A 54,384-nucleotide genomic window follows, 5' to 3' on the forward strand; every position below is an offset into this window, starting at 1 on the left:
GCAAGATCGACTGGCACTACATCGCGCCAGGAAAGCCGACACAGAACGCCTTCATCGAGAGCTTCAACGGTCGCCTGCGCGACGAGCTATTGAACGAGACCCTGTTCCCGTCCCTGCACCATGTCCGCGTCACGCTGGCCGCCTGGCGCACGGACTATAACACTGAACGGCACCACTCCCGTCTCGGCTGGCAGACCCCAGCCGAGTTTGCCCAAACCTTCGCCCTGCAACGGGGCTTGGCGCTGCGCAACCTGCAAGGCTCCGCACCAGCCCCCGTTGCTCAACTCGCCCGAATGGGCAAAACTCAAGCCCGGAGTCTCGCTCACGCTGGATAAAAGTCGGGGGCAACCTCACTGAAGAAGGAGAACTATCACGCCTTGACCACTGAATGACCGGAAATCCATAGTCAGAGGTGGCTCACTTCTCGATGGAAATGCCGGCTCAGTTCTGGGTGGAAATCAACACCTTTGCCTTCAACTGCTGCAGTGTCCGCCAAACCATGACAAAACCGGTGCGGTTCAATCCGCACGACTCCTGCCAGCCGATGGGGCTGACAGCAGGCGCTTGTTCCCCCCGCCAATATGCCCAAACCCCCTTCAGACGCGCCCGAAGGGGTTGTGCAAGCCCCGGCCTATTCGGCCGGGACGGCGGCGGGTTCTTCCACATCCATGATCGGATGCGGCAGATGGATCAGCATCTCTTTCGGGCAGACCTGCAGGAAGTTGGCCTTCTCGGCCTCCCAGTCCTGAAGGATTTCGGCGGCGCGGCGCGATCCGGTTTCCTTCAGGTGCCGTTCCACCAGGCTCTTCAGCTGGTCTTCCCAATGCTGCTTGGTCACGGCGCACATCACCAGGGTTTCCGGGTTGATGTAATCTCGGGCCACGCCCTGCGGGTCATACAGGTAAGCCATCCCGCCGGTCATGCCCGCGCCGAAATTGGCGCCGATCCGGCCCAGGATCACCGCGACGCCGCCGGTCATGTATTCGCAGCCGTTCGACCCGCAGCCCTCGATCACCACGGTGGCGCCGCTGTTGCGCACCGCGAAGCGTTCCCCGGCGCGGCCTGCCGCGAACAGATAGCCGTCGGTCGCACCATACAGCACCGTGTTGCCGATGATCGTGTTGTCCGCCGCGACCAGGGGCGAGGACATCGGCGGACGTACCACGATGGTGCCGCCCGACAGGCCCTTGCCGACATAGTCGTTGGCGTCGCCCGACACCTCGATCTTCAACCCCGGCGCCGCGAAGGCGCCCAGCGACTGCCCGGCGGAACCCGTCAGGCGGATCGTCAGGTGGTCGGGTTGCAAGCTGTTGCGCATCCCGAACTTCTGCACGATCAGCGACGACGTGCGCGTGCCAATGGTCCGGTGGGTGTTCCTGACCGCATAGGACAGCTGCATCTTCTCGCCATCTTCGAAGAAGCGGGCGGCATCCTTGACGATCTCGGCGTCCAGGGTCTCCAGCACGGCGTTGCGGGGCTTGGAGCGGTCATAGACGATCTTGTCCGCGCCATCGACGGTGATCAGCAGCGGGTTCAGGTCCAGGTCGTCCAGATGCGCGGCACCCCGGCTGACCTGGGTCAGCAGGTCGGCGCGGCCGATCACCTCGTCCAGCGACCGCGCGCCAATGCTGGCCAGGATCTCGCGGACCTCTTGCGCATAGAAGGTGATCAGGTTCACCACCTTGTCGGCGCTGCCGGTGAACATGGCGCGCAGACGCTCGTCCTGGGTGCAGACGCCCACCGGGCAGGTGTTCGACTGGCACTGGCGAACCATGATACAGCCCATCGCGATCAGCGCGGCGGTGCCGATGCCGTATTCCTCGGCCCCCATCATCGCGGCCATCACGATGTCGCGGCCGGTGCGCAGGCCCCCGTCGGTGCGCAGCGTCACCCGTTCGCGCAGGCGGTTCATCGCCAGAACCTGATGCGCTTCGGTCAGGCCCATTTCCCAGGGCAGGCCCGCGAACTTGATCGACGTGGCAGGCGAGGCCCCGGTGCCGCCGTTATGGCCCGAGATCAGGATGATGTCGGCCTTGGCCTTGGCCACGCCCGCCGCGATGGTGCCGACGCCCGAGGACGCCACCAGCTTCACCGTGATCTTGGCGCGCGGGTTGATCTGCTTCAGGTCATAGATCAGCTGCGCCAGATCCTCGATCGAATAGATGTCGTGGTGCGGCGGCGGGCTGATCAGCGTCACGCCCTTGGTCGAATGGCGCAGCCGGGCGATCAGGTCGGTGACCTTCATGCCGGGCAACTGCCCGCCCTCGCCGGGCTTGGCGCCTTGGGCGACCTTGATTTCCAGTTCCTCGCAGGCGTTGAGGTATTCCGCCGTCACGCCGAACCGGCCCGAGGCCACCTGCTTGATCTTGGCGCAGGGGTTGTCGCCATTGGGCAGCGGGTGGCTGTGGGCCGGATCCTCGCCGCCCTCACCGCTGTCGGATTTCGCGCCGATGCGGTTCATGGCGATGTTCAGCGTCATGTGCGCCTCGGGCGACAGCGCGCCCAGCGACATGCCCGGCGTCACGAAACGCTTGCGGATGCTGGTGATCGATTCGACTTCCTCGATGGGCACGGGCTTGCCCAGCGGCTTGATGTCCAGCAGATCGCGGATGTGGATCGGGGGATTGGCCCGCATGGTAGCGCTGTATTGCTTCCACACGTCATAGCTGGCCTTGTCGCAGGCCACCTGCAACAGCTTCATGGTGCTGGCTTCCCAGGCGTGCTTTTCGCCCGTCCGGCGCATCTTGTAGAAGCCGCCGACCGGCAGCAGGTCGGCATTGTCTCCGTGGAAGGCGCGGCGGTGCAGATCCTCCAGCTTGGCTTGCAGGCCATGCAGGCCGATGCCGCTGATGCGCGACTGCATGCCGGGGAAATACTCGGCCACCATGGCGCGGGACAGGCCCACGGCCTCGAAATTCAGGCCGCCGCGATAGGACGAGATGACCGAGATCCCCATCTTCGCCATGATCTTCAGCAGGCCCGCATTCACCGCCTCGCGATAGGATTCCATCGCGTCGAACAGATCGCCGGGAATCAAGCCGCGCTCGATCCGGTCACTGATGGAATCCTGCGCCAGATAGGGGTTCACCGTGGTCGCGCCGCAGCCGATCAGGACCGCGACGTAATGCGGATCCAGACATTCCGCCGACCGGACGTTCAGCGAACAGAAGGTCCGCAGCCCCTTGCGGGTCAGCCAGCTGTGCACCGCGCTTGTCGCCAGGATCATCGGCATCGCCACGCGGTCGTCGCCCTGCGCTTCATCCGACAGAACCAGATGGCCCGCGCCAGACCGCACGGCATCCTCGGCCTCGGCCCGGATGCGGGCCAGGCCTTCGCCCAAGGCGTCGGGACCGGCGCCCGCCGGGAAGGTGCAGTCGATCTTGGTCACGGTCTCGCCGAACATCTGGCACATGTCGTCCAGTTCGGAATTGGTGACGAAGGGGCTTTCCAGCACCAGGATTTCGGTCTGCGCGCTGCTTTCGTCCAGCACGTTCTTGAGGTTGCCGAACCGCGTCTTCAGCGACATCACACGCGTTTCGCGCAGACTGTCGATGGGCGGGTTCGTCACCTGGCTGAAGTTCTGCCGGAAGAAATGCGACATCGGCCGATACTGGTTCGACAGGACCGCGGGCGGCGTGTCGTCGCCCATGGACGCGATGGATTCCTTGCCGTCCTCGGCCATGGGGGACAGGACATGCTCCATATCCTCCAGCGTATAGCCTGCGGCAAGCTGGCGGCGGCGCAGAACTTCGCCGGTGTAGGCGGCGTTCTCGGGCAGATCCTTCATCTTGTGGCTGAGGTCCACGACCTTTTCCAGCCATTCGCCAAAGGGCTGGCTGCCCGCCAGGCGGTCCTTGATGGCATGGTCGTGATACAGCTTGCCGTCCCACATATCGACGGCAATCATCTGCCCCGGCCCAAGCGCGCCCTTTTCGCGTACGCTCATCTCGTCGACGGTGACCATGCCGACCTCGGACCCGGCGATCAGCATGTTGTCGGCGGTCACGACATAGCGCATGGGCCGCAGCCCGTTGCGGTCAAGCCCGCCGCAGACCCAGCGGCCGTCCGTCATCGCCAGCGCGGCGGGACCGTCCCAAGGCTCCATCACGGCGTTGCAATAGGCATACATGTCCGCCCAGGCGCGCGGCATGTCGGTGGTCGCCTTGGACCAGCTTTCCGGGACCAGCATGGTCTTGGTCATCGGCGCGGACCGGCCCGACCGGACCATCACCTCGAACACCGCGTCCAGCGCCGCCGAATCCGACGACCCGGCGGGGACGATCGGCTTGATGTCCTCGGCCGCCTCGCCGAAGGCGCTGCTGGCCATGCGGATTTCATGGCTGCGCAGCCAGTTGAGGTTGCCCTTCAGGGTGTTGATTTCGCCGTTATGGGCCAGCATGCGGAAGGGCTGGGCCAGCCACCATTGCGGAAAGGTGTTGGTGGAATACCGCTGGTGATAGATGGCGAAGGCCGATTCGAAGCGGTCGTCCTTAAGGTCGGGATAGAATTCCGCGACCTGTTCGGCCAGCATCATGCCCTTGTAGATGATCGACCGGCAGGACAGCGAACAGAAATAGAGACCCGCGACCTGGGCCGCGACGGCGGCTTTCTCGATCCGGCGGCGGATGATGTACAGTTCGCGCTCGAACCGCACCTGGTCGATGTCCTTTTCGCAGCGGATCAGGATCTGCTCGATCTCGGGGCGGGTGGCGTTGGCTTTCTCGCCCAGCACGGCGGTGTTCACCGGGACGTGGCGCCAGCCATAGATGTAATGGCCCATGCGCAGAACCTCGGATTCCACGATGGTCCGGCAGGCCTCTTGCGCGGCGAAGTTGGTGCGCGGCAGGAACACCTGGCCCACGGCGATCAGCTTCGACTGGTCCGGTTCGTGCCCGGTGCGGCGCACCTGGTCATAGAAGAACGGGACCGGGATCTGGACATGGATGCCTGCCCCGTCGCCGGTCTTGCCGTCCGCATCGACCGCGCCGCGATGCCAGATCGCCTTCAGCGCGTCGATGCCCGACTGAACCACCTTGCGCGAGGGCTTGCCGTCGATATTGACCACCAGCCCCACGCCGCAGGACGAATGCTCGTCCTCCTCGCGGTACAGGCTGTGTTGGGCCATCCAGTCGCGGCGGGCCTGTTCTTCCTGTTGCCAATCCTTGCTCATCGTCAGGCCCTTTCGTGCAGAAGCTGCGTCAGCAACTGATCACAGTCGAATTGCGGTTCGGTGTCCCCGAAGCCTTCCTCGCCGGGAAAGGCGAAGGTGACGGGGCTGTCATTGGTTTCCTGGCGCTGCCCGGTCCAGTCGGACTGCACCTCGACGCCGCCATAGAAGCGGCCCATCTTGCGGCTGATGAACTGCTGGCCGCTGCGTTCGATCAGCAATTCGCCGTTCGCGTCATAGGTCTTCAGCTGGAACCGGGTCACCTCCAGCGGCTGGCCGTCGATCTCGACCGTCTCGCCGGTCAGGATGTCCTGGCCCACGTTGCGCAGGCGTTCGCCGGTGTTGGATTCGGTCCAGAAATCGAAATCGTCCTGGCCGGTTTCCAGCAGCGTCTTGAAGCTGGCGTGATCCTTGGACCGTTCGACCAGGAAATCGGCCAGGCCGGTATTGGGATCGCTGCTTTCGATCCAGCGGGTTTCCGCGTCGATGCGCGACAGGTGGCGCAGCCCATCCTTGCCAAAGGTCGCCGTGCGCTGATGGCCCGCCGGATCGGCCTGGCATTGATAATACTGGTTGACCGAACAGCCCCGGTTCTGGACCGTCGCCTGCAACTGGCAGCCCTTGGGCGGGGTGAAATTGGCGGCATGGCCCGCCGATGCGGCCAGCGCCAGCCCCAGGATCAGGGGGATCCGCAGCATCGCCGCCCCCTATTCCGCCGCGATGCGGGCTTCGCCGGTCAGGTATCCGGCGATGGACTCGGCGGCCTCGCGCCCGTCGCGGATCGCCCAGACCACCAGGGATGCGCCGCGCACGATGTCGCCCACGGCGAAGACGCCGGGCAGGCTGGTCTGATGGGTCTGGAAATTGGCCTTGATGGTGCCCCAGCGGGTGACCTCCAGCCCGTCGACGCCCCACAGCTTGGGCAGATCCTCGGGCTCGAAGCCCAGGGCCTTGATGACCAGATCGGCGGGTTCGTCGTAATCCGCGCCCTCGATCAGTTCGGGGGACTGGCGGCCCGACACGTCCGGCGCGCCCAGCCGCATCTTCTGGACGCGGACCTGCGCGATCTGCGCCAGCTTGCCGGTCGGGCCGTCCACGTCGGCTTCCTGCGCCTGCATGGCGATGCCGGGAACATGGCCGATGAAGGAACCGGGCGCCGACATCCAGACGAACTCGACGCCCTCTTCCTCGGCGTTCTGGACCTCGCGCTGCGACCCCGGCATGTTGGCGCGGTCGCGGCGATAGAGGCACTTCACCGACAGCGCGCCCTGGCGGATCGCGGTGCGCACGCAGTCCATCGCGGTGTCGCCGCCGCCGATGACGATCACGCGCTTGCCGCGCGCGTTCAGTTCGCCATCCTTGAAATCGGGCACCTCGTCGCCGAACTCGACCTTGTTCGAGGCCGTCAGATAGTCGATGGCGCGGACCACGCCGCCCGCATCGGCGTTGTCGATATCCAGGTCGCGGGTCTTGTAGACGCCCGTGGCGATCAGCACCGCGTCATGCTTGCCCCGGATCGCGTCGAAGCTGATGTCCTGGCCGACGTTGCAGTTCAGCACGAAGTCCACGCCGCCATCCTGCAACAGCGCGTTGCGGCGCATCACCACGTCCTTTTCCAGCTTGAAGCCGGGGATGCCATAGGTCAGCAGCCCGCCCGCGCGGTCGTAACGATCATAGACCGTGACCTGGAAGCCCTGGCGGCGCAGCATGTCCGCCGCGGCCAGCCCCCCCGGCCCGGCGCCGATGATGCCGACGCTTTCGGACCGTTCCATCACCGGGGCGGCGGGCTGGACCCAGCCGCGTTCCCAGGCGGTGTCGGTGATGTATTTCTCGATGGACCCGATGGTGACGGTGCCGTGGCCCGACTGCTCGATCACGCAGTTGCCTTCGCACAGCCGGTCCTGCGGGCAGATGCGGCCGCAGATTTCCGGGAAGGTGTTGGTCGCCTGGCTGACCCGATAGGCTTCCTCAAGCCTGCCTTCGGCGGTCAGGCGCAGCCAGTCCGGGATGTTGTTGTGCAGCGGGCAATGGCTTTGGCAATAGGGCACGCCGCACTGACTGCACCGGCTGGCCTGCTCGGCCGCCTTGGCGTCGGCGAATTCGCGGTAAATCTCGTGGAAGTCCTCGCTGCGTTCGGTTGCCGGGCGCTTGACCGGCATCTCGCGCGGAGTCGAGACGAATTTGAGCATCTTTTGCGTGGCCATGGCTGCGCGACCTTCCGAAACAGGAACTCTTGCAGCCGCAATAAACCAAGGCGGAATTCATTAAAAGTCAGCTATACTGACCTAAACCCCATATTTCTGGTGAGCGGGACAAATAAATGCCGAAGGATGGCAAAAATTAGGTCAGCATAATTTACCAACCAACCCAAAGCGCCAGCAAAACCAGGCTTCCAACCACGATCCGCCACCAGCCGAACAGGGCATAGCCATGCTGCGACACATAGTTCAGCAGCCAGCGCACCACGACCAGGGCGCTGAGAAGGGCCGCAACGAAGCCGATCGCGATATTGCCCAGGGCGCTTGCGTCCAGGATGTCGCGGTTCTTGAACAGATCCAGGGCAAAGGCCCCCAGCATCGTCGGCATCGCCAGGAAGAACGAAAATTCGGCAGCCGAGCGCTTGTCTGCCCCCAGAAGCAGCCCGCCGACGATGGTCGCGCCCGACCGCGACACGCCGGGAATCATCGCAAGACATTGGAACAGGCCAATCTTGAAGGCCATCGACAAGGGAAAATCCTCGGCCCGCGCATAGACGGGATGGTCGGCCCTGCGGTCCACCCACAACAGCACGATCCCGCCCAGGATCAGCATCACCGCGATCAGCACCGGGGTCTCGAACAGCACCGACTTGATGAAGCCATGCGCCAGAAGACCGATGACCACGGCAGGCATGAAGGCCAGCAGCACCGCGCCGACGAACCGCCGGGCGGCCGGGTCATGCGGCGCGGCCGACAGGATCTGGATGATCCGCGCCGAATAGACGCCCAGGATCGCCAGCAGCGCGCCAAGCTGGATCAGCACCTCGAACGACCGGCCCGGCGAATCGAAGCCCAGGAAATGCCCGGCCAGCAGGATATGCCCGGTCGAGGACACCGGAATGAATTCGGTCAGCCCTTCGAGAACCCCGAGGATCGCGGCGGCAATGGTATTGTCGGACATCAGTCGGCGCGCAGGTTCTTGGCCGACTGCTTGATAGCGTCGTACTGCCCGGACGGGCGGAACCGCCACAGATAGTCTTCGATCACCGCTTCCGCCGCCACGGGCTGGATACCCAGATCGGCAAAGCCGCGCGCGCCGGGCGAGACCACGTTGTCGGCGCGCAGCAGGGCGATCTGATCGCGCGTCAGGATGGAGTTGGTGAACAGCCCGCCGGTCAGAAGCTGGGCAAGGCCCAGCACGCGCGCGCCCAGAGTCGCGGCCCAGAAGGGCAGGTTCACCACCGCGCGCTTGCGCATCGTGGCGCGCAACACCTGTTCGGCCACCTCTTTCACGGTCAGCACGTCGGGACCGCCCAGTTCATAGATGCCGGGCGCAGCCTCGCCCGTGGCGCCCTTGACGGCGGCCCGCGCCACGTCGTCGACGAAGACCGGCTGCATCCGCGTCCTGGCGCCGATCACCGGCAGCACCGGACCAAGGCGCGTCATCGCGGCAAAGCGGTTATAGAAGCTGTCGCCCGGCCCGAAGATGACCGAGGGCCGCAGGATCACCGCGTCGGGGCGATGCTTCAGCACCGCCGATTCGCCGCGCCCCTTGGCCGCGATATAGGCACTGGCCGATTCGGGATCGACGCCCAGGCCCGAGATATGGACCACCCGCGCCACGCCCGTTTCCGCCGACAGCCGGGCGATGCGCTCGGCGCCCTCGTGGAACACGGCCTGGAACGTGCTCTTGCCCTTGGGCGCAAGGATGTTGACGCAGTTCACCACCGCGTCGGCCCCGGCCATGGCGGCGCGCACCGACAGATCGTCGCGAACATTGCACAGCACCGGCTGCACCTGACCCACCGCGCCATAGGTGCGGGTGAACAGCGCCTCGTCCGGGCGGCGCACGGCGATGCGCACGCGCCAGCCGTCCTTGGCCATCAGCCGCGCGACCTGCCGGCCGACAAAGCCCGATCCGCCGTAAATCGTGACCAGTTTCGCCATGGGCGTCCCGCCTCCTGAATGCCGATATCCGTCCGTTCCTTACCCAAGCACGGGACGCGCGGCAAGGCGGGCGGCAGGCGCGCCGGAACGGCGTGACAGTTTTTCGCACGATTTCTGCGACACCCCATTGACGCCCCCCGCGACTGCCTTTAGAGACCCGCCTCACACCAGTTGGCCCAGATGGCGGAATTGGTAGACGCGCACGGTTCAGGTCCGTGTGCCGCAAGGCGTGGAGGTTCGAGTCCTCTTCTGGGCACCAAATGGAAAACCCCAAGGATTTGGAATCCTTGGGGTTTTCCATTTTTAAGGCCTGAAGTTGCCCCAAGGTCAGCCATGTCAAACCGGATGCGGATCATGGTGGCGGCCAAGCCCATCGACTCCCACGGGGACATGACAGCTTGCCGCAGCATCAGGCCGAAGCGGATGTTCGTTCATCTTGCAGCATCTTTGAGACCTTGACGCTGAGTGCGCGCCAAGTCGGAATGCAACGCGGTTTTACGAAGATGCCGGTCCGCGTGGGGTCAGATGGATTTTCAGGAGGCTTTCAAGTCCCGCAAACCAAAAGCCTGGGGCAAGGCCGACGGGCAGGGCGGATTTCACGCCCTGGAGGCGGCCAGACCGGCCACCGATTTCGCCAGCGTGGCCGGGGCGCGCTTCGCACCGTGCGGCTCAGCGGCTGATCGGCGGGGCTGACCCTGGCAGCAACCTGGTGCTTCTGGAGGCCGACACCGGCTCCGGCAAGACCGAGGCGGCCTTGTGGCGCTATGCCTTGCTGCACGCGACGGCGCTGGTCTCGGGGCTGTATTTCGCCGTTCCGACACGGGCCGCAGCGCGTCAGCTGCACCGCCGCGTCAACGAGGCCATGAAACGGCTGTTCGGCAGCGATGCGCCCGAAGCCGTTCTGGCCATTCCCGGCCATCTTCTGTCCGGCGAGGCAACAGGTCAGCGCCTGCCCCGTTTGAAGCCGTCGGGATGACGCAGAGGGAACGCAGCCACAGGCCTACCGTGATCAGCCCGCCCACAAGCGAACCTCAGGGCGCAGCACAAGCTCCCTGGGAATATCGAGCGAACAGATGGCAGCGTGCAGTCGCCGGTGCTCCGGGCGGATGCACTCTCAAGGGGCACATCTCCGCCAAGGGCGAGCGCATCTATCACGCGCCCTGGTCATCGGCCTATGGTGGAACCCAGATCGATGAGAGCAGGGGCGAGGGTTGGTTCTGTAACGAAGCCGAGGCTGTGGCAGCCGGTTGGAGGGGCGCATGATCAAGGTAAACGCGCGCTACTCACCAAACTCAAAATGTCCGCTGAGGGGCAATCAGCATCAGAATTGCCTATCCTGCAATTCCTCATAGCATTCTGTTCTCACAAGGAGAAAAATGGTGAGCCCGACAGGATTCGAACCTGTGACCCACTGATTAAAAGTCAGTTGCTCTACCAACTGAGCTACGGGCCCAACACCGGCGCTTACTAGGGGGGGCTGCCGGGGGCGTCAAGCGGAAAAGTCGCGCCCACTGGCGGAAATTTCCCGCAGGGATTATATGGCCTCTCATGAACAGCAACCCCGCCTCCGGCCTGCCCTTCATGAAGATGCATGGGCTCGGCAACGATTTCGTCGTCCTGGATCTGCGTGCCGGTGGCGATCCCCCGGCGGCAGGGCTGGTCGCGCGCATCGCCGACCGCAACCGGGGCGTGGGCTTCGACCAGCTTGCGACGATCCAGGCGGACGACCGGGCGGATCTGCGGCTGCGGTTCTGGAACGCCGACGGCTCGGTCAGTTCGGCCTGCGGGAATGCCACGCGCTGCATCGCCCGCTATGTGATGGATCAGACCGGCCGCGACCGGCTGAGCCTGCGCACCGATCACGCCATCCTACTGGCCGAGAATGCGGGGAACGGGCTGACGCGGGTGAACATGGGGCCGCCGGTGCTGGACTGGCGGGCGATTCCCCTGGCGCGCGCCGTGGACATCGACCGTCTGCCGATCGACGGCGATCCCGTGGCCACCGGGATGGGCAATCCCCATGCGACCTTCTTCGTCGAGGACGCGGCCTCGATCGATCTGGCAACCTTCGGCCCGGCGATGGAGCATCACCCGCTGTATCCGCAGCGCACGAACGTCGAGGTCGTGCAGGTCGTCTCTCGGGACGAGATCATCCTGCGCATCTGGGAACGCGGGACGGGGCCGACGCTGGCCTCGGGGTCGTGTTCCTGCGCGGCGGTGGTGGCGGCGGCGCGGCGCGGGCTGACCGGGCGGCGCGTCACCGTGAACGTGCCGGGCGGTGCGCTGCTGATCGACTGGCGGGACGATGGCGTCTGGATGCAGGGGCCGGCCGCCCATGTCTTTTCCGGCGTGCTGACGCCCGAATGGCTGGCGTCATGACCGCGCCGGTCTTTTCCACGCTGGGCTGCCGCCTGAACGCCTATGAGACCGAGGCGATGCGCGAGATGGCCGAGGCGGCGGGCCTGTCGGGCGCGGTCGTGGTCAATACCTGCGCCGTCACGGCCGAGGCGGTGCGCAAGGCTCGCCAGGAAATCCGCCGCTTGGCGCGCGAGAATCCGGGCGCGCCGGTGATCGTCACCGGCTGCGCGGCCCAGACCGAACCCGACACCTTCGCGGCCATGCCCGAGGTCACGCGCGTCATCGGCAATCACGAGAAGATGCAGCCCGAGACGTGGCAAGGCCTGCGCGCCCCCGACCTGATCGGCGACACCGAGAAGATCCGCGTCGACGACATCATGTCGGTGCGCGAAACGGCGGGCCATCTGATCGACGGCTTCGGGCGGCACCGTGCCTATGTGCAGGTCCAGAACGGCTGCGATCACCGCTGCACCTTCTGCATCATTCCCTATGGGCGCGGCAATTCGCGGTCGGTTCCGGCGGGCGTGGTGGTCGAGCAGATCAAGCGGCTGGTCGGGAGCGGCTTCAACGAGGTCGTGCTGACCGGCGTCGACCTAACCAGTTGGGGCGCCGACCTGCCGGGCACGCCTCGGCTGGGCGATCTGGTCATGCGGATCCTGCGGCTGGTGCCCGACCTGCCGCGCCTGCGCATCAGCAGCATCGACAGCATCGAGGCGGACGAGAACCTGATGCTGGCCATCGCCTCGGAACCCCGGCTGATGCCGCATCTGCACCTGTCCCTGCAGGCGGGCGACGACATGATCCTGAAGCGGATGAAGCGCCGCCACCTGCGAGACGACGCGATCCGTTTCTGCGAGGACGCGCGGCGGCTGCGCCCGGATATTGTCTTCGGGGCCGATATCATCGCGGGCTTCCCGACCGAAACCGATGCGATGTTCGAAAACAGCGTCAGGCTGGTCGGCGATTGCGGACTGACCTTCCTGCATGTCTTTCCGTTCTCGGCCCGCAAGGGGACGCCCGCCGCGCGGATGCCCGCCGTGAAAGGGCCGGTGATCCGCGACCGCGCCGCCCGACTGCGCGAGGCGGGCGAGGCCGCGTTGCGCCGCCATCTGGACGGGCAGGTGGGCCGGACCCATCGCGTGTTGACCGAAGGCCCGCGGCTGGGCCGCACGGAACAGTTCACCGAGGTGGCCTTTGCCAGCGACCAGCCAGAAGGCGCGCTGATGGACCTGCGCATCGCCGGTCATGACGGGGCGCGGCTGGTGGCGTAAGCTGGCGTTTCCCTGATCCCGCCTGCGGCCCCTTGGCGCAGATCCTCACCGCGCCATGAACACCGGCACCTTGGCCTTTTCCAGCATGTTGCGCGTGGCCCCGCCGAGGATCGCCTGGCGGAAGCGCGAATGGCCATAGGCGCCCATCACCACCAGGTCGGCGGCGATTTCGGTCGCGCGGCGGTTCAGTTCCTCGCTGACAGTGCCCGAGGTGCGGGCCAGCACGGCGATGTCGGCATGGACGCCGTGGCGGTTCAGCATCTGCGCCAGCGGCGCGCCGGGTTCGGAACCGTCGGTGCCGGCGCGCGGGTCGATCACCGTGATCTCGACCGAGCCGGCGGCCTTCAGCAGGGGCAAGGCACGGCGCACGGCGGCCAGGGCCTCGGTCGACTGGTTCCAGGCGATCAGCACCTTGCCCGGCGGATCGGCGGGCAGGTCGGTGCCTGGCAGGACCAGGACCGGGCAGCAGCCCTCAAACAGCGCGGCCTCGACCACGGCCTCGGCCTCTCCGGGGGCTTCCTCGCCATAGGGGCGGGACAGGACGGTCAGGTCGGAAAACCGCGCGCGCATTCCCACCAGGTTGGCGATGCCGCCGATCTGGGCCACCGCGGCCTCGGACGACCAGCGAAGGTCGCCGAAGCGGGCCAGGTGCTGCCGGACCGTCTGATCCAGCGTCCCGGCCTGGTCCATCGCCATGTCGATGGCGTCCTGGAACGCATAAGGCATCCCGTTCGGAAAGTAATAGCCCACCTGCGTGTGATCCAGCCCCAGGCTGAGGACCGACAGATGCCCGTCCTCGCGCGCGGCCAGGGCCGCCGCCGCGTCAAGCTGGGGCAGCTGGCGGGCGTCGGACAGGACGGTCAGGATGCTTTTGTAACCCATCTCGGTCTCCTTGATCATGTCGGGGCACAGGATGGCGGATTTGCCACGCCGCAGCCTTGACCGGAATCAAACCGCCGAACTTGATGCAGATCAAGGTTTCGTGTGTCGCCGCCGCCTTATTGCGGTCGGTGACGAAGGAATCTGTCCGGCGGCGATTCGTGCCGCCGGTCATTCCGACCAAGGGACGCAGGTGGAAGCCATGTGGAATTATGTGAAGCTGATCTTGCTGGGCACGATCGCGCTGTTGGCCGCCATCGGCGCCAACATGGCGCGCGATCCGGCCTATATGGTCAATGCGATCGTCGTCATGCTGGTGGCGGCGGGAATGTTCGTCTGGGCGCTGCGCCGGGTGGACGAGCCGGTGCGGGCGGTCGATACCTCGCAATACATGGACGACGTGGTCCGGTTCGGGGTGATCGCCACGGCGTTCTGGGGCGTGGTGGGCTTCCTGGTGGGGGTGGTCATCGCCTTCCAGCTGGCCTTCCCGGCGCTGAACCTTTCGGACCTGACCCATGGCTATACCAACTTCGGCAAGCTGCGCCCGCTGCACACCAGTGCGGTGATCTTCGCCTTTGGCGGCAACGCGCTGATCGCAACCTCGTTCTATGTGGTGCAGCGCACAAGCGCGGCGCGGCTGTGGGGCGGGAACCTGGCGTGGTTCGTGTTCTGGGGCTACAACCTGTTCATCGTGCTGGCCGCGACCGGATACATCGCGGGCGCCACGCAGTCCAAGGAATATGCCGAACCCGAATGGTATGTGGACTGGTGGCTGACGGTCGTCTGGGTGGCCTATCTGGCCGTGTTCCTGGGCACCGTGATCAAGCGCAAGGAACCCCATATCTACGTCGCCAACTGGTTCTACCTGGCCTTCATCGTCACCATCGCGATGCTGCATATCGTCAACAACCTGTCGGTGCCGGTCAGCATCTTCGGATCGAAGTCGGTCCAGGTGTTCTCGGGCGTGCAGGACGCGATGGTGCAGTGGTGGTACGGCCACAACGCCGTGGGCTTCTTCCTGACCGCGGGCTTCCTGGGGATGATGTACTACTTCATCCCGAAACAGGCCGAGCGTCCGGTTTACTCCTACAAGCTGTCGATCATCCACTTCTGGGCGCTGATCTTCCTGTACATCTGGGCCGGTCCGCACCACCTGCATTACACCGCGCTGCCCGACTGGGCCTCGACGCTGGGCATGGTGTTCTCGATCATGCTGTGGATGCCAAGCTGGGGCGGGATGATCAACGGTCTGATGACCCTGTCGGGGGCTTGGGACAAGCTGCGCACCGACCCGATCCTGCGGATGATGGTGGTGGCCGTCGGCTTCTACGGCATGGCGACCTTCGAAGGGCCGATGATGTCGATCAAGGCCGTCAATTCGCTCAGCCACTATACCGACTGGACCATCGGCCACGTCCATTCCGGCGCGCTTGGCTGGAACGGCATGATCACCTTCGGCGCGCTGTATTACCTGACGCCGCGCCTGTGGGGCCGGGAACGCCTGTACTCGCTGTCGCTGGTCAGCTGGCACTTCTGGTTGGCGACCATCGGCCTGGTTCTCTACGCCGCGTCCATGTGGGTGTCGGGCATCATGGAGGGCCTGATGTGGCGCGAGGTCGACAGCCAGGGCTTCCTGGTCAACGCCTTCGCCGACGCCGTGCAGGCCAAGTTCGCGATGAACGTGGTACGCGCCCTGGGCGGGGTTCTGTACCTCACCGGCGGGATCATCATGGCCTACAACCTCTGGGCCACCGTGGCCCGCCAGCCCAAAGCCCATTCGACGGCCATCGCCGTGCCGGCCGAATAGGGGGAAGCCAGCCATGCAAATCCTTGAAAAGCACAAGATCCTTGAAAAGAACGCGACGCTGCTGCTGATCTTTTCCTTCCTGGTCGTCACCATCGGCGGCCTGGTGCAGATCACGCCGCTGTTCTACCTGGAAAACACCATCGAGAAAGTGGAGGGGGTCCGCCCCTACACCCCGCTGGAACTGACCGGGCGCGACGTTTACGTCCGCGAGGGCTGCTATGTCTGCCACAGCCAGATGATCCGCCCGATGCGGGACGAGGTCGAACGCTACGGCCATTACTCGCTGGCGGCGGAATCGATGTACGACCACCCGTTCCAGTGGGGGTCGAAGCGCACCGGGCCGGATCTGGCGCGCGTCGGCGGGCGCTATTCGGACGAATGGCACCTGGATCACCTGCGCGACCCGCAATCGGTGGTGCCGGAATCGATCATGCCCAGCTATGGCCACCTGATGAACCGGATCATCGGCCCCGAATACATCCGGGACCGCGTGGAAACCGACGCCCTGGTCGGCGTGCCCTATTCCGAGGACATGATCGCCGCCGCGGCCGAGGATTTCCGGGCGCAGGCCGATCCCAACGCCGATGCCTCGGGCCTTCAGGAACGCTATCCCGGCGCGCAGCAGCGCAACTTCGACCGCCAGCCGCAGCTGACGGAGATGGACGCCCTGGTCGCCTATCTGCAAGTGCTGGGCACGATGGTCGACTTCTCGACCTTCGAGCCGGATCCGACGCGGTAAGGGGGCAGGCATGGAAACCTACAGCTTCCTGCGCGGTCTGGCCGACAGCTGGGCGCTGCTGCTCCTGGTGCTGTTCTTCGTGGGCGTGATCCTGTTCGTGTTCCGCCCCGGCGCCAGGAAGGCCCAGAAAGACGCCGCCGAAAGCATTTTCCGGCACGAGAACCGTCCCGCCCGGACGGATGAGAAGGAGGGCCGGTGATGGCCGAAGACAAGGACAAGCCGGTCGATCCGCATATCGACCCCGCCAATCCCGACAACCGGGTGTCGCTGGAACGCCACGCGGCCGACAGCGAACACGCCGCCAAGATCGCGGGCGAAATCCCCGAGCGTCCCAGGCCCGACCAGCCGGTCGCGCCGAAGATGCGCAAGCCGGCACGCCGCGGCCGCTTGGTGAAAGAGGTCGGGTCCACCGGCCATCAATGGGACGGGATCACCGAATACGACAACCCGATGCCCCGCTGGTGGCTGTGGACCTTCTATGCCACGATCATCTGGGCGGTGGGCTATGTCGTGGCCTATCCGGCCATCCCGCTGGTCAACCGCGCGACCCAGGGCCTGCTGGGCACCGACTATCGCCAGGAAGTCGCGGCCGAGATCGACCGCTTCGACCAGGCCAACGCCGCCATCCAGACCCGCCTGGCCGAGGTCGAGCTGGCCGCGATCCCGGCCGATCCGGAACTGCTCAGCTATGCGACCAATGCCGGGGGCGCCGTGTTCCGCACCTGGTGCGCGCAGTGCCACGGTTCGGGCGCGGGGGGGGCGCGGGGCTATCCCAACCTGCTGGACAACGACTGGCTGTGGGGCGGCACGCTGGAGGATATCCACCTGACCGTGCAGCACGGCATCCGCGATCCTCAGGACGGCGACACCCGCTATTCGGAAATGCCGCATTTCGGCAGCGACGGCATCCTGGACCGCACGCAGATCGACCAGGTGGTGAACCACGTCCTGTCGCTGTCCGATCTGCCCCATGACCCGGCCAAGGCGGCCGAGGGCGCGCAGGTCTATGCCGACAACTGCGCGGCCTGCCATATGGAGGACGGCACCGGCGACCGCAGCCAGGGTGCCCCGAACCTGGCCGATGCGGTCTGGCTGTACGGCAACGACCACGCGACCCTGACCCGGATCGTCAGCGAAGGCCCCTATGGCGTGATGCCGTCCTGGTCCGCGCGCCTGTCCGAGGCCGAGATCCGCGCCGTCGCCACCTATGTCCACGGTCTGGGCGGCGGGGAATAACCCCGCCCGGACCACCCGAGCTTTCGCAGCGGCGCCCGCGCCCCGCGAAAGAGACCGGCCCCCGTCCTGTTCGCGCGTTCCTGGGGGCCGGTCTTCAAACCATAGCGCAGGCCGTCGCCCTTGGCGATGCCCTGGCGCCTCGGACTTTCGTGGGGGCAAAGCCCGCGCGAAAGAGGCCGGTTCCCGTATGTTCGCGCGTTCCTGGGGACCGGCCGCATCTGTTCCAACGCTCCGACGAAGCCCGCGCCCCGCGCCTTCCGCACGGCCTGCCGCAAACCCTGTTCCCGCCGCTGGCGCGCCCCTTCGCAAGGCGCTATATCCAGACCCCATGACGCTCTGGACCCTTCATCTTCTGAATGCGCGCCACGCCCTGACGCCGGTCCTGTCCGAAGTCCGGCAGGCCAGCCGCGATGCGGTGGCGCGGGCCTCGGACCATGCCGATCTGCCGGATTTCGATCTGGTGGTGCGCGCGCAGGCGGACCGTTCTGCCGATGGCGCGATCCAGGGCCGCTGCCGCACGCCCGGCGTGATCGAGATCGCGCTGACCCCCGACCGCTTCGATCCCCTGCACTTCACCCGCGCCCTGGTCCGGCAGATGGCGCATCTGATCCGCTGGGACGGGCCGGGCTATGGCCGTTCGCTGGGCGAGGCTCTGGTCAGCGAAGGGCTGGCCGGGCATTTCGTGCTGCAGGTGATGGGCGGGCAGCCGGATGCGATCGATACCGTCCGCCCCGCGGCAGGGGCCATGCGGCAGGCAATGAACGAATGGGCGCGGCGCGATTACGACCATGGCCGCTGGTTCGGCGGCAAGGGCGACCTGCGCAAGGGCACGGGCAACAGCCTGGGCCACCGGATCATCGCCGATCACCTGGCGCAGCATCCCGGCGACAGCGCCGCCGGGATGGCCACGGCGGCGTCCGAGCCGTTCCGCCAGACCCTGCGCCGGATCGCCGCGGCCGAGGGGCAGCCCGAGGCGGAGGCCCCCTCAGAAGGCTGAGGTGCGAGGGCTGCGGGTCATCGCCATCCAGGCGCCCATCACCAGGCCCGCCAGCGTGCCGCCCAGATGCGCCTCCCACGCGATCGATGGCATCAGCACGGTCAGCGCGACGTTCAGCACCACCATCATCGCGACCCCGCGCCACAACTGGCCCAAGGGGCGGCGGCGGCGCCAGCCGGTCACGGCGGCGAAGCCGATCAGCGCGCCTGCCAGCCCGAAGATCGCCCCCGACGCGCCGACCATCGGCCCGCCCTGCGGCGCCATCAGCGCGAACAGCAGCGCGGCCGCGACCTGCGTGACGGCATAGACCAGGGCCATGCGCGCGGCGCCGATCAGGCGGTTCAGTTCCCGCGCGATGGCCACCAGCGACAGCATGTTCATGCCCAGGTGGATCGGCCCGGCGTGCAGAAATCCATAGGTCGCGAACATCGCCGCGGGCTGGCCGGGATAGAGACCATGGCCCGCATGGATCTGCGCCGACCAGAAGCCGAACAGATAGTCGACCATCTGCCGGATCGGGATGCCGATGCGCTGCTGCTGGGTGAAATAGGACAGGATCCCGGGCTGCTGGGCGATGACGAAGGTCAGGCGCCAGTTCAGCAGGTCGCTGACCAGCAGCAGCGCCTCGATCGCGCAGCACAGCGCGATCACGACCTTGACCCACAGGGGCAGCAGCGGCCGGATCTCGCGTCGGATTTCGGCGATGGGACCGGACTGGGCCACCATCAATCCGCCTTGATCTGGCGGGCCTCGGCCACCAGCATGATCGGGATGCCGGCGCGGATCGGGAAGGCCAGCCCCGCCGCCTTGGAAATCAGTTCCTGGCGCGCCGCGTCATAGGACAGGGCGGTATGGGTGACGGGGCAGACAAGCGCCTCGATCATGGGACGGTCGAAGGCGGGCGGGGGGCTTTGGGTCATTGCAGTCGGTCCTCGGTATCGCCGCCATGCAGGGCGAATTCGATCAGGCCCTGCAACAGTTCGCGCCGGTCCGCCAGGGTGGGGCTTTCCAGCAGCGCCTGCCTGTCGCCGGACGAAAAGGGCAGCACCATCGACAGGGAATTGATCAGCGCCTCGTCATGGGCCTCGGCGGCGGCGTCCCAGTCGGTCGAAAGCTCATGCGCGTCCATATAGCGCCGCAACAGCGGAAACAGCGTGTCGCGATCCAGGCCGGGGTCGTCCTCGGGGCCCTTCAGATCGCGGGCGAAGGACGACCAGTCCACCTCGGCCGTCAGATAAGGGGTGAAGCCCTCCTGCACCTCGGTCAGGCGGAAGCGCGACACGGCCAGCAGGGAAATCATCTGCCGTCCGTCGTCGGTTTCGGAAAAGGCCACCACCCGGCCGGCGCAGCCGATGGCGGCCAATCCCTCGCCCTCGGGCTGGATCAGGCCGATCAGGCGGTGGTCGGTCCTCAGCGTATCGTCCAGCATTTGCAGATAGCGCGGTTCGAATACATGCAGGGGGATCCGCCCGCGCGGCATCAGCACCGCCCCGGTCAGGGGAAACAGCGGAATGCGCGCGGGCAGGTCGAAGCGGAACCGCATGGCCGGGATCAGGCGAAGATCAGGGACGACAGGCGGCGGCGTCCCTTCTGGGCCAGCGGATCGTTGGGCTTGAGGCTGTCGAAGATGGTCAGCAGTTGCGCCTTGGCAGCACCATCGTTCCAGTCGCGGTCGCGGCGGAAGCTGTCCAGCAGGATGTCGATCGCATCCTCGACCCGGCCCGCGGCGTGCAGCGCCTGGGCATATTCCAGCCGCGTCTGCTGGTCGTCGGGGGTGGCGTCGACACGGGCTTGCAGGTCGGCCAGCGGACCGGCCTTGGCGGCCTGGCGGGCCAGGTGCAGTTGCGCGCGGGCGGCCTCGACCGGGGCGCTGGTCACGGCGGGGGCGGGGATGGCGTCAAGCGCGGTCTGGGCAGCGTCCGTGTCGCCCGCCGCCAGATGGGCTCGCACCACGCCGGCCCAGGCTTCGGTGCTGGACGGGTCTTCCTCGGCAATGGCGGCGAAGGTTTCCGCGGCATCAGAGAAGGCGCCTTCCTCCAGCATCTGTTCTGCGGCGGCAAGCGCCTCGGCCAGCCCGCCGTCATCGCCCGACAGCCCCGCCAGCTTGTCCACGAACTGCTTGATCTGGCTTTGCGGGATGGCGCCCTGGAAGGCATCGACCGGCTGGCCCTGGAAGAAGGCATAGACGGTCGGGATCGACTGGACGCGCAGCTGCGCGGCGATCATCTGGTTTTCGTCCACATTGACCTTGGCCATGCGGACCCGGCCCTTGTGGCGCGCCACCTCGGCTTCCAATTGCGGCCCGAGGGTCTTGCAGGGGCCGCACCAGGGCGCCCAGAAATCCACGATCACCGGCACCTGCATCGAGGCCTGGACCACCTCGGCCATGAAATCGGCCTCGGTCACGTCCTTGATGAAATCGGCGGTCTTGGGCGCGGCGGGGGCGCCGTCGAAAAGCATGGTCATGATGTCCCCGGAATGGTTCGGAACGGTTGGCGGCAATATGGGGGCTGGGACGCGGAAGGGGAAGGGTTGTTTGGGGCGGCACCGCTGGGGGACTTCACGTCCCCCCTCGGGCCTGCCGGCCCCTTCCTCGCTGAAAAAGGTCCACCGGACCTTTTTCCGGGCGCTCGGAAGCCCCGGGGATATTTGCGCAAAGGTGAAAGGGTCAGAGATCGAAGCTGGCCAGCACCGGCACATGGTCGCTGGGCTGGTCCCAGCCGCGCACCGGGCGCAGGATGCGGCTGCCATGCGCGGCATTGGCGATGTCGGGGCTGGCCCAGATGTGATCCAGGCGGCGGCCCTTGTCGGCGGCGTCCCAGTCCCTGGCGCGATAGCTCCACCAGGAATAGAGCAGCCCGGACGGGATGTCCTGGCGCGTCACGTCCACCCATCGGCCCGCGTCCTGGGCGGACAGAAGGTGGTCGACCTCGATCGGGGTGTGGCTGACGATCTTCAGCAGCTGCTTGTGGGACCAGACGTCATCCTCGCGCGGGGCGATGTTCAGGTCGCCCACCAGGATCGAGCGCTGCGGGTTGTCGGCGTGGAACACGTCGCGCATTTCTGCCACGAAATCCAGTTTCTGGCCGAATTTCTCGTTCACCGTGCGGTCGGGGATGTCGCCGCCCGCGGGCACGTACATGTTGTGGATGGTCACGCCGTTTTCCAGTCGCGCCGCGACATGGCGGGCATGGCCAAGACGGGCATAATCGCGGTCGCCCGCGTCCGTCAGCGGCAGCCGCGACAGGATCGCCACGCCGTTATAGCCCTTTTGGCCTCGCGCGACGATCCAGCGATATCCAAGCGCCCGGAACTGGTCCAGCGGGATCTTGTCCACCGGCGACTTGCATTCCTGGAGGCACAGGATGTCGGGCGCCTCCTCGCGCAGCAGGCGTGCGACCAGCCCCTCGCGCAGGCGGACCGAGTTGATGTTCCAGGTGGCGATGGTGAACATGGCGGGCTCCTTTGCCGCGGACCCTAGCGGCGCGGCCGGGCGCTGTCGAGTTGACGCTGCGGCAGGAAATTGTCTTGAAAGATCAATACGTGCTTGGTGATCGGGAAAACTGCGGCTATGCAGCGCCATCCGGCACGGCCAGGGGGACAGCGATGCGGTTGACGGTGGACGAGGCTTTGGCGCGCGGCGGGGCCGGGCAGTTCCAGTGGCGGCTTCTGGGGATTTTCGGGCTGGTCTGGGCCGCCGATGCGATGCAGGTGATCGCGGTGGGCTTTGCCGCGCCCTCGGTCGCCGCGACCTTCGGGATCGAGCGTGTGACCGCCTTCCAGATCGGCACGGTGTTCTTCCTGGGCATGTTCCTGGGCGCCTTCGTCTTTGGCCGGGTGGCCGACCGGATAGGGCGGCGCAACATTCTGGTGCTGACGGTGGGGATGGACGCGATCTTCGGCCTAGCATCCGTCTTTGCGCAGGATTTCACGCTGCTTCTGGTGCTGCGCTTCCTGACCGGCGTGGCGGTGGGCGGCACCTTGCCGGTCGATTACGCGATGATGGCCGAATTCCTGCCGCCCCGGAACCGGGGCCGCTGGCTGGTCTGGCTGGAGGGGTTCTGGGCCATCGGCACCATCATCGTGGCCCTGACCGCCTGGATCGCCACCGCGCAGGGGGCTGCGGCGCCGTGGCGGTGGATTTTCGCGGTGGCGGCGATTCCCGCCGTGGTCGGCATCTTCCTGCGGCTGTGGCTGCCCGAATCGCCGATGTTCCTGATCCGCAAGGGCGATCAGCTGGGCGCGCGGGCGGTCGTGGACCGGGTGCTGGTCGCCAACGGCGTCCAGGCGCTGCCGTCGGACGCGGAACTGGTGCCGGCGCAGGTGCCGACGGGATCCGAGAGCTCGATCTTTTCGGACCTGCTGCGGGCGCGGACCATCGGTGTGCTGGCGGTGTGGTTTCTGGTGTCGCTGTCCTATTACGGCGTCTTCGTCTGGGTGCCGGGCCAGCTTGCGACCGAGGGATTCGGCTTTGTGCGCGGCTATGGCTTCCTGGTGATCCTGGCCTTGGCGCAGGTGCCGGGATACGCCCTGGCTGCCTGGGGGGTCGAGGCGGTGGGGCGGCGCGCGACGCTGCTGGCCTTCCTGCTGCTCAGCGCCGCGGGTTGCGCGCTGTTCACCGTGGCAACCGGGACCGCGATGGTCGCGACCGCGCTGATCCTGATGAGCTTCGCGCTGCTGGGCACCTGGGGCGCGCTCTATGCCTTTACGCCCGAGCTCTATCCCACGCATCTGCGCGGCACCGGCATGGGCACGGCCAGCGCCGTGGCGCGGCTTGGCGGGATCCTCGCGCCCAGCCTGCTGGCGGTGGTCTTTGCCAAGGGGTTCGGCGTGGCCATCGGCGCCTTCGCGGGCCTGCTGCTGCTGGGCGCGCTGGCGCTGCTGCTGATCAGGTCCGAGACCCGCGATCAGGCCATCGCCTGAAACCCGGCGACCCGCTGGCCCGTTGCCTTCGGCAGCCAAGACGGAGGACAGGACGATGGGCCAGCTGGTCGAGGGCGTCTGGAAGGACGAATGGTATGACACCGAGGCCAGCGGCGGCGAGTTCGTCCGCGACACCTCGCGTCACCGCAACTGGGTGACGGCGGACGGCGGCCCCGGCCCCACGGGACAGGGGGGCTTCAAGGCGGAAAGCGGGCGCTATCACCTGTATGTCTCCTATGCCTGTCCCTGGGCGCATCGGGCGCTGATCTTCCGGGCGCTGAAGGGGCTGGCGGATCATGTCGAGGTGTCCGCCGTCCATCCCGACATGCTGTGGAACGGCTGGGAATTCCGCACCGATTTCGACGGCGCGACCGGCGACCGGCTGTTCGGCCTGCCCTATCTGCGCGACATCTATCTGCGCGCCGATCCCCGTGCCTCGGGGCGGGTGACGGTGCCGGTGCTGTGGGACCGCGACGGCGACCGGATCGTGTCGAACGAAAGCGCCGACATCATCCGCATGTTCAATTCGGCCTTCGACGGGGTGACGGGCAACCGCGACGACTATTGGCCGGAATCCTTGCGCGACCGGATCGAGACCGTGAACAAGCGCGTCTACGACACCGTGAACAACGGCGTCTACAAGGCGGGCTTCGCCACCACCCAGGAGGCCTATGACAAGGCCGTCCACCCGCTGTTCGACAGCCTGGACTGGATCGAGGGCATCCTGGCCGAGAGCCGCTATCTTCTGGGCGACCGCATCACCGAGGCCGACTGGCGCCTGTTCACCACCATCGCGCGCTTCGATGCGGTCTATCACACGCATTTCAAATGCAACCGGCGGCGGATTGTCGATTACCCGAACCTGTGGGCCTGGGCGCGCGAACTGTATCAATGGCCCGGCGTGGCCGAGACGGTGCGCCCCGATCATGTCGTGCGCCATTATTATTTCAGCCACGACACGGTGAACCCCCACCGGATCATCCCCCTCGGCCCGGATGTGGACTGGACCGCGCCTCACGGCCGGGGATGAACGAAGCCCCGGCGCGGGAAAACGCCGGGGCATCAGAGAGAAGAGGGAGGAGAGTGTGGCCGCATCCTCCGGCCACTGGGCTTCGGGTTGTGAACGCGGGCGTGGCGGCGCGGTTCCCCCAGGGACAGCGATGTCACCTTTTTCTTTGATCTGGTGGTCCATCGACGATCCGTTCTTGGCAGATCTCCTCTCAATTCGCCGGTTCGAAGATGCAGGGCGTCTCGACCCTGGGGGCGCCTGGGGGCGGGTGTTCGACGAAGTCGAAGACCTTTGCCAGCATGGCGCCGGTGTCCTGGCGCATCATGCCGATGTTCTGGGGCAGGAAGCGGGCGAAGGGATCCCAGTCGAAGCAGCCGAAGCGCAACGCGGGCAGCCGGGGATGGTCATAGATCCACCGCACCACCCCCTCCAGCGCGATGGTTGAATTGACGAAGATGCCGCTGTGTTCGGCGATCTCGGCCCCGGCCAGGGCCGCTTCGGTCTTGGTGGCCGAATATCCGCGCATGATGCAGCGGTCCGGCGGAATCTCCAGGCCAAGATCGGCATGGGCCGCCATGAAGCCGCGCAGGCGTTCGCGGGTGTTGTGGTCCTGCGCCCGCCCGCCGATGAACCACAGCGGCGCCAGAACGCCGAATTCGTCCCTCACTCGATCCAGGATCTGCCGCGTCAGATCCCGCGCGCCGCCGAAATTGTCCGACACGACCGAGGGCATGGCGGTTCCTGGCAGGTCCAGGTTGATGGTCCGCACCCCCGATGGCGCGCAGACCCCGGCGATGCGGTCGGGATCGGTCGCACCCGTCGCGATCAGGCATTCCGCCTGATAGGAAATCATTTCGCGCGCGGCCTCGACCTCCAGCGCGGGGTCGCGCTGCGTGCAGGTGATGATCGGGAACAGGCCGCGTTCGCGGGCCATCGCTTCGAACCCTTCGGCGATGGCGCCGAAATAGCGGTTGTCGTATTTCGGGATGATCATGCCGATGATGCGCGACCGTTCGCGGCGCAGCAGGCTGGCCTGAAGGTTGACGGCATAGCCCTGTTCCTCGGCAATGCGGGTCACGCGTTCGGCAAGCCGGGCGCTGATCCGGCGCTTTTTCCAGGTGCCGTTCAGGACCGCGCTGACTGCGCTGGGGCTGGTCCCGGCGATCTGCGCCAGATCATAGATCGTGGGCCGTCTTGCTGGATTGTCGCCGATTTCCGCCATGGTTCCCCGACTGAAGAAGAAGGGCGCAGCATGACCGGCCGTGACAGCGATCTTGACACGAATCCAAAGCTGGCGCAATCTCGCTTCATCGATTGAGCATGGAAGCTGCATCGATGGCGCAATCCGGGGGAGGGCGCCGTGACATTTGGGGGGGCGGCTGGCCGGCCTGCTGCGGGTGCCGTGATCCACGGCGCCGTGCGGCCTGCGGGCGTGCCCGACATGAGGAGGAAAGACAGCATGACAAGATTCACCCTTGCGGCATCGTCGCTGGCCCTGACGACCGTGCTGGGCGGCGCGGTCCTGGCCCAAGAGGCCGCGACCATCGCCTTTCTGATGCCCGACCAGGCATCGACCCGATACGAACAGCACGATTTTCCCGGCTTCAAGGCCGCGCTGGAGGAACTGTGCCCGGACTGCACGGTGATCTATCAGAACGCCAATGCCGACGTGTCGCTGCAACAGCAGCAGTTCAACTCGGTCATCGCGCAGGGTGCGAAGATCGTGGTGCTGGATCCGGTCGATTCGGCTGCGGCCGCCGGGCTGGTGCAGATGGCGCAGTCCCAGGGCGTGAAGGTCATCGCCTATGACCGGCCGATCCCGGACGTTCCGGCGGATTACTATGTCTCGTTCGACAACAAGGGCATCGGCCAGGCCATCGCACAGTCGCTGGTTGATCACATGAAGGCCGAGGGAATCGAGGCTGGCGCGGGCGTGTTGCAGATCAACGGATCGCCCACCGACGCGGCGGCCGGGCTGATCCGCGACGGCATCGACGCCGCGCTCGACGCGTCCGAATACAAGACGCTGGCCGAATACGACACGCCCGACTGGGCGCCGCCCAAGGCGCAGGAATTCACGGCAGGCCAGATCAACCGCTTCGGCGCCGACATCAAGGGCATCGTCGCGGCCAATGACGGTACGGCGGGCGGGGCCATCGCGGCGTTGAAGGCGGCGGGCGTCGATCCGCTGCCGCCGGTGACGGGCAACGACGCCACCATCGCCGCGTTGCAACTGATCATCGCGGGCGACCAGTACAACACCATCTCGAAGCCGTCCGAGATCGTGGCCCGCGCCGCGGCCGAGGTCGCCGTGGCCTTCCTCAAGGGCGAGACGCCCGAGGCGAAGACCACGCTGTACGACACCCCGTCGGAACTGTTCGTGCCAGCCGTGGTCACGCGCGAGAACATCAAGGCCGAGATCTTCGACAAGGGTATCCAGACGCCCGAGGAGATCTGCACCGCCGACTATGCCGAGGCCTGCCGCGAACTGGGCATCCTCGAATGATCCACGCAGCGCGCGCCACGGAAGGAGGCACGTCATGACCCAAAACCAAAGCCCGTCGCAGCCGATCCTGAGCCTGCGCGGCATTTCCAAGCAGTTCGGCGCCGTGCAGGCTCTGAAGGACATCGAGCTTGACATCCATCCGGGCGAGGTCGTCGCCCTTGTCGGGGACAACGGCGCGGGCAAGTCCACCCTGGTCAAGGTGCTGGCGGGCGTCCACCAGCCGACCGAGGGCACGATCCAGTTCATGGGCCGCCCGGTGACGATGGACAGTCCCGGCGCGGCGCTGGAACTGGGCATTGCCACGGTGTTCCAGGATCTGGCCCTTTGCGAGAACCTGGACGTGGTCGCGAACCTGTTCCTGGGCCACGAGCTGTCGCCCTGGAACCTTGACGAGGTGCAGATGGAGGTCCAGGCTTGGACCCTGCTGCGCGAGCTTTCCGCCCGCATCCCTTCGGTGCGCGAACCCATCGCCTCGCTGTCGGGCGGGCAGCGCCAGACGGTCGCCATCGCCCGCTCGCTTCTGCTGGATCCGCGCATCGTCATGCTGGACGAGCCGACCGCCGCCCTGGGCGTCGCGCAGACCGCCGAGGTGCTGAACCTGATCGAACGCGTGCGCGACCGGGGCCTGGGCGTCATCCTGATCTCGCACAACATGGAGGATGTGCGCGCGGTCGCCGACCGTATCGTGGTGCTGCGCCTGGGCCGCAACAATGGCGTTTTCACCCCCGAGGATTCGAATGCCGACCTGATCGCCGCCATCACCGGCGCGACGGAAAACGCCGTGTCGCGCAGGCAGGCGCGCAAGCTGGAAGAAGTGGAGCGGTGAGATGAGCGATCCGAACAGCCAAGTGGCCCTGGACCGGTCCGACAGCCGGGTACGCCATGACGAAGGGATCGTCGGCACGATCCGCGGATTTTTCGACCGGGTCCGGTCTGGCGATCTGGGAATGCTGCCCGTCATCGTCGGCCTGGTGCTGATCGCGGCGGTCTTCTGGTCGCTGAACCCGGTCTTCCTGGCGCCCAACAACCTGGCGAACCTGCTGTTCGACGCCGCCGCCGTGGGCTGCATATCCCTGGGCATCGTCTGTGTCCTGATCCTGGGCGAGATCGACCTGTCGGTCGGGTCCATGAGCGGGCTTGCCTCGGCCATCCTGGGGGTGATGTGGGTGCAGATGGGCCTGCCGGTTCCGCTGGCGATCCTGGTCGCGCTGGCGGCGGGGGCGTTCATGGGGCTGGTCTATGCGACGCTGCTGAACCGCTTCGGGATGCCCAGCTTTGTCTCTACGCTGGCGGGGCTGCTGGCGATGCTGGGGTTGCAGCTTTACCTGCTGGGATCGACCGGATCGATCAACCTGCCTTATGCGTCCTTCATGGTCCGGTTCGGGCAGATCCATGTCATGCCCGCCTGGTTCAGCTATCTGCTGGCGGTGCTGCCCGGCGCGCTGATGCTGTGGCTGGGGCTGGACCGGATGCGCAGGCGCGCCGCCGTCAACCTGTCGAACCCCGGGGGGTTGTCGGTGCTGCTGGCCAAGGCGGGCATCCTGACGGTGCTGCTGCTGGTCGCGGTGCATTACCTGAACGGCGGGCGCGGCATCCCGTGGATGTTCGGGTTGTTCGTGGCCCTGGTCGTGGCGATGAACTATGCCCTGACCCGCACGCAATGGGGCCGAGCGATGTTCGCGGTCGGCGGCAACCGCGAGGCCGCGCGCCGGTCGGGGATCAATGTCCACCGCATCCGCATGTCGGCCTTCATGCTGTGCTCGACCCTTGCCGCGCTTGGCGGAATGCTGGCGGCGTCGCGGCTGGCATCCTCCAGCCAGCAGGCGGGGACGGGCGACGTGAACCTGAACGCCATCGCCGCGGCGGTGATCGGGGGGACATCGCTGTTCGGCGGGCGCGGGTCGGCCTGGTCGGCGTTGCTGGGGGTGATCGTGATCCAGGCGATTTCCAACGGGCTGACGCTGCTGAATCTCAGTTCGTCGCTGCGCTACATGATCACCGGCGCGGTCCTGGCCATCGCGGTGATCGTCGATTCGCTGGCGCGGCAGTCGCGGGCAAGCCACGGGCGCGGATAAGGAAGGAACGGACATGGCTGACGAATTGAAGGGCAAGGTCGCGGCGGTGACGGGCGCGGCATCGGGCATCGGGCTGGAATGCGCCCGCGCGATGCTGGGGGCGGGGGCGGCGGTCGTGCTGATCGACCGCGCCGCCGACCGGCTGGAAAGCCTCTGCGCGGAACTTGGCCCGATGGCGCATCCGCTGGTCGTCGATCTGCTGGACGGTCCGCAGGTGGACGGCATCGCCGCACGGATCGAGGAGATCGCCGGGCCGCCGGACATCCTGCACGCCAATGCCGGGGCCTATATCGGCGGCCCGGCGGCCGAGGGCGATCCCGACGCCTGGGACCGGATGCTGAACCTCAACATCAACGCGGCCTTCCGCAGCGTCCGCGCAGTCCTGCCGGGGATGATCCAACGCAAGACCGGCGACGTGATCTTCACTTCGTCGGTGGCGGGCGTCGTCCCGGTGGTGTGGGAGCCGGTCTATACGGCCTCCAAGTTCGCGGTTCAGGCGTTCCTGCACGCAACTCGGCGGCAGGTGTCGCAATACGGCATCCGCATGGGCGCGGTCCTGCCCGGCCCGGTGGTGACGGCCCTGCTGGACGACTGGCCCAAGGCGAAGATGGACGAGGCGCTTGCCAACGGGTCGCTGATGCAGCCGGTCGAGGTCGCCGAAGCGGTGATGTTCATGCTGACCCGGCCGCGCGGCGTGGTGATCCGCGACTTGGTGATCCTGCCGAACAGCGTCGATCTGTAAGGGGGCGGGGATGAAGGATCCGATCTTCCTGGGCATCGACGTGGGCACCGGCAGCGCCCGTGCGGGCCTGTTCGATGCCGCCGGCCGGATGCTGTCCAGTGCGAAACGCGATATCCTGCTGTGGCGCGAGGGCGCCGAGATCGCCGAACAGTCCAGCGACGACATCTGGTCCGCCGTCTGCGCCGCGACACGAGAGGCGGTGGCCGGGGCCGACCCGGCGCGGGTTGCAGGGATCGGCTTCGACGCCACCTGCTCGCTGGTGGTGCTGGGGCCGGGCGGCCAGCCGATCAGCGTCAGCGCCTCGGGCGACGATGCGCGCAACATCGTCGTCTGGATGGACCACCGCGCCGTCGCCCAGGCCGAACGGATCAACGCCCAGGGCCATCCGGTGCTGCGCTATGTCGGCGACGTGATCTCGCCCGAGATGGAGACGCCGAAGCTTCTGTGGCTGCGCGAAACCATGCCCCGGACCTATGCGGATGCCTGGCAGTTCTTCGACCTGGCCGACTATCTGGGCTGGCGGGCGACCGGCGACCTGGCCCGGTCAAGTTGCACCGTCACCTGCAAATGGACCTATCTGGCGCATGAGGATCGCTGGGATCCCGACTATTTCCGCAGCATCGGCCTGGGCGATCTGGCCGAGGACGGCTTCGCCCGGATCGGCCAGCGGATCGTCGCGCCCGGCACCCCGCTGGGCTTGGGGCTGAGCGCGGCCGCCGCCGCCGACCTTGGCCTGCCGCCCGGCATTCCGGTCGCGGCCGGGCTGATCGATGCCCATGCGGGCGGCATCGGCACCGTGGGTATGGCGGGCGGGGCCGAAAGCAACCTGGCCTATGTCTTCGGCACCTCGTCCTGCACCATGACGACGACGCGGGATCCGGTCTTCGTGCCGGGGGTCTGGGGACCGTATTATCAGGCCATGGTCCCCGGCATGTGGCTGAACGAGGGCGGCCAGTCCGCCGCCGGTGCCGCGATCGAACAGCTTCTGTCCTTCCACCCCGCCGCAGCCGAGGCCGGGGCAACTGCCAGGGCCGCGGGCCAGCCGCTGCCGGTCTGGCTGGCGGCGCGCGCGCAGGACAAGGCGGGCAGCCTATCCCAGGGGGTGACGCTGGCCGAGGGCCTGCATGTCGTGCCCGAATTCCTGGGCAATCGCGCGCCCTTCGCCGACCCGCACGCCCGTGCCATCGTTGCGGGGTTGGGGATGGAGCGGGATCTGGACAGTCTGGTCGCGCTGTATGTCGCGGGCCTGTGCGGGATCGCCTATGGCCTGCGCCAGATCATCGAGGCTCAGGACAAGGCCGGCGCGCCGATCGAACGGATCGTCATCTCGGGCGGCGCCGGACAGCTTGACCTGGTGCGGCAACTGCTGGCCGACGGCACCGGCAAGCCGGTCCTGGGCAGCGAGGCCGCCGAGCCGGTCCTGCTGGGATCGGCCATCCTGGGCGCCGTCGCCGCAGGCCGGTTCGCGGACATGCGCGATGCGATGGCGGCCATGTCGCGCCCCGCGGCGGAATACCGGCCCGACGCCGCGGCGACCCGGACCCACGACGCCCGCTTCGCGACCTTCCGTGCCCTGCAATCCGCCCTGCGCGATTCGCGCCGGGGCTGAGCGGCCGAGAAAGCGAGCGGGACTGATCGAAATCCGAAGCCCCAGGCGCGGCGGCGAAAGCTTCGGGGGCCGGTCCGTTCCCGGCGGCTGGCTCCCCGGCAGCGCATGTCGCAAAACAGGGACAAAGCGTCGTCTTTGTTTGACCCCATTTTGTCAGGGTGCTATGGGCGCCGGACTGGGGGTTGGGAAGGGGAATACGGACGCATGACGATGTGGGGTACCTTCCTCAAGCCGATGCACCCGGAAGGTTATCGCTTCCTGACCGTCTTCGCCCTTGTCACGCTTGTTCTATTCCTCGTGTGGGAGCCGCTTGGCTGGCTGGGGTTGGGGCTGACGGTCTGGTGCTATTACTTCTTCCGCGATCCGCGCCGCGCCGTCCCGCAGGGCGAGGGGCTGATCGTCAGCCCCGCCGATGGTGTCGTCTCGCTGATCGAACCGGCCGTGCCGCCCGCCGAGCTGGGGATGGAGGCCGTGGCGCTGACGCGCGTCAGCGTCTTCATGTCGGTGTTCAATTGTCATGTGAACCGTGCCCCGGCGGCGGGGCGTGTGCTGTCGGTCGCCTATCGGCCCGGCAAGTTCTTCAATGCCTCGCTGGACAAGGCAAGCGAGCATAACGAGCGCAACGGGCTGTGCCTGGAACTGGCCGGCGGGCGCCGCCTTGCGGTGGTGCAGATCGCCGGTCTGGTGGCGCGGCGCATCCTGTGCTGGGCCAAGGAAGGCCAAAGCCTGCGGACGGGCGAACGCTTCGGGCTGATCCGGTTCGGGTCGCGCCTGGATGTCTATCTGCCGCCGGGGGTGTCCCCGCTGGTTGCCGTGGGACAGACCATGGTCGCGGGCGAGACGGTGATCGCCGAACTGGCGCGCAGGGAGGCCGCGCGTCCGGCCCTGGTGGACTGAGGATGAACGCCCGCCCGGACCCTCGTCCCCGATTGTCCGTGGTGCAGTTGCTGCCGAACGCCCTGACCCTTGCGGCGCTTTGCGCGGGCCTGACGGCGATCCGCCTGGCCATTGCCGGGGAATTCGACAAGGCGGCGGCCCTGATCCTGCTGGCGGCCATGCTGGACGGCCTTGACGGACGGCTGGCCCGCCGGCTGCGCAGCGAAAGCGCGATGGGCGCGGAACTGGACTCGCTGTGTGATTTCGTCAATTTCGGGGTGGCGCCTGCGCTGGTCCTCTATCTCTGGGCCTTCGACGGAACCGGGGGTGCGGGCTGGATCGCCGCGCTGCTCTATGCCGTGGCCTGCGTGCTGCGGCTGGCGCGGTTCAACATCGGCAGCCGCGACCCGCTGGCGTCGGCCCTGCCCAAGACCTCCTTCGCGGGCGTGCCCTCGCCCGCCGGGGCGATGCTGGCCCTGCTGCCGATCTTCCTGGCCAAGCTCATCCCCGCCGCGGTCCTGCCCGGTCCGGCCTGCGCGCTGTGGATGATGGCGGTCGGGGCGCTGATGATCAGCCGCCTGCCGACTCCCGCGCTGCGCCCGGTCAGCATCCGCCCCGAACAGGCGCGGCTGCTGCTGTTGGCCGTGGTGGCGCTGGGGGCGGCGCTGCTGACCTATCCCTGGCTGACGCTGGTGCTTCTGGACCTTGGCTATTTGCTGCTGCTGGCGCGGGAATGGACCAGACTTCGGCGGCGGTCCGCACGAAAGGTGGAATGAATGGAACTTCAGGCAGTCGAACGATCCTATGCCCGCTGGGCGCCGATCTATGACCGCACCTTCGGGGCGATCACGCAGGTCGGGCGCCGCAGGGCCACCGCGCTGCTGAGCGACCGGGGCGGTTCCGTCCTTGAGGTGGGGGTGGGCACCGGCCTGGCGCTGCGCCACTATGACGGGCGCGTCACGGTCACCGGCGTCGACTACAGCGCCGAGATGCTGGACAAGGCGCGCGCCAAGGTCGCCGCCGAAGGGCTGCGCAACGTGGTCGCGCTGCACCGGATGGATGCCCGCGACCTGGACTTCCCGGATGACAGCTTCGATCACGTCGCGGCGATGCATGTCATTTCGGTGGTGCCGGAACCGGAAAAGGTCATGTCCGAGATCGCCCGCGTGGTGCGCCCCGGCGGAAGCGTGGTGATCGTCAACCATTTCGCGCGCAAGGCGGGTGCGCTGGCCTGGGCCGAACGGATCGCCGCGCCGCTGGCCGACCTGCTGGGCTGGCATTCGGACTTTGACCGCAGCCGCGTGCTGGGCGAAGCGCGGTTGACCCTTGCCGAGGAATGCACCCTGCCGCCCCTGGGCATGATGACGCTGTTGAGGCTTGTGAAGGCCCGATGACCGATCCGCAGGCCGGGCAAGGCCCCGAAAACGATCATCGTTGCCGCAGCGTCAATGAACCGCTAGGACAGCCGCCAGCCACCATCAATCGGGGCCGCGCCATCATCGGCGCCGCCGGGAGGAGCCGATCTTGCTGGACGTGACGACCATCCGCGCCGAACTGGCGGCCCATTACGATCTGGCCCCCTCGGTCGATCTGGCCCGCGACATGGCCCATATCCATGCCCGCATGGACCGGGTGATGCCCTTTCCCGACTGGGCCATGGCCGCGCCCTATGTGGCGGCGATCAATCGGCTGAAGGCGGAACGGGGCGCGGTGGTGCTGGCGCACAACTACATGACGCCCGACATCTATCACGGCATCGCCGACGTGGTGGGCGACAGCCTGCAACTGGCCATCGAGGCCACGCGGGTCGATGCCGACATCATCGTGCAATGCGGCGTGCATTTCATGGCGGAAACCTCGAAGATCCTGAACCCCGCCAAGACCGTGCTGATGCCCGACATGGAGGCGGGCTGTTCCCTGGCCGAATCCATCACCGCCGAGGGGATCGCGCAGATGCGCGCGCAATACCCCGGCGCGCCGGTGGTCAGCTATGTCAACACCACAGCGGCGGTGAAGGCCGCGTCCGACATCTGCTGCACCTCGTCCAACGCCGCGCAGATCGTCGCGGCGATGCCCGGCGACACGGTCATCATGACGCCCGACAAATGGCTGGCGCAGAACGTGGCCAAGCAGGTGCCGCAGAAGCGCATCGTCTGGTGGGACGGGGCCTGCATCGTCCACGAACGCTTCACGCCGCAGGATCTGCGCGATTTCCGGGGCTGGTATCCGGGGCTGAAGATCATCGCCCATCCCGAATGCCCCCCCGACGTGGTGGCCGAGGCCGATTTCGCAGGCTCGACCGCGCATATCATCGACTGGGTGGGCCGCGAACGGCCCCGGCAGGCGATGCTGGTCACGGAATGCTCGATGGCGGCCAACATCTCGGACGCCCACCCCGAGGTCGAGTTCCTGGGGCCGTGCAACATGTGCCCTTATATGAAGAAGATCACGTTGGAAAAGGTGCTGTGGTCGCTGCATTCCATGACCGGCCAGGTCGAGGTGGACCCAGCCATCGCCGCCCCCGCGCGGCGGGCGGTGCAGCGGATGATCGACCTGTCGCGGCAACTGGCGGCCTGATCCGATGATCCGCACCGACCGCGTGGTGATCGTCGGCGCCGGGCTGGCTGCGCTGTATGCGGCGCTGGTGCTGGCGCCGCGTCCGGTGCTGATGATCTCGCCCGATCCGCTGGGCCAGGGGGCCAGTTCCGCCTGGGCGCAGGGCGGGGTCGCGGCGGCGATGGATCCGGCCGACAGCGCCGCGCTGCACGCCGCCGACACGCTGCGGGCGGGGGCGGGCCTTGTCGATGCCGGCGTGGCCCGGCTGGTCACGGCCGAGGCGCGCGACCACATCCTGCGCCTGACGGTGCTGGGCACGCCCTTCGACCGCGACGCGGCGGGCGGCTATGTCCTGTCGCGCGAGGCCGCGCACAGCCTGGCCCGCGTCGTCCGCGTCCAGGGCGACCAGGCGGGGGCGCAGATCATGCGCGCCCTGGCCGCCGCCATCCGGGCCGCGCCCTCGGTCCAGGTGGCCGAGGGCTGGGTGGCGACCGGGCTGCGGACGGACGGCGGCCGCGTGGCGGGGATCGACCTGGCGCGGTCCTCGGGATCGGCAACGGTGACGGTGGCGGCCCCGGCGGTGCTGATCGCCGGCGGTGGCTCGGGCGGGCTGTACGCCGTCACGACCAATCCGCCGCGCATCCGGGGCGAGGCCCTGGGCATGGCCGCCCGCGCGGGCGCGGTGATCTCGGACGCGGAATTCGTGCAGTTCCACCCCACCGCCATCGCCAGCGGCGCCGATCCTGCGCCCCTTGCGACCGAGGCGCTGCGCGGCGAAGGCGCGCATCTGGTCAACGCCCTGGGCGTCCGCTTCATGACCGCGCTGCATCCCGATGCCGAACTGGCCCCGCGCGACATCGTGGCCCGCGGCGTCTATGCCGAGGCCCGGGCGGGCCGCCATCCCGCGCTGGATTGCCGTGCGCTCGGACCCCGCATCGCGGCGGATTTCCCGGCCGTGGTGGCGGCCTGCGCGCGGGCGGGCATCGACCCTGCGCGCCGGCCGATCCCGGTCGCGGCGGCGGCGCATTACCATATGGGCGGCATCGCCACCGATCTGGATGGCCGCAGCAGCCTGCCCGGCCTCTGGGCCTGCGGCGAGGCGGCCTCGACCGGGCTGCACGGCGCGAACCGCCTGGCCTCGAACGGGTTGCTGGAGGCCCTGGTCTTCGCGCGCCGGGCGGCGCTGTCGATCGGCCGCGACGGCCCGCCTGCCGCCCCGGTCGCCTTGCCCGATCCGGCCCCCGCCGCGCCGCCCGATCCCGTCCTGGTGGCGCGCCTGCGCCAGGCCATGACCGCAGGCGCGGGCGTGCTGCGCGACGCCCAAGGTCTAACGGAAGCCTTGCGCGGCATCGCCCGGATCGAGGCCGCGCAGCCCGACTGTCCGCGCCTGGCCAACATGACCGCGACCGCCACGCTGATCTGCGCCGCCGCCCTGGCCCGCCAGGAAAGCCGGGGCGCCCATTGCCGCACCGATTTTCCCGACCCGCTGCCCGATGCCCGCCGCAGCCGCATGACCCTGGCCGAGGCCCTGGCGCTGCGCCCCATCCCCGAACCGGAGCCGTCATGACCCCGCCCTTGCCCGACCTGATCCTGGAACCCCTGGTCCGCGCGGCCCTGATCGAGGATCTGGGCGCGCATGGCGACATCACCACCCGCACGGTGATCCCGCAGGGCACCCGCACCCGCGGCGCCATCCGCGCGCGCCAGGCGGGCACCGCCTCGGGGATGCAGCTTGCCGCCCTGGCCTTCCGCCTGATCGACCCGGCCCTGCGGCTGGAGGTTCTGGTCCCCGACGGCGCCGCCTTCGCCCCCGGCGACACGCTGGCCCGGATCGAGGGCGACGCCGCCGCGATCCTGTCGGCCGAGCGGGTGGCGCTGAATTTCGCGGGCCGCCTGTCGGGCATCGCCACCATGACGGCGGCCTTCGTGGCCGAGACGCGCGGCACCGCCGCCCGCATCACCTGCACCCGCAAGACCACGCCGGGCCTGCGTCTGGTGGAAAAGCAGGCGGTGCTGCATGGCGGCGGCTTCAACCACCGTGTTTCGCTGTCCGACGCGATCCTGATCAAGGACAACCACATCGCGGCAGGCGGCGGCATCCGCGCCGTGCTGGGGGCCGTGAAGGCCCGCGCCTCGCACATGATGCGTGTCGAGATCGAGGTGGACGACCTGGACCAACTGGCCGAAGTCCTGGACGAGGGCGGCGCCGACGTGGTCCTGCTGGACAACATGGACACCGCCGCGCTGCATCGCGCGGTCGCCATGGCCCAGGGCCGCGTGGTGCTGGAGGCCTCGGGCAACATGCGCCTGCCGCGCATCGCCGAGGTTGCGGCGACGGGGGTCGACTATATCTCGGTCGGTGCGCTGACCCATTCGGTGCCCGTGCTGGATCTGGGCCTGGATTTCTGACGCGCACGGACGCGGCCCTCCCGGAGCCTGGGCAAGCACGCTTTACCGCGGCGCGGCCGATCCGGTTTTTGCCGCCTGCGACGCAGCGTCAGACGTCCGCCGAGAACGGCGGAACCCCGACAAGGCCGTCATGGGCAAGCTTGCATGGACGCGTAGATCGGTGTCGCCGCAGCGCGCGGACAGCCAGCGACGACACCGGGGGACGACGGCATTGCTGGACGAATTGCGGCGGTATGACTTGACCGTTAAGCCACGTCACGCCACCAGCCGATAGCCTCCCGATTCCGTCACCAGCAGGCGCGCATTGCTGGGATCGGGTTCGATCTTCTGGCGTAGGCGATAGATGTGGGTTTCCAGCGTGTGCGTGGTCACGCCCGCGTTATAGCCCCAGACCTCGTGCAGCAGCACGTCCCGGGCCACTACCCCGTCCTGGGCGCGGTACAGGAATTTCAGGATGTTGGTTTCCTTCTCGGTCAGGCGGATCTTGCGGTCCTTCTGGTCAATCAGCATCTTCATCGCCGGCTTGAAGGTGTACGGCCCCAACTGGAAGATCGCGTCTTCGGACTGTTCATGGGTGCGAAGCTGCGCGCGCAGGCGGGCCAGCAGGACCGGGAACTTGAACGGCTTGGTGATGTAATCGTTGGCGCCCGCGTCCAAGCCCAGGATGGTGTCGGCGTCGGTGTCGTGGCCGGTCAGCATCACGATGGGGCATTTGACGTTCAGCTTGCGCAGCTTCTTGCACAACTCGCGCCCGTCGGTGTCGGGCAGGCCCACGTCCAGGATCACCAGGTCGAAGATCGCGCCCTTGGCGGCCTCGACGGCGGCGGTGCCGCTGCCGGCCTCGGTCACGTCGAAGTCGTCGGTGGCGGTCAATTGTTCGGCCAGGGCCTCGCGCAGGTCTTCCTCGTCATCGACCAGCAGGATTTTTTTCAGTCCGGGCATGTTGCCTCCTGTCTCTTGTTGCGCAAAGACGTGGGCGAGGCCGCGCCGCCCGTCCAGCATCATGTCGGAAATCTCACATGGAGTTGTCGGCATGGATGCTTATGTTTCAAATTGTTTCAAAACTCCGGGACCGTCCATGAGCCTGATCCCCACCCTGACCGAGGTCGTGTCCCGCGCGCGGACCGATCTGCGCATGGGCCTGCCGGTGATGATCGGCGGGCACCTGGTCGCGGCGGTGGAAACGCTGTCGCCCGCACGGCTGGACGCGATCCGCGTCCTGGGTCGGCCCGTGCTGGCCATGACCGAACGCCGGGCCGAGACGCTGAAGGCGCGGGCCTATGACGACGGGCTGGCCCGCGTGATCGTGCCGCCGGAGGCCGACCATGCCTGGCTGCGGGCGCTGGCCGATCCCTCGGGCGATCTGATGACGCCGATGAAGGGGCCGCTGTTCACGGAACGCGACGGCGACGCGACGCCGCATCTGGCCGGACTGGCGCTGGCGAAATCGGCGCAGCTTCTGCCCGCCGTTCTGGTGGTGGCAAGCGCGCCGCTGCCCGGTCTGACCCAGGTTGCGCCCGGCCCGCTGCTGGCGCAGCTTGCGCATGAGGCGGCCCTGGCCCCGGTCGCCGCCGCCAACCTGCCGCTGGCCGCGGCCGAGAAATCGCGCCTGCACATCTTCCGCCCCGACGATGGCGGGGCCGAACATTACGCCATCGAGATCGGCGATCCCCCCAGGGACGCCCCGGTCCTGGCGCGGCTGCATTCGGCCTGTTTCACCGGCGATGTGCTGGGCAGCCTGAAATGCGATTGCGGCCCGCAGCTTCATGCCGCGCTGGCGGCGATGGGTCAGGCGGGGCAGGGGGTGCTGCTGTATCTGAACCAGGAAGGCCGGGGGATCGGGCTGGCCAACAAGATGCGCGCCTATGCGTTGCAGAACCAGGGATTCGATACGGTGCAGGCCAACCACCGGCTGGGGTTCGAGGATGACGAGCGCGATTTCCGCATCGGCGCGGCGCTGCTGCGGCGGATGGGATTTTCGGCGGCGCGGCTGATGACGAACAACCCGCGCAAGGTCGCGATGCTGGAAAGCCACGGCATCGCCGTGGCGGAACGTGTGCCGCTGGTGGTCGGCCGCAACCGCTTCAACACCGGCTATCTGGACACCAAGGCGGCGAAATCGGGGCATCTGCTGTGACGCCGGGCGATCTGGTCCTGACGCCGCAGGGGGTGCGGTTCCGGGGGCGGCTGTTTCCTTGCAGCATCGGCAAGAGCGGCGTGACCCGCGACAAGCGCGAGGGCGACGGCGCCACCCCCGCCGGGATCTGGCGGATCACCGGGCTGTGGTACCGCCCCGACCGTCTGCCCCCGCCCGCGCCTTGGGCGCGACCCATCGGGCCGGGCGATCTGTGGTGCGATGCGCCGGATCATCCGGGGTATAACCATCATGCCCGCGCCCCGCTGGCCGCCAGCCATGAACGGCTGCGGAGGGCGGATCCGCTGTATGACCTGATCCTGACCACCGACTGGAACTGGCCCGATGCGGTGCCGGGGTGCGGATCGGCGATCTTCCTGCATCAGTGGCGCAGGCCCGGTTTCGGGACCGAGGGCTGCATTGCCTTCGCGCGTCGGGATCTGATGTGGATCGCCCGGCGGGCTGCGCCGGGGACGCGGGTGATTGTGCCGTGACGTTGACCGGACGGGACAAGGAAACGCACTGCGTTTCCCCCGTCCGCCATGCGACCTTGCCATCAGAGACGGTGCCGTCCCGCGACCACGAGAGGCCGGCGCCCGACCCGGTGGGCGTGAAGCGCCCGCCGGGGGCAGGGCGGGCGCTGGCCGGGCGTTGAAGGCCCGGCGGTTCCGGTGGCGATGTCGCGGCGTGGCGAAGGCGAGGGCCTTCGCCAGTGATCGGTCCCTACAGCGCATTCCTCGGCATCGGCAGTTCGCCCCGGTTATACGGTCCCCAATCCGTCACCTCGGGGTAAAATTGCCGCCGCCACGCCCGGACGCGCGGGTTCATGCGACGCCGCCACCAAGGCGGGACCATGGCGACGAAGGTCATCGCCGGATAGCCCAGCGGCAGTTGCGGCGCCTGGTCCGCGCCATAGGTTTGCAGCAGCGGAAACCGCCGGTCGGGCTTGGTGTGATGATCCGAATGGCGTTGCAGGTTGATCAGCAGCCAGTTCGACGCCCTATGGCTGGCGTTCCAGCTGTGGCGCGGCAGGACAGGCTCGTATTGCCCCTTGCCCAGATGCTTGCGGGTCAGGCCGTAATGTTCGACGTAATTCGTCAGTTCAAGCTGCCAGATCGCGACGAAGGCCTGGAACAGGAACAGCGCCAGCCCCTGCGCCCCGCCAAGCGCCATGGCCAGCGCGATCATCGCCCCTTGCAGCGCGGCGTATCGCCAGAACGGGTTGCGGCGGTCCCAGGGGCTGCGGCCCGCCCGCGCCAGCAGCCGGGTTTCCGCCCGCCAGGCGCTGCGCGGGCCGTCGCGCAGCACCCGCGCGAAGAAGCGATAGAACCCCTCGTTATAGCGCGCCGACACGGCGTCGCGCGGAGTCGAGACCCAGGCGTGATGGACCAGAAGGTGCTCGGTGCGGAAATGCGAATACAGGGTGGATGCCAGCAGCAAGTCGCCCATCCAGCGTTCGACGGCGGTCTTCTGGTGCAGCAGCTCATGGGCGTACACCATGCCGATGCTGCCCGACAGCACGCCGATGCCGAAGAACAGGCCCAGCTTTTCCAGCCCCGACAGATGCCCGGAATGGGCCGCATACCAGATCGAACCGAAGATCGCCGCGAATTGCAGCGGGAACCAGATCACCGTGACGGCGCGGTGCCAGAACAGGGCGCGGGTTTCGGTCCCCGGATCCGGGTTCGCCGGATTCAGGCCCAGCACCCCGTCAAGCGCGATGGTCAGATACCAGGCGTAACCGGGCAGCAGCATCCACCACAACCCGCCATTCCAGGCGGCCAAGGCGACCAGCGGCAGCATCACCACCGACATCCAGAAGGGCGCGGCGGCGGGCGGTCTGCTGGGGGTTGAATCGCTCATCCACAGGACATTACGCAGCGATGTCGGCGCGCGCCATATCCCAGACCTTGCGCATCAGGCCGGGCAGGGAACTGCGGTCGATATGCCGCAGGGGCACCAGGCGGCCGCGCGTGGGCGGGCCGTCCAGATCGCCCAGCATCACCTGCAAGGACAGGGTGAAATGGGTGAAGACATGGCGGACATGGCCGATCTCTCGCCAGGCGGCGATGCCGGGCGGTGGCAGGTCGCGTCCGTCCCAATGGGCCGAGGGGAAGGCCAGCGTGCCGCCCAGCAGGCCCTTGGCCGGGCGTTCCTCGAACAGCACGGCGTCACCGTGGCGGGCGACCCAGGCGATGCCGCTGCGGTCGGGCTTGGCAGCCTTCGGCGTCTTGCGCGGCAGGCTGGCGGCGATGCCTGCGGCACGGGCGTCGCAATCGTCGATCAGCGGGCAGATGCCGCAGGCCGGGCTGCGCGGCGTGCAGATCGTCGCGCCCAGATCCATCATCGCCTGTGCGTAATCGCCGGGCCGATTGCGGGGCGTCAGCGTTTCGGCAAGGACCACCAGTTCGGGCTTGGCGGCGGGCAGGGGCGTTTCCACCGCGAACAGCCGCGCCACCACCCGTTCGACATTGCCGTCCACCACCGTTTCCGGCGCGTCATAGGCGATCGCCGCGATCGCGGCCGAGGTATAGGCCCCGATCCCCGGCAAGTCCCGCAGCCCGTCGCGCGTGTCCGGAAACCCGCCCGCGGCCGTCACCGCCCGAGCGCAGGCCAGCAGGTTGCGGGCGCGGGCATAGTATCCAAGCCCCGCCCATTCGGCCATGACCTGCGCATCCGGCGCGGCGGCCAGATCCTGCACGCTGGGCCACAGCGTCGTGAAGCGTTCGAAATAGGCCTTGACCGCCGCGACGGTGGTCTGTTGCAGCATCACCTCGGACAGCCAGACACGATAGGGGTCGGCCGCGGCCCCATTCGGCCCGCCGCCCGGCGGGACGCGCCAAGGCAGGACGCGCGCGTGGCGGTCGTACCAGTCCAGCAGATGCGGGGCGATCACCTTGGTGTCACGCAATATTCAGTCCCTCGCTTTCCGGACGCGCTTTCATCCCGCGCCGGGGCTGATTAAGGATATGGGGGTGACAATGCACCAGGCAAAGATGGCAAAAGCGTCCGACCGTCCCCGCAACCCCCAGGCAAGCCGCAGGCGCGGCTTCCAGCAAGCGTCGGCGCTGCTGGCCGACCGGGTGCAGAAGGCGGCCGAGGGGCGGGGATTCGCCATGGCCCGTCTGCTGACCCATTGGCCCGAGATCGCCGGTCCCCGGCTTGCCGGGATGACCCGGCCGGTGCGCATCAGCCACGCGCGCGGCGGGTTCGGCGCCACCCTGACGCTGCTGACCGCCGGCCCCGTCGCGCCGCTGGTGGAAATGCAGCTGCCGCAGCTGCGCGACCGGGTGAACGCCTGCTATGGCTATAACGCGGTGCAGCGGATCGTGCTGACCCAGACGGCGGCCAGCGGATTCGCCGAAGGGCAGGCGGTCTTTGCCCCGGCCCCCGCCCAGGCCGCGCCGCCCGATCCGCAGATCGTCGAAAAGGCCGACCGCATCGGCCGTCAGTTCCAGGATCCGGCCCTGGCGCAGGCGATGGCGCTGCTGGCCCTGAACATCGAAACCAAACGACACCGGAACCACCGAAAGGATTTTCCATGCTGACCCGTTTCGCCGTCGCGGCCCTGGCGCTTGCCCTGGCCGCCCCCGCCGCGATGGCCCAGGACGCCGACGCGACCGCGACCCTGCCCGACATCGCCATGGGATCCGAGGACGCGCCCCTGACCATCGTCGAATATGCCAGCTTCACCTGCGGCCATTGCGCCAATTTCCATGCCGAGAACTGGCCGAAGCTCAAGGCCGAGTATGTCGATACCGGCAAGGTGAAGTTCATCCAGCGTGACGTGTATTTCGACCAGCCGGGCCTGTGGGCGGGCGTCTTGGCGCGCTGCGGCGGGGACGATAAGTTCTATCCCGTATCCCACATGCTGTTCGACGAACAGAAGGACTGGCTGGCCGGCGGCACCGGAGAGGAGATCGCGGCCAACCTGCGCAAGATCGGCCTGAAGGCGGGCATGACCGAAGACCAGATGACCGCCTGCTGGGAAGACACCGCCAAGGCCGAACAGCTGATCGCAACCTTCCAGAAGAACGCCACAGCCGACGGGATCGAGGCGACGCCGACCTTCATCATCGGCGGCAAAAAGGTTCAGAACCAGCCCTGGGACGACATGAAGGCCGTCATCGACGCCAAGCTGGCCGAGGCCGAACCCGCCTCGGCGAACTGACCGCACCCGTCTGACGCATGTGGCCCGCCTGACACAAGGCGGGCCTGACGCCGCACGTTTTCCCCATGCAAACCGTGCGGAATTGCCTTTTGATGTCGCGCGCCCCATGCTTTGCGCATGGCGAACGCGCGTTAACAAGGGACAGCGTCATGATCAAAGAATTCCGGGAATTCATCGCCCGCGGCAATGTCATCGACCTTGCCGTCGGCATCATCATCGGGGCGGCTTTCACGGCGATCGTGAATTCCGTGGTGGCCGATCTTATCAACCCGATCCTGGGCCTGCTGACCGGCGGTGTCGATTTCACCAACAAGTATTTCGTCCTGTCGGGCAATGTTCCCGAAGGCGCCAGCCTGGCGGCGGCCCGCAATTCCGGCGCGGCGGTCTTTGCCTATGGTTCCTTCGCGATGGCGGTGCTGAACTTCCTGATCATCGCCTGGGCGGTGTTCCTGCTGGTCAAGGCCGTGAATCGCCTTCAGACCATCGCCGCCAAACCGAAAGAGGAAGAGGTCGTCGTGGCCGCCCCCACGCAGGAAGAACTGCTGGCGCAGATCCGCGACCTGCTGGCCGACCGCACCGGCTGGCAGGACCACCCGGCGCCCCGCGCCTGATCCATTGCCCGGCGCGGTTCGCCCGCGCCGGGCGCCTTGCTTACTGCGCCAGAAGCCGGTCGGGGGTGATCGCCTCCAGCCCCAGGGCCTCGCCCACCGGGGCCGAGGTCAGGCGGCCGCCATGCGTGGACAGCCCGGCGCGCAGATGCGGATCGTCCTGCGCCGCCTGCCGCCAGCCCTTGTCGGCCAGGGCCAGCAGGAAGGGCAGCGTCGCATTGCCAAGCGCCTGGGTCGAGGTGCGCGCCACCGCGCCCGGCATGTTGGCCACGCAGTAATGCACTATGCCGTCAACCTCATAGATGGGATCCTGGTGGGTGGTGGCGCGGGATGTCTCGAAACAGCCGCCCTGGTCAATGGCCACGTCCACCAGCACCGCGCCGGGCTGCATGGTGGACAACTGGTCGCGCGTCACCAGCTTGGGCGCGGCCGCGCCGGGGATCAGCACCGCGCCGATCACCATGTCCGCCGTGCGGATCAGGTCGGCCGTGGCCGCCGCGCTGGAATATTGCGTGGTCAGCCGCCCCATGAAGATGTCGTCCAGGTATGACAGCCGCGCCACCGATCTGTCGGTGACGGTGACATTCGCGCCCATGCCCACGGCCACCCGCGCCGCCGCCGTGCCGACCACGCCGCCGCCGATGATCACCACATTGGCGGGCCGCACGCCCGGCACCCCGCCCAGCAAGACGCCGCGCCCGCCGTTGGCCTTTTGCAGCGCCCAGGATCCGACCTGCGGGGCCAGCCGCCCGGCGACCTCGGACATGGGCGCCAGCAAAGGCAGCCCGCCGCGCGCGTCCGTCACCGTCTCATAGGCGATGGCGGTGACGCCCGAGGCCAGCAGGTCGCGGGTCTGTTCGGGATCGGGGGCAAGATGCAGATAGGTGAACAGCACCTGCCCGTCGCGTAGCATCGCCCGTTCGGCGGCCTGCGGCTCCTTGACCTTGACGATCATCTCGGCGGCCGCAAAGACCGAGGCCGCGTCCGGCGCGATCCCCGCCCCGGCTGCGGCGTAATCCTCGTCCGTGAAGCCCGCGCCCAGCCCCGCGCCGGTTTCCACGACGACATCGTGACCCTTGGCGACGGCCTCAGTCACGGCGGCGGGCGTCATGCCGACGCGGAATTCCTGCGGCTTGATTTCCCTGGGGCAACCGATCTTCATGTTCATCCTCCCTTGTTTTGAGCCAGTGTGGCACCGACCGTCCGCAAGATGTTGCGGAGATTAGGCGCGGCCCAGGTCGGTGACGACGAAAAAACCCTGGCACCTTCCCGCTGGGTCGAAGATTATCCCGCCATGTCCGATCTCGATGCAATAGACCGCCGCATTCTGGCCCTGCTTCAGAAGGAAGGCCGAATCAGCAACGCCGAACTGGCGCTGCGGGTGCATCTGTCGCCGTCCGCCTGCCATCGCCGCGTCCAGCGGCTGGAGGAAGCCGGCGTGATCCACGGCTATGTGGCGCTGCTGGACGCGCGCAAGCTGCGCCGCCAGACCACCGTCTTCGTGGAAATCACCCTGTCCGGACAGGCGGACGAGGTGCTGGAGGCTTTCGAAAAGGGTGTGCGGGCGATCCCCGACGTGCTGGAATGCCACCTGATGGCCGGATCCGCCGATTACCTGCTGAAGATCGTGGTCGAGGATACCGACGATTTCGCCCGCATCCACCGCCAGCACCTGGCCCGCCTGCCGGGCGTGGCGCAGATGCATTCGTCCTTCGCGCTGCGCACGGTGTTCCGCACCACGGCGATCCCGGTGTAATCCATGAACCGCCGTCATCTGTTGGTCCTGCTGGCCGCCACGGCGGCAACCCCCGCGGGGGCCCAGCCGCGCCGCCGCGACCCGCCCCCGGAAATCGACCATCCCCGCGCCAGCCATTTCGCCTTTGGTCCTGAAGGCGGGCAATGGCGCATCTTCGTGGGCCTGCCCGACGCGCCGCCGCCGCCGCAGGGCTATTCCGTGATCCTGTCGCTGGACGGGGCCACCACCTTTCCGCAGTTCTGGACCCATCGGGAAACCCGCGCGCCGGGGGCGCCGGTGATCCTGTTCGGCATCAGCTATGAAGGTGCCAACCGCCGCTGGGCGGATCTGACTTCGCGCGCGATGGCGCCGGTGCTGCCGATCCTGGGTTATCGCAGCGCGCCGCGCGACCGCCTGACCGGAGGGCGAGAGGCGTTCCTGGCGATGATCGGGGACGAGCTTCTGCCGGAACTGGCCCGCCGCTATCCGCTGGATCAGGGCGACATGACCCTTTACGGCCATTCGCTGGGCGGGTTGTTCGTGCTGCACGCGCTGTTCAACCGTCCGCACCTGTTCGCCCGCCATGTCGCCGCCGACCCCTCGGTTTGGTGGAACGCGGGCGAATCGCAGCGCGAGGCGGCGGCTTTCGCCGGGGGGGTCGCGGCGGCGGGCGGACGGGTCGATCCTGGGATCCAGGTGATGATCGCCCAGGCAGGCCGGGCGCGGCAAAACCACCCCCACGATCCGACGTCGCTGGTGCGGATCCTGTCGGAGATCCGGGGACTGGACGTGATGTATCGCCCCTATCCGCAGGAAAACCACGGCTCTCTGATGGGGCCGTCCACGGCGGATGCCCTGGACCTGCACCTGCTTCGGTAGGGGGCCGATACGCAGACCCCCGCAGCTTGTGCCGCGGGGGTCTGACTGAAACGAAGATCGCGTCGTCTTGCAGGACGCCTTCGCGCTGCGTTCAGAGAGCGCCTTCGCGTTGCGCCTTCTTCCGCGCCAGCTTGCGGGCGCGGCGCACGGCCTCGGCCTGCTCACGGGCTTTCTTCACGGACGGTTTCTCGAAATGCTGCTTGAGCTTCATTTCGCGGAACACACCCTCGCGCTGAAGTTTTTTCTTCAGGGCACGAAGCGCCTGTTCGACGTTGTTGTCGCGAACATTGACCTGCATGTGGTTGTCACCACCTTCCTAGGTTAGAGTTGCAAGATTGCAGGATGCGCCCCCCTATCAAAGCCGGGCGCCCTTGTCCAGACCAGAGAGGTTGCCATGACCCGGACCGACCGCGACGCGCTTCTTGACGCCGCCCTGACCCATGTCCCGTTCGAAGGCATGAACGACCGCGCCCTGATGGCCGGCGCGCGCGACCTGGCCATGTCGCCCGACCTGGCGCGGGTGCATTTTCCGCAGGGCGGCGCGGGGCTGGCCGCCGCCTATCACCGCCGCGCGGACGCGATGCTGCGCGACAGCCTGTCCCAGACCCCGCCGGGCGGCCGGTTCCGCGACCGCGTGGCCGAGGCGATCTGGCGGCGGCTGATGCTGGTCGATGCCGAACTGGTGCGCGCAGGGGCAGCTACCCTGTCGCTGCCGCAGAACGCGGCACTGGCCGCGCGGCTGGTCTGGGAAACGGCGGATGTGATCTGGACGGGCCTCGGCGACACCTCGCGCGACGTGAACTGGTACTCCAAGCGCGCCACCTTGTCGGCGGTGATCAGCGCCACGGTGCTGTTCTGGCTGGGCGACGATTCGCCGGACCATGCGGAAACCCGCGCCTTCATCGACCGCCGCATCGACGGGGTGATGCGGTTCGAACAGGTCAAATCGACCTTGCGCAAGCTGCCGGGGGCGGCGACGCTGGCCTCGATGACCCTGGGCTGGATCCGCGCGCCGCAGTCGCGCGACCTGCCCGGCCGTAAGGAGAGAGAATGTTCCCCGACGCCATGACCGCGGTCGAGATCGCCGCTCCCGGCGATGCAGACATGCTGCGCGTGACCAGCCGTCCGGTCCCCGTGCCGCGCCACGACCAGATTCTGATCCGGGTGGCCTATGCCGGGGTCAACCGCCCCGACGTGCTGCAACGCCAGGGCAGCTATGCCCCGCCCTCCGATGCCTCCGACTTACCGGGGCTCGAAGCCTCGGGCGAGATCGTCGGCATGGGCGCGGGCGTGACCCGCTGGAAAAAGGGCGAACAGGTCTGCGCGCTGCTGCCGGGCGGCGGCTACGCCGAATATGCGGTCTGCCATGCCGACCATGCGTTGCGCATCCCCTATGGACTGTCCTTGCGCGACGGCGCCTGCCTGCCGGAAACCGCCTTCACCGTCTGGTCGAACGTGGTCACGCGCGGCCGCCTGACCGGGGGCGAGCGCTTCCTGGTCCATGGCGGAACGTCGGGCATCGGCATGATGGCGATCCAGGTCGCCCGTGCCCTGGGCGCCCGCGTCTTCGCCACGGCGGGCAGCGACCAGAAATGCGCGGCCATCGCGGCCCTGGGCGCTATCGCCATCAACTATCGCACGCAGGATTTCACCAAGGTCATCGCGGCCGAGGACGGCGCCGACCTGATCCTGGACATGGTCGGCGGCAGCTATATCCCCAGGAACATCCGCGCCCTAGCCCCGGACGGGCGGCTGGTGATGATCGCCTTCCTGGAAGGGCCGAAGGTCGAATTGAACTTCGCGCAGATCATGGCCAAGCGCCTGACCGTCACCGGATCGACCCTGCGCCCGCAATCGGATGCCGCCAAGGCCGAGATCGCCGAGGCGCTGCGCAAGAGCCTGTGGCCGCTGATCTCGGCCGGGACTGTCAGGGTCACGATCGACAGCGAATTCGCGCTGAAGGACGCGGCCGAGGCCCATCGGCGCATGGAAGGCAGCCAGCACATCGGCAAGATCGTGCTGAAGGTGGCGGGCGATGCCGACTGAGGCACCGGCAGGAGCCTCCGGCGGGGATATTTGAAGCACAGAAGATACAGGCAGGCACACAGACCTTGCGGGCGCTCGTCCCCAAGGTCTGTGGCATCTCCTGTGGCGGTCATCGGCGTCCCCGCCTGTACCGCCCGCCCATGATCACGCCAACAGGTTAAGAAACTCTGAACGCCACCGTCTTCTGTGCGAAAATATCCCGGGGGAGTCCGAAGGACGGGGGCAGCGCCCCTTTGTTTCAGCGCACCTGTTCCATCAGGACGCGCGGCCGGGAACAGTCCCGCCGCACGTCCGGCGCGCAGTCGCGCGGTTGCAGGTCGCGGGTCAGGCAGATGCGGACTTCGGCCAGGGCTTCGGCCTTGCAGGTGACGGTGATGCCGTCGGGCGCCAGATCCGGGTTCGCCTCGATGAAGGCGTCCTCGACCACAGCAGGGGGCAGGGTGATGTCGCGCGGCAGATCGTCGAAGGGCGCGGGGATGGCGATCCCTTCGGCAGCCGCGCGCAGCGTCGCATAATAGTCGCGCGCCGACAGGCCCGAGCAGCGGCCGTGCTTTTGCCACTGATGCCAGGCCAGGCCTGGATCCATGATGTCTGCCATCGCCTGCGTCTCGCGTCGGGAGGGGTCGCGTTCGCCGGTGCTGCAGTAATCCGGCCAGCCTTGTTCGTATTGCGGCCAGAGCCCGTGGACGGTGAAGTCCCGACCGCTGCCCCGGCGGCACTCGCGCGCGTCCCGCCCGTCGCCGGTGGTGCGGCACCAGCTTGGCTGCCAGCTGAGCGACAGCACGTAATAGTCGAAATCCCCCGCCACCCCGTCGGATCGGGCGGGGCCGGCCAGCAGCATCAGGAACAGCAGCGCGTGTTTCATGCCGCCACCTTGCATGGCGGCGGGGGCGTCGTCCATGGCGAGGATGCGAATCCTCTTTTCCCCGCGCGGCAGAATCGCTATATCACCTGTCAATTCCCCCCCGAAAACGAGGAATGGCAGCCGCCAAAAGCCGTTTTTCCGGCGAAGCCGCCTATTGTTCGGGGCTGACATGCGAAGGAGATTGACATGAGCAAGCCGCTGATGGCCAAGGCGACCGCCGTCTGGCTGGTGGACAATACCACGCTGAGCTTCAAGCAGATCGGCGATTTCTGCGGCCTGCACGAATTGGAAGTGCAGGGCATCGCCGATGGCGACGTGGCGGCGGGGGTCAAGGGCTATGATCCGGTGGCCTCGAACCAGCTTGACGCCGAGGAAATCCGCAAGGGCGAGGCCAGCCCGACCTATGTCCTGCGCCTGAAGCACAACCCCGCCGCCGAGGGCGAGGAAAAGCGCCGCGGGCCGCGCTATACGCCGCTGTCCAAGCGGCAGGACCGCCCCAATGCGATCCTGTGGCTGGTAAAGTTCCACCCCGAACTGGCCGATGCGCAGATCGCCAAGCTGGTGGGCACGACGAAGCCGACCATCGCCTCGATCCGCGAGCGCACGCACTGGAACATCCAGAACATGCAGCCCATCGACCCGGTGGCCCTCGGCCTGTGCCGCCAGACCGAACTGGACGCCGCCGTCCAGAAGGCCGCCAAGAAAAGCGGTTCGGGCGAGGTGATGAGCGATGACGAACGCCGCAAGCTGGTCAGCACCGAAACCTCGCTGGCCATGAGCGATGAGCCGCGCCTGCCCTCGTCCATCGCGGGGCTGGAGAATTTCTCGCTGACGCGGGACGAAGACAAGACCCCGGAGCCTGACCTGAACGCCGACAGCTTCTTCAACCTGCCCGACCGGGACGAGGATGACGAGGACGAGGACGGCCGGGGCCGTTGATCGCGTATCTCGTCCGCGCATGAAAAAGGCCGGTGCGGCGTTCCGCACCGGCCTTTTTCCATCCTGTTGCTTCAGGTATTGCGGCGAATCAGCCTGCCCAGGGCGATCAGGATGCAGGCGCCGATGACGGCGATGACCAATTGCCCGATGGCGCCGCCTGCCGTGGTGCCGAAGATCGCGCGGGCCAGCCAGTTGCCCAGCAGCGCGCCGACGATGCCCAGGATGATGTTCAGCAGCAGGCCGTGGTCGCTTTTCATGATCTTTTCTGCGATCCAGCCCGCGATGGCGCCCAAGATGATCGACAGAATCCAGCCAAAACCTTCCATGCACTTCCCCTTTTTCCAGATGACCCCGCTGGAACCGGAAGGGCGGGGCTTCGCCTGTCAATGCGCCCGGCCCACCTTGTGTTCCCTCAAGCGGCGGAAATCGTTGCGATCTGTCAGATCGACAGGCAGATGTATTTCAATTCCAGATAGTCCTCGATGCCGTGGCGGCTGCCCTCGCGGCCCAGGCCCGACTGCTTGACGCCGCCGAAGGGCGCCACCTCGGTCGAGATGATGCCGGTGTTCACGCCGACGATGCCGTATTCCAGCCCTTCCTGCACGCGGGTGATGCGGCCGATGTCGCGGGCGTAGAAATACGAGGCCAGGCCGAAGATCGTGTCATTGGCCTTGGCGATCACTTCGTCCTCGGTGTCGAAGCGGAACAGGGGGGCGAGGGGGCCGAAGGTTTCCTCGGTCGTGACCTTCATGCGGTCGGTGACGCCGGTGACGACGGTGGGTTTGAAGAACAGCCCCTCGATCCGTTCGCCGCCGGTGACGACCTGGCCGCCGCCGTCCAGCACGTCGCGGATATGCTCCTCGACCTTTTCGACGGCGCTTTCGTTGATCAGCGGGCCGGTGGTCACGCCTTCCTCCAGCCCGTCGCCCACGCGCAGCCTGTCGACCGCCGCCGCCAGCTTCTTGGCAAAGGCGTCGTAAACCCCCGCCTGGACATAGATGCGGTTCGCGCAGACGCAGGTCTGGCCGTTGTTGCGGAACTTCGACGCCATCGCGCCTTCGACCGCCGCGTCCAGATCGGCGTCGTCGAAGACGATGAAGGGCGCGTTGCCGCCCAGCTCCATCGAGCATTTCAGCACCTGGTCGGCGGCCTGGCGCAGCAGGATCCGCCCGACCTCGGTGCTGCCGGTGAAGGTCAGTTTGCGCACCAGCGGGTTTTCGCAGAACTCCTTGCCGATCTCGCTGGACCGTGACGAGGTGACGACCGACAGGATCCCCTTGGGCAGCCCCGCGCGTTCGCCCAGCACCGCCATCGCCAGGGCCGACAGCGGGGTTTCGGCGGCGGGGCGGGCGACGAAGCCGCAGCCCACGGCCAGGGCGGGACCGGCCTTGCGGGCGATCATGGCGTTGGGAAAGTTCCAGGGGGTGATCGATCCCACCACGCCGATCGGCTGACGGATCACCGTCAGGCGCTTGTCGGGCAGGTGGCCGGGGATCGTCTCGCCATAGACGCGCTTGGCTTCCTCGCCGAACCATTCGATGAAGCTGGCGCCATAGGCGATCTCGCCCTTGGCCTCGGGGAAGGGCTTGCCCATTTCCGCGGTCAGGATGCGAGCCAGGTCGTCCTGGTTTTCCATTATCAGGTCGAACCACCTGCGCATCACCTGCGCGCGATCCTTGGCCGTGCGGGCGGCCCAGCCCTTCATCGCCTCGGCCGCGGCCTGGATGGCGCGGGCAACCTCGGCGCGGCTGAGATCGGCGACCTTGGCGATCACGTCGCCGCGCGCCGGGTTCCGCACGTCGAAGGTGGCGCCGTCCGCCGCATCGACCCATTCGCCCGCCACAAAGGCGCGGGTCTCCAGCAGCGAGGGGTCGCGCAGCAGGGTCTTCAGGTCGGTTGAATGCTTGGTCATCGGGCTTCTCCTCGGGTTGGCCCATGATCAGCACGCGGTCGCGGCGATGTCAAAAGATCGCCGCAGGGCCGCGCGGATCGGAAAAAAATCGCGCATAGGGCGAAAGCGGTGAACCAATGGCAATCGGCTGCGTTGGACAGGCATCGTCAAGCTTCCCTCTTGGCGACCCTCTCTCTGATGGGGCGGCGTGCGGCTTGCACGTCGCCCTTTTCAGGCGCGCAGGCTGCGCCAGCAGGGTTGGCCATCGCCCGGCTGGGGGCTGGCGGCATGGACCGCCCGCGCAATCGCCCGCGCCAGGCAGGATGCGGCGGCATGGCCCAACAGGAACGGATCGGCGACCGGATCGGCCAGCGGCCTTGCGCCGGTCGAGACCGCAAAGACCAGATCGCCGTCGAGGGGCGTATGGCTGGGGACAAGCGCGCGCGCCATGCCGTCATGCGCGGCGGTCGCCAGCCGTTGCAGCGCGGGTTTGTCCAAGGCCGCGTCGGTGGCGACGATGGCGATGGTGGTGGCCTCTCCCATCCGCTTGGCGGGCTGCGGTTCGTGATCGGCCGGAAAGACGGCTGGCAGGCCAAGCCCGCCGAATTCCGCATCCAGCTCCCACGGTGCGGCCCAGAAATGCCGGGTCTCGCCGACCGTGGCGCGGCCCAGTGCGTTGACCACGACCAGCGCGCCCACCGTCGCGCCGCTGGCCAGCACCGCCGAGGCCGATCCCAGCCCGCCCTTGAGGTTCCCGGTCGTGGCCCCGGTCCCCGCGCCCGCCGTGCCGATGGCGAAATCCGGACCGGCGGCCTCGAAGGCAGCCCGCCCAAGCGCGGGATAGGGGTTCTGCGTCCACGCCTTGTCGCCGCCGTTCAGCAGGTCGAAGACGATGGCGCCCGGTACGATCGGCACCCGCGCCGCGCCCACGGCAAAGCCGCGCCCTGCCGCGCGCAGTCCCGCCATCACCCCGTCGCAGGCCGCCAGCCCGAATGCCGACCCGCCCGACAGCACAAGCGCATCGACCCCGCCCACCAGCTTGTCGGGGGCCAGCAGGTCGGTGTCCCGCGTCCCCGGCGCCCCGCCCATGACATGGACGGCCGCCGTGAACGGCTTGTCGCCGGTCAGGACCGTGACGCCGGATTTCAGGCGCGGATCAGTGGCATTGCCGACGCGCAGGCCGGGGATGTCTGTAATCAGGTTCAGCGGCCCCCGCTGCATGGGTTATCCTTTATCAGTCCGACAAAGCGGTTCGCGCTGATTTCTTATGCTTATCAAAGAGCCTTGTTGCAATGCACGATTTGGGGCGGCTTTGGCGTCGGCAGGGAAGGAGAATGCGGGTAAACTATTTTTGTCGGATTTAATGTATTAACTTTTGTTATATTTGGTCTGAATAATCTATTTATATTCGCAGGCCAATGTTTCGCTGATTCGCGCTGTCCTGGAATTCTGATCTGGAAAACGGCGGAACAGGCAGACGTAGGGATGAGTTACAATGGGGGAATATATCTCCCAGGTTGCATAATGCATCGCCATGTGGCGGCTTTGCCGCGCTGCGCCGCCGGAAAAACCTGGCCTGAGAGGTTTCCGGTCGTCCTGACCACCAAGGCGAAGCGGCGGGCCGGACGGTCCGCCGGTTCCTTTTGCAAAAGCGCCCTTGGTTACGGCGACCTTTACAGACCCCGGCGGCCCGCCTATCTAACGCAGCCATGGCCACGGATCCCGACAAGAACTACAAGATCATCGCCGAGAACCGGCGGGCGCGCTTCGATTACTTCATCGAAAGCGACCTTGAGGTCGGGATCGTCCTGA

The 54,384-nt window shown here is 67.4% G+C and carries 55 protein-coding genes and 2 tRNA genes (1 of these 57 only partly in view); 35 read left to right on the plus strand and 22 right to left on the minus strand.

The genetic code is table 11. From position 1 onward, the window contains the following. A partial coding sequence (locus ACTJI6_RS07185) for an integrase core domain-containing protein (RefSeq protein ID WP_440799152.1) occupies positions 1-335 on the plus strand: 335 nt, incomplete at its 5' end. Between the two features lie 296 nt (positions 336-631). Here ACTJI6_RS07185 and gltB read toward each other — a convergent pair. The 5 genes from gltB to ACTJI6_RS07210 form a co-directional block, all read right to left on the minus strand. Continuing rightward, on the minus strand, positions 632-5,170 hold the full coding sequence (gene gltB, locus ACTJI6_RS07190; RefSeq protein ID WP_440799154.1) for a glutamate synthase large subunit: 4,539 nt from the start codon (positions 5,168-5,170) through the stop codon (positions 632-634). Positions 5,171-5,172: 2 nt separating this feature from the next. Then, entirely contained in the window at positions 5,173-5,865 is a 693-nt protein-coding gene (locus tag ACTJI6_RS07195) for a hypothetical protein (protein ID WP_440799156.1), read from the minus strand. Between the two features lie 9 nt (positions 5,866-5,874). After that, a complete protein-coding gene (locus tag ACTJI6_RS07200) occupies positions 5,875-7,371 on the minus strand; it encodes an NAD(P)-dependent oxidoreductase (protein ID WP_440799158.1) in 1,497 nt (498 codons plus the stop codon). A 151-nt stretch (positions 7,372-7,522) separates the two neighbouring features. Continuing rightward, positions 7,523-8,326 (minus strand): undecaprenyl-diphosphate phosphatase, encoded by an 804-nt coding sequence (locus ACTJI6_RS07205; protein ID WP_440799160.1) that lies wholly within the window; start codon positions 8,324-8,326, stop codon positions 7,523-7,525. Continuing rightward, the gene (locus ACTJI6_RS07210) at positions 8,326-9,312 is read right to left on the minus strand and encodes a complex I NDUFA9 subunit family protein (RefSeq protein ID WP_440799162.1); all 987 of its coding nucleotides are present in this window, start codon (positions 9,310-9,312) and stop codon (positions 8,326-8,328) included. The genes ACTJI6_RS07205 and ACTJI6_RS07210 overlap by 1 nt, the downstream gene beginning before the upstream one ends. Before the next feature lie 174 nt (positions 9,313-9,486). On the opposite strand from ACTJI6_RS07210, the gene ACTJI6_RS07215 reads away from it, so the two are divergent. The 3 genes from ACTJI6_RS07215 to ACTJI6_RS07225 all read left to right on the plus strand — a co-directional run bounded on the left by ACTJI6_RS07215 (position 9,487) and on the right by ACTJI6_RS07225 (position 10,575). After that, positions 9,487-9,571, plus strand: a tRNA-Leu gene (locus ACTJI6_RS07215). Positions 9,572-10,021: 450 nt separating this feature from the next. Then, entirely contained in the window at positions 10,022-10,288 is a 267-nt protein-coding gene (locus ACTJI6_RS07220) for a DEAD/DEAH box helicase (RefSeq protein WP_440799164.1), read from the plus strand. Further along, complete coding sequence (locus ACTJI6_RS07225) at positions 10,285-10,575, plus strand: sunset domain-containing protein (protein WP_440799166.1); 291 nt, start codon at positions 10,285-10,287, stop codon at positions 10,573-10,575. Before ACTJI6_RS07220 ends, ACTJI6_RS07225 begins: the two co-directional genes overlap by 4 nt. A gap of 114 nt (positions 10,576-10,689) precedes the next feature. On the opposite strand, the gene ACTJI6_RS07230 is transcribed toward ACTJI6_RS07225, so the two are convergent. Next, positions 10,690-10,765 (minus strand) — tRNA-Lys (locus tag ACTJI6_RS07230). 95 nt (positions 10,766-10,860) lie between these two features. Here ACTJI6_RS07230 and dapF point away from each other — a divergent pair. After that, a complete protein-coding gene (gene dapF / locus ACTJI6_RS07235; protein ID WP_440799168.1) occupies positions 10,861-11,691 on the plus strand; it encodes a diaminopimelate epimerase in 831 nt (276 codons plus the stop codon). After that, the gene (mtaB, locus tag ACTJI6_RS07240) at positions 11,688-12,941 is read left to right on the plus strand and encodes a tRNA (N(6)-L-threonylcarbamoyladenosine(37)-C(2))-methylthiotransferase MtaB (RefSeq protein ID WP_440799170.1); all 1,254 of its coding nucleotides are present in this window, start codon (positions 11,688-11,690) and stop codon (positions 12,939-12,941) included. The genes dapF and mtaB overlap by 4 nt, the downstream gene beginning before the upstream one ends. A 45-nt stretch (positions 12,942-12,986) precedes the next feature. On the opposite strand, the gene ACTJI6_RS07245 is transcribed toward mtaB, so the two are convergent. Continuing rightward, positions 12,987-13,823 carry a universal stress protein gene (locus ACTJI6_RS07245; protein ID WP_440799172.1) on the minus strand — a complete coding sequence of 279 codons (837 nt, stop codon included), beginning with the start codon at positions 13,821-13,823 and terminating at the stop codon, positions 12,987-12,989. 199 nt (positions 13,824-14,022) lie between these two features. Between ACTJI6_RS07245 and ccoN the strand changes: the two genes are divergently transcribed. From ccoN to ACTJI6_RS07270, 5 genes are all read left to right on the plus strand, one after another. Then, entirely contained in the window at positions 14,023-15,627 is a 1,605-nt protein-coding gene (ccoN, locus tag ACTJI6_RS07250) for a cytochrome-c oxidase, cbb3-type subunit I (protein WP_440799174.1), read from the plus strand. A gap of 13 nt (positions 15,628-15,640) precedes the next feature. Continuing rightward, on the plus strand, positions 15,641-16,366 hold the full coding sequence (gene ccoO, locus ACTJI6_RS07255) for a cytochrome-c oxidase, cbb3-type subunit II (protein WP_126153630.1): 726 nt from the start codon (positions 15,641-15,643) through the stop codon (positions 16,364-16,366). Positions 16,367-16,376: 10 nt separating this feature from the next. Beyond that, positions 16,377-16,565, plus strand: coding sequence for a cbb3-type cytochrome c oxidase subunit 3 (locus ACTJI6_RS07260; protein WP_126153631.1), 189 nt, complete (start codon positions 16,377-16,379; stop codon positions 16,563-16,565). 161 nt (positions 16,566-16,726) lie between these two features. Next, entirely contained in the window at positions 16,727-17,602 is an 876-nt protein-coding gene (gene ccoP / locus ACTJI6_RS07265; protein ID WP_440799778.1) for a cytochrome-c oxidase, cbb3-type subunit III, read from the plus strand. Between the two features lie 328 nt (positions 17,603-17,930). Then, positions 17,931-18,599 (plus strand): DUF2268 domain-containing putative Zn-dependent protease, encoded by a 669-nt coding sequence (locus tag ACTJI6_RS07270; protein WP_440799176.1) that lies wholly within the window; start codon positions 17,931-17,933, stop codon positions 18,597-18,599. On the opposite strand, the gene ACTJI6_RS07275 is transcribed toward ACTJI6_RS07270, so the two are convergent. The 5 genes from ACTJI6_RS07275 to ACTJI6_RS07295 all read right to left on the minus strand — a co-directional run bounded on the left by ACTJI6_RS07275 (position 18,588) and on the right by ACTJI6_RS07295 (position 22,053). Beyond that, positions 18,588-19,325 (minus strand): rhomboid family intramembrane serine protease, encoded by a 738-nt coding sequence (locus tag ACTJI6_RS07275; RefSeq protein WP_440799178.1) that lies wholly within the window; start codon positions 19,323-19,325, stop codon positions 18,588-18,590. The two genes, ACTJI6_RS07270 and ACTJI6_RS07275, sit on opposite strands and share 12 nt — an antisense overlap. Beyond that, the gene (locus ACTJI6_RS07280; RefSeq protein WP_440799179.1) at positions 19,325-19,519 is read right to left on the minus strand and encodes a Trm112 family protein; all 195 of its coding nucleotides are present in this window, start codon (positions 19,517-19,519) and stop codon (positions 19,325-19,327) included. Before ACTJI6_RS07280 ends, ACTJI6_RS07275 begins: the two co-directional genes overlap by 1 nt. Next, positions 19,516-20,142: an LON peptidase substrate-binding domain-containing protein gene (locus ACTJI6_RS07285; RefSeq protein ID WP_440799181.1), complete on the minus strand. Its 627-nt coding sequence runs from the start codon at positions 20,140-20,142 to the stop codon at positions 19,516-19,518. The genes ACTJI6_RS07280 and ACTJI6_RS07285 overlap by 4 nt, the downstream gene beginning before the upstream one ends. Positions 20,143-20,150: 8 nt before the next feature. After that, positions 20,151-21,059: a thioredoxin gene (trxA, locus tag ACTJI6_RS07290; RefSeq protein ID WP_440799781.1), complete on the minus strand. Its 909-nt coding sequence runs from the start codon at positions 21,057-21,059 to the stop codon at positions 20,151-20,153. Positions 21,060-21,267: 208 nt separating this feature from the next. After that, complete coding sequence (locus ACTJI6_RS07295; protein WP_440799182.1) at positions 21,268-22,053, minus strand: exodeoxyribonuclease III; 786 nt, start codon at positions 22,051-22,053, stop codon at positions 21,268-21,270. 74 nt (positions 22,054-22,127) lie between these two features. Here ACTJI6_RS07295 and ACTJI6_RS07300 point away from each other — a divergent pair, with 74 nt between their 5' ends. Together ACTJI6_RS07300 and ACTJI6_RS07305 are read left to right on the plus strand one after the other, a co-directional pair. Beyond that, on the plus strand, positions 22,128-23,522 hold the full coding sequence (locus ACTJI6_RS07300) for an MFS transporter (RefSeq protein WP_440799184.1): 1,395 nt from the start codon (positions 22,128-22,130) through the stop codon (positions 23,520-23,522). 55 nt (positions 23,523-23,577) lie between these two features. Continuing rightward, positions 23,578-24,552, plus strand: coding sequence for a glutathione S-transferase family protein (locus tag ACTJI6_RS07305; protein WP_440799186.1), 975 nt, complete (start codon positions 23,578-23,580; stop codon positions 24,550-24,552). Between the two features lie 190 nt (positions 24,553-24,742). Here ACTJI6_RS07305 and ACTJI6_RS07310 read toward each other — a convergent pair whose 3' ends face one another. Next, a complete protein-coding gene (locus ACTJI6_RS07310; RefSeq protein WP_440799188.1) occupies positions 24,743-25,753 on the minus strand; it encodes a LacI family DNA-binding transcriptional regulator in 1,011 nt (336 codons plus the stop codon). Between the two features lie 237 nt (positions 25,754-25,990). Here ACTJI6_RS07310 and ACTJI6_RS07315 point away from each other — a divergent pair, with 237 nt between their 5' ends. From ACTJI6_RS07315 to nadC, 11 genes are all read left to right on the plus strand, one after another. Continuing rightward, on the plus strand, positions 25,991-27,037 hold the full coding sequence (locus tag ACTJI6_RS07315) for an ABC transporter substrate-binding protein (protein ID WP_440799191.1): 1,047 nt from the start codon (positions 25,991-25,993) through the stop codon (positions 27,035-27,037). A 34-nt stretch (positions 27,038-27,071) separates the two neighbouring features. After that, a complete protein-coding gene (locus ACTJI6_RS07320) occupies positions 27,072-27,863 on the plus strand; it encodes an ATP-binding cassette domain-containing protein (RefSeq protein ID WP_440799193.1) in 792 nt (263 codons plus the stop codon). A gap of 1 nt (position 27,864) precedes the next feature. Then, entirely contained in the window at positions 27,865-29,112 is a 1,248-nt protein-coding gene (locus ACTJI6_RS07325) for a sugar ABC transporter permease (RefSeq protein ID WP_440799195.1), read from the plus strand. 13 nt (positions 29,113-29,125) lie between these two features. After that, entirely contained in the window at positions 29,126-29,854 is a 729-nt protein-coding gene (locus ACTJI6_RS07330; RefSeq protein WP_440799197.1) for an SDR family oxidoreductase, read from the plus strand. Positions 29,855-29,864: 10 nt separating this feature from the next. Beyond that, positions 29,865-31,463 (plus strand): FGGY-family carbohydrate kinase, encoded by a 1,599-nt coding sequence (locus ACTJI6_RS07335; protein WP_440799199.1) that lies wholly within the window; start codon positions 29,865-29,867, stop codon positions 31,461-31,463. 204 nt (positions 31,464-31,667) lie between these two features. Next, complete coding sequence (locus tag ACTJI6_RS07340; protein WP_440799201.1) at positions 31,668-32,360, plus strand: phosphatidylserine decarboxylase; 693 nt, start codon at positions 31,668-31,670, stop codon at positions 32,358-32,360. Positions 32,361-32,362: 2 nt separating this feature from the next. After that, a complete protein-coding gene (gene pssA / locus ACTJI6_RS07345) occupies positions 32,363-33,115 on the plus strand; it encodes a CDP-diacylglycerol--serine O-phosphatidyltransferase (protein WP_440799203.1) in 753 nt (250 codons plus the stop codon). Next, the gene (locus ACTJI6_RS07350; protein WP_440799205.1) at positions 33,116-33,733 is read left to right on the plus strand and encodes a class I SAM-dependent methyltransferase; all 618 of its coding nucleotides are present in this window, start codon (positions 33,116-33,118) and stop codon (positions 33,731-33,733) included. Positions 33,734-33,863: 130 nt separating this feature from the next. Then, entirely contained in the window at positions 33,864-34,916 is a 1,053-nt protein-coding gene (gene nadA, locus ACTJI6_RS07355; RefSeq protein WP_440799207.1) for a quinolinate synthase NadA, read from the plus strand. A 4-nt stretch (positions 34,917-34,920) separates the two neighbouring features. Further along, positions 34,921-36,462 carry an L-aspartate oxidase gene (locus ACTJI6_RS07360; RefSeq protein ID WP_440799209.1) on the plus strand — a complete coding sequence of 514 codons (1,542 nt, stop codon included), beginning with the start codon at positions 34,921-34,923 and terminating at the stop codon, positions 36,460-36,462. Next, positions 36,459-37,304: a carboxylating nicotinate-nucleotide diphosphorylase gene (nadC, locus tag ACTJI6_RS07365; protein WP_126153650.1), complete on the plus strand. Its 846-nt coding sequence runs from the start codon at positions 36,459-36,461 to the stop codon at positions 37,302-37,304. The genes ACTJI6_RS07360 and nadC overlap by 4 nt, the downstream gene beginning before the upstream one ends. Positions 37,305-37,559: 255 nt before the next feature. Here the strand turns inward: nadC and ACTJI6_RS07370 are convergent, their stop codons facing one another. Further along, positions 37,560-38,246: a response regulator transcription factor gene (locus tag ACTJI6_RS07370; protein WP_440799211.1), complete on the minus strand. Its 687-nt coding sequence runs from the start codon at positions 38,244-38,246 to the stop codon at positions 37,560-37,562. Between the two features lie 136 nt (positions 38,247-38,382). On the opposite strand from ACTJI6_RS07370, the gene ribA reads away from it, so the two are divergent. Continuing rightward, a complete protein-coding gene (gene ribA, locus ACTJI6_RS07375) occupies positions 38,383-39,441 on the plus strand; it encodes a GTP cyclohydrolase II (protein ID WP_440799213.1) in 1,059 nt (352 codons plus the stop codon). Continuing rightward, a complete protein-coding gene (locus ACTJI6_RS07380; protein WP_440799215.1) occupies positions 39,438-39,932 on the plus strand; it encodes a L,D-transpeptidase family protein in 495 nt (164 codons plus the stop codon). The genes ribA and ACTJI6_RS07380 overlap by 4 nt, the downstream gene beginning before the upstream one ends. A 229-nt stretch (positions 39,933-40,161) precedes the next feature. Here the strand turns inward: ACTJI6_RS07380 and ACTJI6_RS07385 are convergent, their stop codons facing one another. Together ACTJI6_RS07385 and ACTJI6_RS07390 are read right to left on the minus strand one after the other, a co-directional pair. Beyond that, the gene (locus ACTJI6_RS07385; protein WP_440799217.1) at positions 40,162-41,301 is read right to left on the minus strand and encodes an alkane 1-monooxygenase; all 1,140 of its coding nucleotides are present in this window, start codon (positions 41,299-41,301) and stop codon (positions 40,162-40,164) included. Positions 41,302-41,311: 10 nt separating this feature from the next. Next, positions 41,312-42,349 carry an A/G-specific adenine glycosylase gene (locus ACTJI6_RS07390; RefSeq protein ID WP_440799219.1) on the minus strand — a complete coding sequence of 346 codons (1,038 nt, stop codon included), beginning with the start codon at positions 42,347-42,349 and terminating at the stop codon, positions 41,312-41,314. Positions 42,350-42,434: 85 nt separating this feature from the next. Between ACTJI6_RS07390 and ACTJI6_RS07395 the strand changes: the two genes are divergently transcribed. The 3 genes from ACTJI6_RS07395 to mscL all read left to right on the plus strand — a co-directional run bounded on the left by ACTJI6_RS07395 (position 42,435) and on the right by mscL (position 44,220). Further along, positions 42,435-42,986, plus strand: a complete 552-nt coding sequence (locus ACTJI6_RS07395) for a DUF721 domain-containing protein (RefSeq protein WP_440799221.1) — start codon at positions 42,435-42,437, stop codon at positions 42,984-42,986. After that, the gene (locus ACTJI6_RS07400; protein WP_440799223.1) at positions 42,980-43,609 is read left to right on the plus strand and encodes a DsbA family protein; all 630 of its coding nucleotides are present in this window, start codon (positions 42,980-42,982) and stop codon (positions 43,607-43,609) included. Before ACTJI6_RS07395 ends, ACTJI6_RS07400 begins: the two co-directional genes overlap by 7 nt. A gap of 149 nt (positions 43,610-43,758) precedes the next feature. Next, a complete protein-coding gene (gene mscL, locus ACTJI6_RS07405; protein WP_440799225.1) occupies positions 43,759-44,220 on the plus strand; it encodes a large conductance mechanosensitive channel protein MscL in 462 nt (153 codons plus the stop codon). A 40-nt stretch (positions 44,221-44,260) separates the two neighbouring features. Here mscL and ald read toward each other — a convergent pair whose 3' ends face one another. Further along, on the minus strand, positions 44,261-45,379 hold the full coding sequence (gene ald / locus ACTJI6_RS07410; RefSeq protein WP_440799227.1) for an alanine dehydrogenase: 1,119 nt from the start codon (positions 45,377-45,379) through the stop codon (positions 44,261-44,263). Positions 45,380-45,511: 132 nt separating this feature from the next. Here ald and ACTJI6_RS07415 point away from each other — a divergent pair, with 132 nt between their 5' ends. Together ACTJI6_RS07415 and ACTJI6_RS07420 are read left to right on the plus strand one after the other, a co-directional pair. Continuing rightward, positions 45,512-45,973, plus strand: coding sequence for an Lrp/AsnC family transcriptional regulator (locus ACTJI6_RS07415; RefSeq protein ID WP_126153660.1), 462 nt, complete (start codon positions 45,512-45,514; stop codon positions 45,971-45,973). A 3-nt stretch (positions 45,974-45,976) separates the two neighbouring features. After that, a complete protein-coding gene (locus tag ACTJI6_RS07420) occupies positions 45,977-46,831 on the plus strand; it encodes an alpha/beta hydrolase (RefSeq protein WP_440799229.1) in 855 nt (284 codons plus the stop codon). A gap of 91 nt (positions 46,832-46,922) precedes the next feature. Here the strand turns inward: ACTJI6_RS07420 and rpsU are convergent, their stop codons facing one another. After that, positions 46,923-47,129 carry a 30S ribosomal protein S21 gene (gene rpsU, locus ACTJI6_RS07425; RefSeq protein WP_126153662.1) on the minus strand — a complete coding sequence of 69 codons (207 nt, stop codon included), beginning with the start codon at positions 47,127-47,129 and terminating at the stop codon, positions 46,923-46,925. 96 nt (positions 47,130-47,225) lie between these two features. Here rpsU and ACTJI6_RS07430 point away from each other — a divergent pair, with 96 nt between their 5' ends. Together ACTJI6_RS07430 and ACTJI6_RS07435 are read left to right on the plus strand one after the other, a co-directional pair. Next, on the plus strand, positions 47,226-47,900 hold the full coding sequence (locus tag ACTJI6_RS07430) for a COQ9 family protein (RefSeq protein WP_440799231.1): 675 nt from the start codon (positions 47,226-47,228) through the stop codon (positions 47,898-47,900). Further along, entirely contained in the window at positions 47,882-48,877 is a 996-nt protein-coding gene (locus tag ACTJI6_RS07435) for an NAD(P)H-quinone oxidoreductase (protein WP_440799233.1), read from the plus strand. Before ACTJI6_RS07430 ends, ACTJI6_RS07435 begins: the two co-directional genes overlap by 19 nt. 238 nt (positions 48,878-49,115) lie before the next feature. On the opposite strand, the gene ACTJI6_RS07440 is transcribed toward ACTJI6_RS07435, so the two are convergent. Then, positions 49,116-49,778, minus strand: coding sequence for a ribonuclease T2 family protein (locus ACTJI6_RS07440; protein WP_440799235.1), 663 nt, complete (start codon positions 49,776-49,778; stop codon positions 49,116-49,118). 150 nt (positions 49,779-49,928) lie between these two features. Between ACTJI6_RS07440 and ACTJI6_RS07445 the strand changes: the two genes are divergently transcribed. Then, positions 49,929-50,681, plus strand: coding sequence for a DUF1013 domain-containing protein (locus tag ACTJI6_RS07445; protein WP_440799237.1), 753 nt, complete (start codon positions 49,929-49,931; stop codon positions 50,679-50,681). A gap of 71 nt (positions 50,682-50,752) precedes the next feature. On the opposite strand, the gene ACTJI6_RS07450 is transcribed toward ACTJI6_RS07445, so the two are convergent. The 3 genes from ACTJI6_RS07450 to ACTJI6_RS07460 form a co-directional block, all read right to left on the minus strand. Next, positions 50,753-51,007: a GlsB/YeaQ/YmgE family stress response membrane protein gene (locus tag ACTJI6_RS07450; RefSeq protein ID WP_126153666.1), complete on the minus strand. Its 255-nt coding sequence runs from the start codon at positions 51,005-51,007 to the stop codon at positions 50,753-50,755. 113 nt (positions 51,008-51,120) lie between these two features. Further along, the gene (locus tag ACTJI6_RS07455) at positions 51,121-52,593 is read right to left on the minus strand and encodes an NAD-dependent succinate-semialdehyde dehydrogenase (protein WP_440799239.1); all 1,473 of its coding nucleotides are present in this window, start codon (positions 52,591-52,593) and stop codon (positions 51,121-51,123) included. A gap of 210 nt (positions 52,594-52,803) precedes the next feature. Beyond that, entirely contained in the window at positions 52,804-53,793 is a 990-nt protein-coding gene (locus ACTJI6_RS07460) for a P1 family peptidase (protein WP_440799241.1), read from the minus strand. 488 nt (positions 53,794-54,281) lie between these two features. Here ACTJI6_RS07460 and smpB point away from each other — a divergent pair, with 488 nt between their 5' ends. Beyond that, on the plus strand, positions 54,282-54,384 hold the beginning of the coding sequence (gene smpB, locus ACTJI6_RS07465; protein ID WP_126153670.1) for an SsrA-binding protein SmpB. Its footprint extends 368 nt past the window's final position; only the first 103 of its 471 coding nucleotides appear in the window; its start codon is at positions 54,282-54,284; its stop codon lies off the right edge, out of view.

Source organism: Paracoccus sp. 22332, from assembly GCF_052045125.1.
Classification (GTDB): domain Bacteria; phylum Pseudomonadota; class Alphaproteobacteria; order Rhodobacterales; family Rhodobacteraceae; genus Paracoccus; species Paracoccus haematequi_A.

What these genes read in the sequence shown, in the direction of transcription:
- ACTJI6_RS07420 (WP_440799229.1), top strand. Translation starts at nt 45,977, where the DNA reads ATGAACCGCCGTCATCTGTTGGTCCTGCTGGCCGCCACGGCGGCAACC.
- ACTJI6_RS07340 (WP_440799201.1), top strand. Translation starts at nt 31,668, where the DNA reads ATGACGATGTGGGGTACCTTCCTCAAGCCGATGCACCCGGAAGGTTAT.
- ACTJI6_RS07335 (WP_440799199.1), top strand. Translation starts at nt 29,865, where the DNA reads ATGAAGGATCCGATCTTCCTGGGCATCGACGTGGGCACCGGCAGCGCC.
- ACTJI6_RS07440 (WP_440799235.1), bottom strand. Translation starts at nt 49,778, where the DNA reads ATGGACGACGCCCCCGCCGCCATGCAAGGTGGCGGCATGAAACACGCG.
- ACTJI6_RS07385 (WP_440799217.1), bottom strand. Translation starts at nt 41,301, where the DNA reads ATGAGCGATTCAACCCCCAGCAGACCGCCCGCCGCCGCGCCCTTCTGG.
- ACTJI6_RS07310 (WP_440799188.1), bottom strand. Translation starts at nt 25,753, where the DNA reads ATGGCGGAAATCGGCGACAATCCAGCAAGACGGCCCACGATCTATGAT.
- ACTJI6_RS07210 (WP_440799162.1), bottom strand. Translation starts at nt 9,312, where the DNA reads ATGGCGAAACTGGTCACGATTTACGGCGGATCGGGCTTTGTCGGCCGG.
- ACTJI6_RS07260 (WP_126153631.1), top strand. Translation starts at nt 16,377, where the DNA reads ATGGAAACCTACAGCTTCCTGCGCGGTCTGGCCGACAGCTGGGCGCTG.
- ald (WP_440799227.1), bottom strand. Translation starts at nt 45,379, where the DNA reads ATGAAGATCGGTTGCCCCAGGGAAATCAAGCCGCAGGAATTCCGCGTC.
- ACTJI6_RS07450 (WP_126153666.1), bottom strand. Translation starts at nt 51,007, where the DNA reads ATGGAAGGTTTTGGCTGGATTCTGTCGATCATCTTGGGCGCCATCGCG.
- ACTJI6_RS07200 (WP_440799158.1), bottom strand. Translation starts at nt 7,371, where the DNA reads ATGGCCACGCAAAAGATGCTCAAATTCGTCTCGACTCCGCGCGAGATG.
- gltB (WP_440799154.1), bottom strand. Translation starts at nt 5,170, where the DNA reads ATGAGCAAGGATTGGCAACAGGAAGAACAGGCCCGCCGCGACTGGATG.
- dapF (WP_440799168.1), top strand. Translation starts at nt 10,861, where the DNA reads ATGAACAGCAACCCCGCCTCCGGCCTGCCCTTCATGAAGATGCATGGG.
- ACTJI6_RS07315 (WP_440799191.1), top strand. Translation starts at nt 25,991, where the DNA reads ATGACAAGATTCACCCTTGCGGCATCGTCGCTGGCCCTGACGACCGTG.
- trxA (WP_440799781.1), bottom strand. Translation starts at nt 21,059, where the DNA reads ATGCTTTTCGACGGCGCCCCCGCCGCGCCCAAGACCGCCGATTTCATC.
- ACTJI6_RS07280 (WP_440799179.1), bottom strand. Translation starts at nt 19,519, where the DNA reads ATGACCCAAAGCCCCCCGCCCGCCTTCGACCGTCCCATGATCGAGGCG.
- ribA (WP_440799213.1), top strand. Translation starts at nt 38,383, where the DNA reads ATGAGCCTGATCCCCACCCTGACCGAGGTCGTGTCCCGCGCGCGGACC.
- ACTJI6_RS07360 (WP_440799209.1), top strand. Translation starts at nt 34,921, where the DNA reads ATGATCCGCACCGACCGCGTGGTGATCGTCGGCGCCGGGCTGGCTGCG.
- ACTJI6_RS07205 (WP_440799160.1), bottom strand. Translation starts at nt 8,326, where the DNA reads ATGTCCGACAATACCATTGCCGCCGCGATCCTCGGGGTTCTCGAAGGG.
- ACTJI6_RS07275 (WP_440799178.1), bottom strand. Translation starts at nt 19,325, where the DNA reads ATGGTGGCCCAGTCCGGTCCCATCGCCGAAATCCGACGCGAGATCCGG.
- ACTJI6_RS07285 (WP_440799181.1), bottom strand. Translation starts at nt 20,142, where the DNA reads ATGCGGTTCCGCTTCGACCTGCCCGCGCGCATTCCGCTGTTTCCCCTG.
- pssA (WP_440799203.1), top strand. Translation starts at nt 32,363, where the DNA reads ATGAACGCCCGCCCGGACCCTCGTCCCCGATTGTCCGTGGTGCAGTTG.
- ACTJI6_RS07325 (WP_440799195.1), top strand. Translation starts at nt 27,865, where the DNA reads ATGAGCGATCCGAACAGCCAAGTGGCCCTGGACCGGTCCGACAGCCGG.
- ACTJI6_RS07415 (WP_126153660.1), top strand. Translation starts at nt 45,512, where the DNA reads ATGTCCGATCTCGATGCAATAGACCGCCGCATTCTGGCCCTGCTTCAG.
- ACTJI6_RS07455 (WP_440799239.1), bottom strand. Translation starts at nt 52,593, where the DNA reads ATGACCAAGCATTCAACCGACCTGAAGACCCTGCTGCGCGACCCCTCG.
- ACTJI6_RS07330 (WP_440799197.1), top strand. Translation starts at nt 29,126, where the DNA reads ATGGCTGACGAATTGAAGGGCAAGGTCGCGGCGGTGACGGGCGCGGCA.
- mtaB (WP_440799170.1), top strand. Translation starts at nt 11,688, where the DNA reads ATGACCGCGCCGGTCTTTTCCACGCTGGGCTGCCGCCTGAACGCCTAT.
- ACTJI6_RS07305 (WP_440799186.1), top strand. Translation starts at nt 23,578, where the DNA reads ATGGGCCAGCTGGTCGAGGGCGTCTGGAAGGACGAATGGTATGACACC.
- ACTJI6_RS07460 (WP_440799241.1), bottom strand. Translation starts at nt 53,793, where the DNA reads ATGCAGCGGGGGCCGCTGAACCTGATTACAGACATCCCCGGCCTGCGC.
- ccoO (WP_126153630.1), top strand. Translation starts at nt 15,641, where the DNA reads ATGCAAATCCTTGAAAAGCACAAGATCCTTGAAAAGAACGCGACGCTG.
- ccoP (WP_440799778.1), top strand. Translation starts at nt 16,727, where the DNA reads ATGCGCAAGCCGGCACGCCGCGGCCGCTTGGTGAAAGAGGTCGGGTCC.
- ACTJI6_RS07270 (WP_440799176.1), top strand. Translation starts at nt 17,931, where the DNA reads ATGACGCTCTGGACCCTTCATCTTCTGAATGCGCGCCACGCCCTGACG.
- ACTJI6_RS07320 (WP_440799193.1), top strand. Translation starts at nt 27,072, where the DNA reads ATGACCCAAAACCAAAGCCCGTCGCAGCCGATCCTGAGCCTGCGCGGC.
- ACTJI6_RS07245 (WP_440799172.1), bottom strand. Translation starts at nt 13,823, where the DNA reads ATGGGTTACAAAAGCATCCTGACCGTCCTGTCCGACGCCCGCCAGCTG.
- ACTJI6_RS07225 (WP_440799166.1), top strand. Translation starts at nt 10,285, where the DNA reads ATGACGCAGAGGGAACGCAGCCACAGGCCTACCGTGATCAGCCCGCCC.
- ACTJI6_RS07435 (WP_440799233.1), top strand. Translation starts at nt 47,882, where the DNA reads ATGTTCCCCGACGCCATGACCGCGGTCGAGATCGCCGCTCCCGGCGAT.
- mscL (WP_440799225.1), top strand. Translation starts at nt 43,759, where the DNA reads ATGATCAAAGAATTCCGGGAATTCATCGCCCGCGGCAATGTCATCGAC.
- ccoN (WP_440799174.1), top strand. Translation starts at nt 14,023, where the DNA reads ATGTGGAATTATGTGAAGCTGATCTTGCTGGGCACGATCGCGCTGTTG.
- ACTJI6_RS07295 (WP_440799182.1), bottom strand. Translation starts at nt 22,053, where the DNA reads ATGTTCACCATCGCCACCTGGAACATCAACTCGGTCCGCCTGCGCGAG.
- nadC (WP_126153650.1), top strand. Translation starts at nt 36,459, where the DNA reads ATGACCCCGCCCTTGCCCGACCTGATCCTGGAACCCCTGGTCCGCGCG.
- ACTJI6_RS07445 (WP_440799237.1), top strand. Translation starts at nt 49,929, where the DNA reads ATGAGCAAGCCGCTGATGGCCAAGGCGACCGCCGTCTGGCTGGTGGAC.
- ACTJI6_RS07195 (WP_440799156.1), bottom strand. Translation starts at nt 5,865, where the DNA reads ATGCTGCGGATCCCCCTGATCCTGGGGCTGGCGCTGGCCGCATCGGCG.
- ACTJI6_RS07430 (WP_440799231.1), top strand. Translation starts at nt 47,226, where the DNA reads ATGACCCGGACCGACCGCGACGCGCTTCTTGACGCCGCCCTGACCCAT.
- ACTJI6_RS07400 (WP_440799223.1), top strand. Translation starts at nt 42,980, where the DNA reads ATGCTGACCCGTTTCGCCGTCGCGGCCCTGGCGCTTGCCCTGGCCGCC.
- ACTJI6_RS07350 (WP_440799205.1), top strand. Translation starts at nt 33,116, where the DNA reads ATGGAACTTCAGGCAGTCGAACGATCCTATGCCCGCTGGGCGCCGATC.
- rpsU (WP_126153662.1), bottom strand. Translation starts at nt 47,129, where the DNA reads ATGCAGGTCAATGTTCGCGACAACAACGTCGAACAGGCGCTTCGTGCC.
- ACTJI6_RS07395 (WP_440799221.1), top strand. Translation starts at nt 42,435, where the DNA reads ATGGCAAAAGCGTCCGACCGTCCCCGCAACCCCCAGGCAAGCCGCAGG.
- ACTJI6_RS07370 (WP_440799211.1), bottom strand. Translation starts at nt 38,246, where the DNA reads ATGCCCGGACTGAAAAAAATCCTGCTGGTCGATGACGAGGAAGACCTG.